Source organism: Streptomyces polyrhachis (assembly GCF_042663125.1).
Taxonomy (GTDB): Bacteria; Actinomycetota; Actinomycetes; order Streptomycetales; family Streptomycetaceae; genus Streptomyces; species Streptomyces polyrhachii.
The window spans coordinates 1-50,385 of sequence record NZ_JBHSZO010000040.1 but is presented as its reverse complement, the minus strand read 5'-3'; the positions used below and the strand labels follow the sequence as shown (position 1 = coordinate 50,385).

Here is a 50,385-nt window from a genome sequence, read left to right as displayed (position 1 = left end):
TCGCGCGTACGCTGCAGGCCGTGCGGGGGGGCCTCGGACCTGGCCGAGGCCGCCACCGCGAAGGCCGCCGGCCCCTTCCCGCCGCGCCCCAAGCGCGACAACGGCGCCCCACCGGCCCCGCCGTCCCCCCACACCCCGCCGCCTCCGCCCGGCGCGCCCGGGACACCCGCCGCGCCCGCCGCGCCCGCCGCGCCCGGCCCGTCCGGGACGCCGTACGTACCGACGCAGCTCGTCCCGCAGACGCCCCCCGCCGCCCCCGGGACCCCGCCGCCCTCCGCGCCGCCCAGCGTCGGCGGGTTCCCGGCCTCAGGCGCCCCGTTCCCCCCGCCCGGCGCCACCCCGCCCCTCCCGGCCGGGGGCTACGGCTTCCCCCAGCCCACCGTCCCCACCGTCGGTCCGGGCTATCTCGCCGTGCTGCGCTACCGCACCGCCGACGGCACCGAGCAGCAGGTCATGCGCCGCTCGGCGCCCGGCACCCCGCACCCGGAGTGGCAGATCCTGCACGAACTGCGCTCGATGAACGTCCCCCCGCAGCAGGTCCTCGAACTGCACACCGAGTTGGAGCCCTGCGACCTTCCCGGCGCCTACTGCGCCCGGATGATCCGCGAGACCTGGCCGCAGGCGCGCCTGAGCCACACCGCCGCCTACGGCCGCGACCACGCCTCGCGCCGGCAGGGCATGCGCCATCTCATCGAGCACCAGGGCGAGTTGCACCAGGTCGCCGAGGCCCCGGCCCGCCCCGCCCCCAACCGGGCCCCGCTGCCCGGCCCCGGGCAGTTCCAGCCGGTGCCGCCCGCGCCGCCGCAGGCCGTGGCGCAGGAGCTGGCGCAGTCCTTCCCGCAGGGCGTGCACCGCTTCGACCAGCGGGCGGTGGCCCGCCAGGGCGTGCCGGAGGTGGTGGCGCAGACGCTGGTGTGGTCCGGACTGCCGGTGGACTTCGGCCCGTTCTTCTGGGCCGAGGCCCACCAGGGCCGCCCGGTGCCGACGTTGGCGGAGCTGGCGCAGGAGCGCGGCGTGCAGCCGGCGCCGGACGCGGGTTCGTACCTGGTGATGGGCAACGACTTCGGCCGCCAGCTGTGCGTGCAGTACGGCACCGCGCACATCGTCGCCGTCCCCCTGGAGGCCGCGCCCGGCGGCCAGGCGGGCCCGGTGCAGTTCGTCAACTCCGGGCTGCCCGAGTTCGTCCGCTGCCTGGCGCTGCTGGGCCGCATGTGGCGCTGGCGCTACGGGCTGACGCCGGAGCAGGCCGGCCGCTGGACGGTCGACTTCCAGGCCCAGCTCCTGGCCCTGGACCCGCCCGCGCTGGAGGGTCCCGACCACTGGTGGTCGGTGGTCCTGGAGCAGTTCTGGGACGGCCTGCTGTAGCCGTCCCACGTCCCCGTACGAGCCGAAGAAGCGCCCCCCGGACCCCCGGCGGGGCGCTTCTTCGTCTTATCGGCTCAACGGCAGTGACCTTTTTTGAGGGAAAAGTGGCGGAGTGTCGTTTTATGGCCTTTTAGTCACGTTCCTGAAAGATGTCGGCTGAGATCACTGTCGTACGAGAGGAGCCCGCCGATGACCGCCGTCACGGGGCCGTCCGAGGACTTCGGCACTGTTCGCAGGGGCTACCGGCCACAGCAGGTCGACGCGGCCCTCGGCCGCCTCGGTGAGGAGCGTGATCGCGCCTGGGAGCGCGCGGCCCGGCTGACCGTGCTCGCCCGCGACCTGGAGCGCGAGCGCGACCAACTCGCCCGTCGGATGGACGAGACGGGCCCGCAGACGTACGAGGAGCTGGGCGGCCGCGCCACCTTCCTCCTCGCGCTGGCCCGGGAGGAGGCCGACGGCGTACGGGCCGCCGCCCGCCAGGACGCGCAGGCCGCCCTGGCCGCCGCCCGCGCGGACGGCGAGGAGCTGCTGGCCGCCGCCCGCGCGGCCGGCGGCGGCGTGACCGGCGAGGCGGAGGGGCACTGGCGCAGCATCGTCGCGGCCGCCGAGGCGCAGGCGGCGGTGATGCTGGCCGCCGCCCGCGCGGACGCCCAGGCGTGTGCCGGTGAGGCCGGGCGGGCGCTGGCGGAGGTGCGCCAGCGCACCGCCGCGATCCTCGCCGAGTCGGAGGCCGAGGAGCTGGCCGCCGCCGAGGTCAACCAGCGCGACCTGCGCGAGCGCGAGGCGACCTGGGCGCTGGAGATGGCCGCGCGCACCGCCGCCGCCCAGCAGCGCCTGGAGGAGGCGCAGGCGGTCTGGGCCGAGGCGGAGAAGTACGCGGCGGCGCAGCGCGACCGGTCGGAGGCGCGCGGCGCGGAGCTGCTGGCCGAGGCGTCCCTCGCGGTCGAGGGCGTCCAGCGCGAGACGGACCACCGGCTGCGCGGCGTGCAGGACCGGCGCACGGAGCTGACCGGGCAGCTGGAGCACGTACGCGCCTCGCTGGCCGCGATGGTGGGCGGCCAGATGAACGTCCCGGCGGAGGAGGGCGGCACGGTGGTGCCGCCGCCGGCGGGGTCGTCGGAGGACTGAGCGCCGGAGCGCAACCCCGTGGCCGGGACGGGGAGATCCCGCCCCGGCCACGGGATCCCCCGCACACACCCGCGCGCCCCCGCCCCGGGCACGTCTGTCAGTGCGTCGGCGTACGCTGGGAGACCCCCGGGATCCGCCGATCCCGGGCACTTCGCGTTGCCCGACCGCAGATGGATGAGCCGCCCCATGAGCCTGCACGGACTGCTGGACGCCGTCTCCGACGACGCGGCCCTGAAAGACGCGGTGAAGGCCGCCGCCGAGGGCCTGCGCACCCAGGTCGACCTGGTGGGCCCGCCCGCCGCCCGGCCCTTCGCCGTCGCCTCCCTCGCCGCCGGTGCCGGACGCCCGGTGCTGGCGGTCACCGCCACCGGCCGCGAGGCCGAGGACCTGGCCGCCGCCCTGCGCGGGCTGCTCCCGCCGGACACGGTGGTGGAGTTCCCCTCCTGGGAGACGCTGCCGCACGAGCGCCTCTCCCCCCGCAGCGACACCGTCGGCCGCCGGCTGGCCGTGCTGCGCCGCCTCGCCCACCCCTCGGCCGACGACCCCGCCGCCGGCCCCGTCTCGGTCGTCGTCGCGCCCGTCCGCTCCGTACTGCAGCCGCAGGTCAAGGGCCTGGGCGAGCTGGAGCCGGTCGCCCTGCGCACGGGGCAGAGCGCGGATCTCACCGAGGTCGTCGCGGGACTGGCCGCCGCCGCCTACCAGCGGGTCGAACTGGTGGAGAAGCGCGGCGAGTTCGCCGTGCGCGGCGGCATCCTGGACGTCTTCCCGCCCACCGAGGAGCACCCGCTGCGGGTGGAGTTCTGGGGCGACGAGGTCGAGGAGATCCGCTACTTCAAGGTCGCCGACCAGCGCTCCCTGGCCGCGTTCGACGGCGCGCAGAGCACGACCGCCGAGCACGGCCTGTGGGCGCCCCCCTGCCGCGAGCTGCTGCTCACCGACGAGGTGCGCACCCGCGCCGCCGCCCTGGCCGAGAAGCACCCGGAGCTGGGAGAGCTGCTGGGGAAGATCGCCGAAGGCATCGCGGTGGAGGGCATGGAGTCCCTCGCGCCCGTCCTGGTCGACGAGATGGAGCTGCTGCTGGACGTGCTGCCCGAGGGCAGCATGGCGGTGGTCTGCGATCCCGAGCGGGTACGCACCAGGGCGGCGGACCTGGTCGCCACCAGCCAGGAGTTCCTGGAGGCGTCCTGGGCGGCCAGCGCCGGCGGCGGCGAGGCGCCCGTCGACGTGGGCGCCGCCTCGCTGCGGGGCATCGCGGACGTCCGCGACCGGGCCCGCGAGCTGGGCATGATGTGGTGGACCGTCTCCCCCTTCGCCGCCGGCGAGGACGGCGAGGACGGGGAGGACGACACGGTCCACCTCGGCTTCCAGGCCCCCGAGCTGTACCGAGGCGACACCGGGCGCGCGCTCGCCGACACCCGCCGCCTGCTCGCCGAGGGCTGGCGCGTCGTCTACCTCACCGAGGCCCACGGCCCCGCCAAGCGCACCGTGGAGGTGCTCGCCGGCGAGGGCGTCGCGGCCCGCCTGGCCGGCGGTATCGACGGCGCCATCGACCCCTCCGTCGTCCAGGTCGCCTGCGGCTCCCTCGACAACGGCCTCATCGCCCCCGCGCTGAAGCTCGCAGTCCTCACCGAGACCGACCTCTCCGGCCAGAAGGCCGCCGGCCGCGACGGCCGGCGCATGCCCGCCCGCCGCCGCAACGCCGTCGACCCGCTCACCCTCCAGGTCGGCGACTTCATCGTGCACGAGCAGCACGGCGTGGGCCGCTACGTGGAGATGGTCCAGCGCACCGTGCAGAACGCCACCCGCGAGTACCTGCTGGTGGAGTACGCCCCCGGCAAGCGCGGCCAGCCCGGCGACCGCCTCTACATCCCCACCGACCAGCTCGACCAGGTCACCAGGTACGTCGGCGGCGAGGCCCCCACCCTGCACCGCCTGGGCGGCGCCGACTGGACCAAGACCAAGGCGCGCGCGAAGAAGGCCGTCAAGGAGATCGCCGCCGACCTCATCAAGCTCTACTCGGCGCGGATGGCCGCCCCCGGCCACGCCTTCGGACCCGACACCCCCTGGCAGCGCGAGCTGGAGGACGCCTTCCCGTACATGGAGACGCCCGACCAGCTCTCCACCATCGCCGAGGTCAAGGAGGACATGGAGAAGTCCGTCCCCATGGACCGCCTCGTCTGCGGCGACGTCGGCTACGGCAAGACCGAGATCGCGGTGCGCGCCGCCTTCAAGGCCGTGCAGGACGGCAAGCAGGTCGCCGTGCTCGTGCCGACGACGCTGCTCGTGCAGCAGCACTTCGCGACCTTCTCCGAGCGCTACTCGCAGTTCCCCGTCAAGGTCAGGGCGCTCTCGCGCTTCCAGTCCGACGCCGAGGCCAAGGCCGTACTGGAGGGGCTGCGCGACGGCTCGGTGGACATCGTCATCGGCACCCACCGGCTCTTCTCCGCCGAGACGAAGTTCAAGGACCTCGGGCTGGTCGTCGTCGACGAGGAGCAGCGCTTCGGCGTGGAGCACAAGGAGCAGCTGAAGCAGCTCCGCGCCAACGTCGACGTGCTCACCATGTCCGCCACCCCCATCCCGCGCACCCTGGAGATGGCGGTCACGGGCATCCGCGAGATGTCCACGATCACCACCCCGCCCGAGGAGCGCCACCCGGTGCTCACCTTCGTCGGGCCGTACGAGGAGAAGCAGATCGCCGCCGCGATCCGGCGCGAACTCCTGCGCGAGGGCCAGGTGTTCTACATCCACAACTGCGTCGAGTCCATCGACCGGGCGGCGGCGCGGCTGCGCGAGATGGTGCCCGAGGCGCGGATCGCCACCGCGCACGGGCAGATGTCGGAAGGCGCGCTGGAGCGGGTCGTCACGGACTTCTGGGAGAAGAAGTTCGACGTGCTGGTCTCCACCACGATCGTGGAGTCCGGCATCGACATCTCCAACGCCAACACCCTCATCGTCGAGCGCGGCGACAACTTCGGCCTCTCCCAGCTCCACCAGCTGCGCGGGCGCGTGGGCCGGGGCCGCGAGCGCGGCTACGCCTACTTCCTCTACCCGCCGGAGAAGCCCCTCACCGAGACCGCCCACGAGCGCCTGGCCACCATCGCCCAGCACACCGAGATGGGCGCGGGCATGTACGTGGCGATGAAGGACCTGGAGATCCGCGGCGCCGGCAACCTGCTGGGCGGCGAGCAGTCCGGGCACATCGCGGGCGTCGGCTTCGACCTGTACGTACGCATGGTCGGCGAGGCGGTCGCCGACTACCGGGCCTCCATGGAGGGCGGCGGGCGCGAGGAGGAACTCCTCGACGTGAAGATCGAGCTGCCGGTCGACGCGCACATCCCGCACGAGTACGCGCCCGGCGAGCGGCTGCGCCTGCAGGCGTACCGCGCGATCGCCGCCGCGAGCACCGAGGAGGACGTCAGGGCCGTGCGCGAGGAGCTGACCGACCGCTACGGCAAGCTCCCCGAGCCCGTGGAGAACCTGCTGCTGGTCGCCGGCCTGCGGATGCTGGCGCGGGCCAGCGGGGTCGGCGAGATCGTGCTCCAGGGCGCCAACATCCGCTTCGCGCCGGTGGAGTTGCGCGAGTCGCAGGAGCTGCGCCTCAAGCGCCTCTACCCCCGCTCGGTGGTCAAGGCGGGGGCCCGCCAGATCCTCGTCCCCAGGCCCAGCAGCGGCACCATCGGCGGGAAGCCGGTGGTGGGGCGTGAACTGCTGGCCTGGGTCGGGGAGTTCCTGACGACGATCGTGGACGGCTGAGCGGGACCCGCGGGCCTCAGCGCACCAGCCGCTTCACCTTCCGCGCCGTGCGCACCGCCCGGCGGGCCGCGGGCAGCAGCCGCCGCGCCGCCGCGCCGGAGACCACGCCGCCGGGCAGTTCCAGCGCGGTGAGGCGGCGGCGGGTGATGTAGCGCAGGGTCTCCTCGCCCTGATGCGCCGAGAGCCACCGCACGACCGCAGGGCGCAGGCGCCGGTGGCGCTTGTCCTGCATGCAGTAGCCGACCGCCGTCAGCAGGGGGCCCAGCTCCGCCGCCGAGCGGCGGGGGGCCGCCTCGGCGCCGCCGGCGAGCGCGTCGACGTCCGGTACCACCGCGTCCACGATGGTGACCGGCACCCGGTTGCTGTTCTGGTACGGGCGCAGGCGCCGCAGCAGCAGCTCCGTCCCCGTGCGGGCGATCGGGATCCCGTACAGCCCGGCGGCCGTCAGCATCGCCGTCGAGAAGCAGCCGACGACCAGCCGGGGCGCCAGCTGCTCGTAGAGCGTCTCGGCGAGCATCGGCCGCTCCAGCGTGGTGAGCACCGCCCCCGCCTCCTCAGCCGCCCGCTCCAGGGCGCGCGAGTAGCTGGCGGGGGCGGTCGGGTGCGGCTTGAAGAGTACGGAGGTGTGGCCCGCCGCCGCGGCGCCGCGCACCATGCGCGCCAGCAGCTCCTCCTCCTCGGCCTGCGTGAGGATGCCCAGGGCCGCCAGGTACTGGCCCAGCACCACCGCCGTCGGTACGCCCCCGCGCGCGTCGCGGACCTCCACCGGCTCGGACAGCTCGTCCAGCACCTTGCGGAAGACCTCGGAGGGCACCAGCTCGGCCGGCACCCCGTACTCGGTGAGCAGCAGCGGCGCCAGCCCCGGCACCAGGTCGAGGTGGAGGAGGCGCCGCACCCGGCAGGCGATGTACTGCGGCAGCGGGTCGCGGGTCGGGCCGTAGCTCATCAGGCCGTCCGCGTAGACGTGCACCGAGGCGTCGCCGAAGATCATCGTCAGGGCCTTGGCGGGGGCCGCGGTGACGGACTCCACCACCAGCTCCAGCGGTCCGTCGCCCAGTCCCCAGCTCCTGCGCAGCATCCGCTGCCAGATCGGGGCGTCGTGCCCGGCGGGCGCCCAGGTGCCGGGGTGGTGCGGGGCGATCTCGCGGTTCCAGTCGACGACGTCGTCGAAGCGCGCCGCGAGTGCGGCGAAGCCCGCCATCTCCGGGAGCTGGACGGCGGTTTCGGGGATGGCCGCGTTGTTGGAGACGAGCAGGACGCGCAGCGTCGCCTCACGCGGGCCGAAGAGGCCGGCGTCCAGGGCCGCGGCGAGGGTGGCGGCCCCGTAGAGCGTGGAGACCTCGAAGACCTGCGCGCGGCGGTGGGTGTGGGGAGCGGTGGTACGTGACACGGGTCAGGCGGCCTTCCCGGCGAGCTTCGCGGCGCGTCGGGGCCGCATCCGGCGCAGCAGGCGGCTGCGCTCCTCGTCCATCCCGCGCAGGGTCTCCTCCAGTACGTCCTGGGGCATCCGCTCCAGCGCCTCGACGGACGCCTGCTTCAGGCGGCGTGCGGCGGCCGGCTCGTAGCGGTCGGCGTTGTTGGCGTGGAAGGCGAGGAGCGCGCAGTAGGTCCGTACCGCCTTGGGCAGGAAGCGCTCGGCCTCCGGGTCGGCGAGGACCGCCCGGAGCATGGCGTCGTGGGCCGGGATGAAGTCGAGCTGGCGGTCGTCGCGGATCTGGGTGAGGGAGGTCGTCACCCCGCGGCGGTAGAAGGTGCCCAGCAGGCCGGTGACGGCGAACGTCTCGGCGGTGAGGTGCAGTTGCCAGGTCCACAGCCGGTCCTCGGCCGTGCGCAGGTCGGGCGCGAAGCGCATGCGGCCGTCGGCGAAGAGGGCACTGCGGTAGATGCCGGCCCAGACGAAGGGGTAGTCGACCATCGTCTCCAGGTCCGCGGGCGCGATGCCGTCCCGGGCGCTGAGCGCGGTCTGCCGGATGCGGGCGGGGGCGCGTTTGACGGTCCGCTTGCGGCCGTTGACCTGGACGTGGTCGGTGCGTACGAAGTCGACGTCGAGCGACTCGGCGGCGTGCAGCAGGTCGTCCAGCTGGCCGGGGCCGTACCAGTCGTCGCCGTCCAGGAAGGTCAGGTAGTCGCCGCGGGCCGCGTCGATGCCGCTGTTGCGGGCGCGGGCGATGCCCTGGTTGGCGTCGTGCCGTACGAGGCGGGCGCCCGGCAGCTCGGCCGCCGCGCGGTCGAGGATCTCCCCCGTGCCGTCGGTGGAGGCGTCGTCGACCAGGATGAACTCCCGGTCGTCGGCCGCGTTGCGGGCGAGGGAGCGCAGGGTGTCGGGGGCGAAGTCCCGCACGTTGTGGAAAGGGACGATCACGGAGAGGCTGGGCGCATGGTGGGGCACCTCGGCACCCTAGCCAGGGCGCGGGGGTGCCGGATGTGCCTGAGGCGTCCGCCGGGTGAACACTGGGTGATGTCGGCCGCGCTCAGCCTTCGCACTGGCGCAGCATCGTCCGCTTGTCCGGGGGGGTCACCGGGAGGTCGTACTTCAGGGCGACCTGGGCGAAGCGGACCGCGTACGCGCATCTGACGCGGGTGTTCGGGGGGAGCCAGGAGGCCGGGCCCGAGTCGCTCTTGGCGGAGTTGGCGCGGCCCTGGACGGGAAGCAGGTTCAGGGGGTCGTTTGCTAGTTGGCGTTTTTTGGACTCCGGCCAGCGGGACGCGCCCAGTTGCCAGCTGTAGGAGAGCGGGATCACGTGGTCGATCTGGACCTCGGCCGCCTTCGTCTTCTTCCAGGCGATGTCCTTGCCGGTGTAAGGGTCGTGCAGCGTCATCGACACGACCACGCAGTCGGAGCCGGCTCGGAACCGGGCGTTTCGGCCATGGAGCTTCAGCAGGTCGTTCCGCGTGTCGCAGCCGTTCCCCGCCAGCGGGACGCCGTCCGCCGTGTCCATCCAGGCGTAGCCGAACTCGGCGCGCTCGTACCCGGTCTTGGGCCCCCGCCCCTTGGTGGCCAGCGTGGAGATCAGCTCGCGCGCCGCCCTCTCGTCCTCCGCGGAGGAGATCGGCGCCAGGCCCGGTTTCGTGCCCGCCGGGTTGGTCAGGGGGTTGGCGCCGGCGCCGGTGGCGGGGGTGTCCGCGGGGTCGGGGGAGGGGGAGCACGCGGCGAGGGTGAGGGTGGTCAGCAGGACTGCGGTCGCCGCTGCGGCGCGGTGGGTCATCGGCGTAACTCCCGTGCGTCGGGCGCCTGTCGGGGTACGGGCCACGGGCGGCGCCGAGTCGCAGGGGGCCCGTGTGGGGGAAGCGGGCCCCCTGCGGTCCACCACCCTACTGCCGGTCGCGGGGTGCTCGTGCGCCGGTCGCGGGTGGTAGCGCTTGCTGGTGGGGGCGGATGGGGGCTGGTGGGGGCTGGTGGGGGGCGGATGGGGGCAAGCCTGGCTAGGTTGACTCGGTTCACAGGCTCTGGTGTGATGTGTCTTGCCAACACGCCGTCGCGCTTCCGGGCAGTCCCGGCGTATCCCCGCAACCGAGGGACCACCCCCATGAAGCTCCAGCGACCCGCTCTGTCCGTCGCCCTCTGCGCCGTCGCCGTGCTCGGACCCGCCGCCTGCTCCGGCGGCGGGGAGGACGGGCCCTTCAGCGGGCTCTCCGGCGCGGAAGTCCTCGACAAGGCGCTGAAGACCACCAAGAGCGCCCGCTCGGTGACGATGGACCTGGACGTCACCTCCGACGCCAACCGCATCACCGGCAGGGTCTCCCTCGACCGCGACGCCCGCTGCAACGCCTCGCTCTCGCTGGCCGGTCAGGGCTCCGTCGACATCATCAAGGAGGGCAGGACCGTCTACCTGCGTTCCGATGAGGCCTTCGTGCGCGCCCAGAGCAAAGGTGACCCCAAGGAGCAGGTGGACGCCGTGGTCAAGGTGATGAAGGGCAAGTGGATCAAGAGTTCGGTCAGTGACGCCGACATCAGGGACCTGGCCGGACTCTGCGACCTGGACGAGCTGTTCAAGAACTTCGACGAGGACGAGGGCAGCGTCGAGCGCGGCCCCGTCACCGAGGCCGGCGGGGCGAAGGCGCTGACGCTCACCGGCAAGGGCGCGGACGGCTCCGACAACACCGCCCTCGTCGCCACCGAGGGCAGGCCCTACCTGCTGAAGCTGGCGCAGAAGGGCGGCGACGAGCCGAGCACGGTCGTCTTCGGCGACTACAACGAGGCTGTCGACGTGCGGGTGCCGGACAGGAAGGAGATCCTCGACTTGGAGGGCTGAGGGGGCGGGAGGCAGGGGCGTTCCCTCAACGGCCCCGTACGCGGGCAGGTCGGCCAGTGCCCGCCGGGCGCCGTCCGCCACGGGGTGCTGCGGGCCGTAGCGCTGCTGGACCTCGTGCAGGAGCGAGCCCAGCTCCGCCTGGGCGGCCGGGCGGTCGCCCAGGGAGAGCAGCAGGTGGGCGATGCGCAGGGCGGCAGCGTACCGAGCGGAGACGACACGCGGCCCCGGATCGCCCCCCGGGCAGGGCGGCCGTCCCCACCCCGCCCCGCTCACTCCTCCGCCAGCCCCAGCGTCCCGTCCGCCAGTCCGTCGTAGAGCCCCTGCGCCAGCAGCGCGCCCAGCCGCGAGGTCTCCCGCAGCGCCGCCTCGAAGGCGGCCAGCGACCTGAACTGCGCGCCGTAGACGCGCTGCCGCTCCAGCGGCAGCCGGGGCAGCTGCAGGCGCCGTACGTCCAGGCGGCCGGCGGCGGTGGCGTAGACGCCGGCCTGGCGGGCGTTGGCCGTACCGCGCAGGAAGCCGGCGACGAACCACGGGTCCAGCTCGCCGGCGGCCGGCCGCAGCAGCGCGAGCCGGGCGCCGAGCGCCGCGCCCGCCGTGGCGGCGTCCACGACGCGGGCGGTGCCATGGGGGCCGCTGGGGCCGCCCGCGCTGCTCAGCGGGACGACCACGTCGCCCTCGGCGAGCAGCACCGCCTCCTCGGGCTCGCCCTCGGGGAGCGTCCCGGAGGGCGCCGCCCCGTCGAGCACGTCCTGCACGGTGAGGACGGCTCCCGCACCGCCCGCGCCCGCCCCGCCCGTACGCACCGACAGGGCCCCCGCGCGCGCCAGTTCACCCACGGTCGTCCACGGCGGGGCGGCGGCGGGCGCGGCGGTGGGCGCCGGCGGGGTGCGCTCGGCGGCCAGGGCCAGGGTGCGGCCCAGGCGCTCGCGTACGGCGTCCAGCTCGGCCGGGGTGGTGCCGGCGGGGCCGCCGGGGGCGGGGGGGAGGCGGCGGGCGGGGGTGAGGTCGACGTCGTCGTCGAGGAGTTCCACCACCGGGCGCACGGCCCGGGTGCCGGGGCGCTCCGGCAGCTCGCCGGTGCGGTCGTACGCGCGCCAGGCGGCCAGGGTGTCGGCGGTGAGGGCGGCCCAGTCGATGCGCTCGCGGCCGGTGCCGTAGGTCTCCCCGGCGTCGACGAAGAGCAGGCCGCTGGGCGGGAGCGCCCCGGCCGGCGGGCGGCGCAGCACCCACAGGTGCAGCGGCACGCTGTGCGGCGGGGCGGCGCCCGGCGGGAGCGCGATCACGGCGCGCAGGGCGCCGCGGCGCAGCAGCTCGGCGCGGATGCGGCGCCCGGAGCGGCGGGAGGCGACGGCCGGGGGCATCAGGAGCACGGCGGTGCCGCCCTCGGTCAGCCGGGCCAACGCGTGCTGGACCCAGGCCAGTTCGGACTCGGTGCGGGCGGGCAGGCCGTAGCCGAAGCGGGGGTCGTAGGCCAGCTCGTCGTGGCCCCAGTTGCGCTCGTTGAACGGGGGGTGGCAGACCACCGCGTCGGCCGCCCGGCCGGCGAGGGCGTCGGCGCGCAGGGTGTCGGCGGCGGCGGTCCGTACCCGGCCGGGGGTGTGCAGGGCCAGGCGCAGGGCGGCCAGCGCGGCCAGGTCGGGGTCGGACTCCTGGGCCAGGCGCGGGCCGTCGCCGGGGGCGGCGAGCAGCAGGGTGGCGGCGCCGGCCGCCGGGTCCAGGACGGTGGCGGCGCGGTCGCCGGGCCCGGTCGGCCCCGGCGGCACGGCCAGTCCCGCGACCAGGACGGCCAGTTCGGGCGGGGTCAGGGTGTGCTGGCGGGGGTTGGTCTCCAGATAGCGCCCGAGGAGGAACTCGTAGGCGCCGCGTGCCTCCCCGAACTCCGCGGCGAGGTCGGCGGTGGCGCGCACCAGCTCCGAGTGCGGGGCGGCGGGGGGCAGGCGGACGGGGTGCTCCGGGCCGAGTCGCTCGGTCAGCACCTCGGCCAGGGCGCCGGCCAGGTGCGGCGCGGACTGCGCGTCTCGCGCGTTCTGCGCGTCCGCAGTGCTCTCAGTGCTCTCAGTGCCCGCAGGGCCCTTGAGTGCCGCCAACTCCAGCCACCGCGCCGGATGTTCGTGGACGAGCAGCAGCACGGCGCCCGCGAGGGCGAGGCCGGCGGGGGCGCCGCCGGGATGGCCGGCGACGAGCTGCCAGACGCGTTCGCGCTGCGGGACGCCGCCGATCTTGCCCTGGGCGCGCAGCCACGCCTCGACCTCGGCGAGGTCGAAGTGGGGGCTGGTCTCCGTCCCCCCCACCGGGCGCGGGAAGTCGGTGTGCCGGCGGCGCCAGTTGCTCACGGCGGCCCGCCCCACGCCCGCGAGCCGGGCGATACCGGCGGCGGTCACGGTGGTCGGAGCGGCCTGGGCGGGGGGCGTGCGGGAGGCGGCGTCGGGCATGCGGTCACCCTACGGTGTTGACACGGTTCACACCAGTACGGAGCGGTAGCCGGCCCCCGGCGGGACAGCGCGCGCAAAGCCCACGTGCGCGTTTCCCGCACCCCCCGATCCCCGCCACCCCCCGGCCATCAGCCGTTGCCGCCACGGCAACCTGCCCGTGGTGAAGGTGCCCTCATGACGATTCTCACCAGCGGCCCGGCCCGGCGCCTCCTGCGCCCGGTGGCCACGCTCATAGACCAGCGCATCGACCGCGCCCTGCGCCGCCACACCGCCGCCGCCCCGCACGAGGCCTCCACCCAGCCCGACCCGCAGGACGCGCGCTTCCGCCACGCCCTCGACCTGCTCCTGGGCAGCGAGGGCCGCGGACTCGCCCGTACCCCCACCGCGCACCAACTGGCCAGGCTGGCCGACCAGATCACCGAGACCACCGGCGCGCAGGCCGGCCACGCCCGGCGCAACACCGCGCAGGCGTTCCGCACCCTCGTCGCGCTGGAGGCGCTCGGCGTCGGCCGGATCGCCGGCGGCACCCTCAATATCTGCGGGAAGCTCGCCACCGTCCCGCTGCTGCGCCCGCCCAACGGCGAGGTGCTGGAGATCGGCACGCTCTACGGCCTCTTCGCCGCCGCCCTCACCCGCACCCTGCAGCGCTCCGGCCTGGCACCGGAGGTCACCATCGTCGACCCGCTCGCCGGCACCCAGCTCCAGCCGGACGCCGCCGCCGACCGCCCCGACCCCAGCGGGACCCCGGTGCGGCGGGCGGCCGTGCTGGAGAACCTGGCGCTGGCGGGCGCCGCCGGGCAGCGGGCCCGTATCCAGCCCGGCTTCTCGGAGGACCCCGAGGTGCGGGCGGCCGTCTCCGACCGCGCGTACGGCGTGATCATCATCGACGGCGACCACTCGCGCGACGGCGTCCTGGCCGACCTGCGGTGGGCGGAGGAGATCGCCGCACCGGGCGGCGTGGTCGTCCTGGACGACTACGGCGACCCCTCCTGGCCCGGCGTCGCGGAGGCCCTGGAGGTGCACCTCAAGGGCGAGAGCCGCTTCACCCTCCTCGGCCGGGTGGCCAACTCGGCCTTCCTGCGCGCTGATTCACCGCGGGCCGACTGAGAAGCACTCAGCCCAGGATCTTCTTCAGCCCCAGCCGCTGCCACAGCAGACTCAGCCCGAACGACCCGGCGATGCTCACCACCGTCAGTCCCGCGGTCAGTCCCCACGCTGCCGCGGGACCCGCGCCGGTGTCGACGAACGGCTCGGCGACCAGCTCGATGACGAGGATGTGGCAGAGGTACGCACCCAGCGCCGCGTTCGCCAGCCGCGAGACGTACGGGCGCACGCGCTCGGGGACGCGCAGCCGCACCAGCGCCAGGACCACCGAGGCGGTGAACAGCGCGCCCAGCAGCGAGGCGTTGGGCATCGCGTAGTGCACCTGCGTCTGGTAGTACAGCACCCCCGCCCCGCACAGCGCCGCCGCGCCCAGCCACGCCAGGCGCGCCCGCCGGCCGCCGACCGCGGTGCGGCGGCTGAGCAGGAAGGCGCCCATGACGGCGTAGACCATCGAGTAGACCCCGAAGCTCCAGGCGAACCTCGGCAGGTCCCAACCGGTGAGGCTGTGCAGGTCGTTGAAGAGGACCGGCCCCCCGGCGCAGAGCACCAGCACCGCGCCCAGCCGCCAGGGCCGCTGCCCGGCGCGCAGCAGCACCACGAAGGCCAGCAGCACGATGATCGGCAGGTAGGCGTACATGAACCAGAGGTGGTACGCCGGCCGCACGCTGCCGACCAGGGAGTCGACCGCCAGCTCGGCGACGGGCGCCTCGTTCGTGCCCCGCACGTGCGCCCAGAGCAGGTAGATGCCCGTCCACACGAACATCGGCACCAGCGTGGTGCGCAGCCGCCGCAGCATCCGGCCCTCGTCCTTGGGCGGCGCCCCGGAGAGCACCGCCCAGCCGGCGATGGCGAAGAACACCGGTACGGCGTAGGCCCCCAGCGCGTTGGCGGCCATCCCGGCCCAGTAGGCGGCCGGCCCGTTGTCCGCCGTGCGGCCCACGGCCTCGATGGACAGCGCGCCCACGTGCGAGAGGATCACCCCGGACGAGCCGAGCAGCCGGATCGCGTCGACGTCGTAGCGGTGGGGGCGGGCGGCGGCGGGGGCGTCCGCCGGTATCGCGGCGGGGGCGGTCCGCCGGACGGGGGTTTCGGTTGTGGTCACGCGGACACCTTCTGGTGACCCGGTGTACGTCCCGCTAACACCAGGAGAACTTGAGCCGGCCGTGTCGAAGGTGTAGTGCCGGGCGCCCCGGATCCCTAAGATCGTGATCCGGTTCACACACTCGTGAGCGCACACGCCCGGCAGCCCCCGCCCACGGAGGTCCCCATGCGCAACCCCGCCCCCCGTAAGACAGCCCGCGGCCTCGCCGTGCTGCTGGCCCTCGCCGGCGTGCCGCTGCTGAGCGCCTGCGGCGGCGGTACGGAGCATCCCGGCGCGGCGGCCACGCTGGACGGGGAGCGCATCACGGTGGCGCAGGTCCAGTCGCGGGTGACGGCCGTGCGCGAGGCGCAGCTCGCCGCGCCCAAGGGCGAGGCGCTGGTCGCCAAGACGCCCGAGCTGGCGCGCGGCATGCTCTACACGATGCTCTTCGAGCGCGTCCTGGACCGCGCGGCGGCCGACACGGGCGCCGGGCAGCCCAGCGCGGCGGAGACCGGGGCCGCGCGCACCGCGCTGGAGAAGCGCTTCGGCAGCGCGAAGGCGCTGGAGGCCGCCGCGCTGCAGGGCGGCGTCGCCCCCTCGCAGCTGGACGCCTTCGCCCGCCAGGACGCCCAGTTCGCCCGGCTGATGCGGACGTTCTCCGGCGACCAGCAGGCGCTGGGCGCCGCGCTGGAGAAGGCGGCCAGGGAGCTGGACATCGACGTCAACCCGCGCTTCGGCCGCTGGGACGCCCAGGCGCTGCGCAAGGGGACGCTGCAGGACGTCAGACTCCCGTGGCTGAAGCAGGCCGCCGCGCAGCCGGCCCAGGAGCGGCTTCCGCAGTGAGCCGCGGCCCCGGCACGGCGCCGGCGGGCGCCGTCGGTCCGAAGTCCCGGTGGAGCGCGCCCAGGTTCTCCCGCGTCAGCCGCCACAGCAGCTCCTGGCGGTCGTGTACGTCCGCGACCGCCGCCGCGTGGTCCGCCAGCAGCGCGCCCGCCCGCTCGGCGAGCAGCGCCCCGAGACGCGGCTCGTGGACGGAGATCCCCCACTCGGGGCGGTCGATGTCGGAGAGGAAGTAGCCCAGCTTCGGGTGGGAGACGAGGCTGAGGATGGGCGTACCGCAGCCGAAGGGGATCATCCCGGCGTGCCCGCGCATGCCGATGACCAGCTTCGTTCGGCGGAAGAGCGCGCGGACCTCCGTGTTGGAGCGGTCGTAGAGCGGGTCCACGGGCAGCGCGATGCCGTGCTCGCGGCGCAGGTCGTGGACGAAGCGCTCGTCGGCCGGGGTGTGCGGGGCGCAGCGGACCTCGGCCAGCCCGCCCAGCGCCCGTACCGCCTTGGCCATCTCCGCCAGGAAGTGCCCGTAGCCCTGGCCGAAGCGCAACGTGGCGCGGTCGTAGGCGCAGTTGATGTGCACCGTGTCCGTCCGCTCCCCGCTGCCCGGGTCGCTCCAGTCGGGGAGCAGCTTGCGGAAGACGGTGGTGGGGCAGGGCTGGTAGCGGACCTTCTCGCGCAGGTGGGGCGGGAGCAGCTCGCGGACCTTCTCGACGGAGCCGTGGTTGCGCAGGCCGAAGAAGGCGGCGCGCTCGGTGAGCGTGGCCAGGCTGCGCCGGAAGCGGGCGCGGCGCGGGGCGCCGTCCTGCTCGAACACCCCCTGTCCGTCGAAGACGTTGTAGCCGACCGCGAAGACGGCGAGCGGGACGGTGATGCGCTCCAGCAGCGCGTCGGGGATGTTCCACTGCCAGGCGCTGTGGCCGTTGGGCATGGTGTCGGGGAGGAAGAGGCCGCCGCCGCCCACGACCAGGCCCCGGCGGGCGTTGACCTCGGCCAGCGCCCGCTCGTCGAAGAGGCGGTGGACGGGGACGGGGTGCCAGCGGGCGGGGCCGGTGTCGGGGGCGCTGTCGGGGTGCACGCACAGGCGTACGGCCTCGGGGAGCAGCTTGTCGCCGGCGTTCTCCTGGCCGGTGGCGTAGAGCGCGGCGTGCGCGAACTGCTCGCCGGGGGAGGGGTGTTCGGGCTCCTCGGGCGGGTGCCCGCCGCCCGCCTCGCCGGTGAAGTAGGCGCGGCAGGCCCGGTTGACGGGCTCCGCGTCCAGTCCGTCCGCCGCGTACTCCCGCGCCGCCGCCTCCTCGCCGCGCAGCCAGGCGAGCCGGGCGAGCTGGCTGAACGCCTTGGGCGCCACCTCCGGCGAGGCGGTGGCCAGCAGCAGGTGCGTCTCGGCCTCGGCGTAGCGCGAGACGGCGACCAGCAGCGAGCCGAGCGTCTCGTGGAAGCGCGGCTGGTCGGCCCCGGCCCGCTCCAGCACGCCGCTCAGCGCCTCGACCGCCTCCTCGTAGCGCCCCTGCTCGCGCAGCGCCAGCGCGACGGTACGGGCCAGGTCCACGCTCGGGCGCTCCGTGAGCAGCGGCAGCCCCAAGTGCACGGTCAGCTCAGGGTGCTTGGCGCCCTTGAGGCGGAAGTACGCTGCCCGGAAGTCGGTGTCGGCCAGCGGCGGCGCGGGCGCCGGGGTGCGCTGGACGGCCAGCTCCGGGGCGAGCGTCCAGTGCGCCTCCAGCTCGACGAGGGTGTCGTAGCCCGACAGGTCCGCGTCCAGGGGGCGGCTGTGCAGGCGCGGGTGGAGCGGGCGGGCCGCGTCCAGGGCCGGCGGCGCCCCGGCGTGCAGGACGAGGAAGTCCTCGCACACCGCCGGGTTGGACAGCGCGAGGCTGCGCAGCAGCGCGGGGAGGGTCTCGTACCCCTGCGGGGCGTGGACGCGGCAGACGAAGGCGGTGCGGCGCTTGCGGGGCGGGGCGGGGTGCCGGGTGTCGTGCTGGACGGCGTGCTGGACGGGGTGCTGGGCGGGAGGGGTCATCGCAGGACGGTCCTGGTCTCCTTGAGGCGGTCCCGGTCGGCGGCGGTAAGCCGCTCGGAGCCGTACAGCCGCACGTGGGGGGTGGCGTCGAGGAAGTCGAGGAGCAGCGCCATCGTCACGGCCGGCGCCGCGGGGGCGCCCCCGGCCAGCAGCGCCGGGTCGGTGAGCGGGCGGCGCAGCGACTCGTCGCCCAGATAGCGCTGGGCGCCGGGGACGGCCGTGCGCAGCGCCTCGCGCCAGGCGGTGAGGTCCTCGCCGAGGATGATGCGGTACGCCACCGGCCGGTCCAGGCACTTGGTGCCCGCCGCGACCGTGGTGACATGCCCGTCGGCGCGCTCGTCGGCGCGGAAGCTGCCGCAGCGCAGGACGAGCGAGCCGTCCTCGGGCGGCGTGGGGCCGCCGGGGGCGACGAGGGCGACCGGGCGCCCCGCGAGCCGGTTGCGCAGATCGCCGGCGGAGAGCGGCGCGGTGCCGGCCAGCGCCGGATCGGCCATCCGGCCGTGCGCGACGATCAGCCGGTACGCCGCGTAGAGCCGCGCCAGGCGCCGCACCTCCGGGACCGCCGCGCCGTGCTCGCGCAGGGCGGCGGTGAGCCGGTCGGTGAAGGCGGCGTGCACCTCCTCGGGCGGCAGCTCCTCGTGTACGGCCGCCGCGAAGGCGCTGCCCGGCGCCAACTCGGCGGCCTCCAGCAGCAGTCGGCGCCTCTCCAGCAGCGCGGTGTACGCGGCGGCGGGATCACCCCGCGGCGTGAGGGCGCGATGGCGCTCGTACGCCTCGACCGCCTGCGTCGCCCGCCCCAGCGCCTCCAGCGCCCCGGCGCGCAGCCGCCAGGCGGCACGGGAGGCGCGCCGCCGCCCGAGGGCGCTGTCGGCCAGCTCCAGCGCCAGCGCGGGCTGCCCGCAGTCCAGCGCGGTACGCCCGGCGTGCAGCAGGGCGTCGAAGGCGGCGGACGCCGAGGATCCGGAGGGGGAGGCGCCGGCGGACGCGAACCGGGTGGCGAGGAGCTCACCCAGGGCGCGCGTCACGGCGGGCGGCGGGCTGGACGCGCGGGCCAGATAGGCGGCGCTCTCGGCGAGGCCGGGCGTGGGGGCAGGCCGCAGGGGCCACGGCGTTCTCATAGGGGCAGCACGATGCCGCGCCCCGGTGGCACGTCCGGGGACGGCAGGGGGGCCGAGCGGTGAACAGCGGATGAGCCTTGGGCGTACACCGGCACCCCGTACGCCAGGACCTACCCTCGTACCGTGAACGACAACGGGCGCATCGTGCTGCTGACCACCTCCCACCGGGTCGCCCCCGGGCTGCTCTCCTGGCCGGCCTGGGAGGTGCTGCGCGGCGCCGACCGGGTGCTGTGCGCCGAGCCGGGGCATCCGCAGCTGCCGTACCTGCGCGAGGCCGGGGTGGGGGTGGAGACCGGGGAGGTCCCCCCGGCCCGCGAGCTGGTCGAGGAGTGCCGCGACGGCGGGCGCACCGTCGTCGTCCTCACCTCCGCCGAGGGCGACGCGGCGCTCACCGACGGGCTGGCGCGCCTGGCCGGCTCCGGCCGCGAGGAGATGCCGGCGCTGGAGCTGCTGCCCGGCTCCTACGACCTGCCCGGCGCCCGGCTCATCGACCTGGTCCAGGTGATGGACCGCATCCGCCGCGACTGCCCGTGGAGCAGCGGCCAGACCAGCGAGGGCCTCGTCGCGTACGGCCTGGAGGAGGCGTACGAGCTGGTCGAGGCCATCGAGCTGGGCGACCGCGCGGCGCTGCGCGAGGAGTTGGGCGACGTACTGCTGCAGGTCCTCTTCCACTCCCGCATCGCCGAGGAGCACGAGGAGGAGCCCTTCTCCGTCGACGACGTGGCCGGCGCCCTCGTGGACAAGCTGATCCGCCGCCACCCGCACCTCTTCGGCGAGGAGAGCGCCCAGACCCCGCAGGAGGTCAAGGAGCACTGGCTGCGGGCGAAGGCGCGGGAGAAGGGCCGCGAGTCGGTCACCGAGGGCGTCCCGCTCGCCCAGCCCGCCCTCGCCCTCGCCGCGAAGCTGGCCTCGCGCGCCCGCGGCGCCGACCTGGACGTACCCCTGCCGCAGACCGCGGGCCTCGGCACCGAGCTGCTCGCCCTGGCGCTACGGGCCGAAGCGGCCGGCGTGGACCCGGAAACGGCCCTGCGCCAGGCGGCCCGCGCCTACCGCGACGCGATCCTGGCAGCGGAGAAGACGGCCCGTGACAGCGCCTGAGGGCCCCCGAAATCCGGACAGGACTCCGGACAGGACCTAGAACCGCACGGGCAGCTCCCGCAGCCCCCGCATGATGAGTCCGCCCCGCCAGCGCAATTCCGAGGGAGCCACGGCGAGTTGCAGGTCCGGGAGTCGGGTCAGGAGCGTACGGAGCCCTGTCTGTCCTTCCAGACGTGCGAGAGGGGCCCCCAGGCAGTAGTGGATGCCGTGCCCGTAGCCGAGGTGCTGGTTGTCGCGCCGCGTGAGGTCGAGCGTGTCCGGCTCCTCGAAGCGTGCCGGGTCCCGGTTGGCAGCGGCGAGCACGACGAGGACCGGATCGCCGACCGGAATGTCCTGCCCTCCGATGGTGAGACCCGTGGTCGCGTACCGCCAGGTCGCCAACTCCACCGGACCGTCGTAGCGGAGCAGCTCCTCGACTCCCGTTTCGAGAAGGCCGGTCTCTCCGGCCGCCAGGGACTCTCGAAACCGTGCGAGCCGCACTGGATTGCGGAGCAGCGTGTAGACGCTGTTGCCGAGGAGGTTGATGGTCGTCTCGAAACCAGCGAACAAGAGTACGAAACACATGGCTGTGGCCTCGTTCTCGGTGAGGTGATCGCCGTGGTCGGAGGCCTTGATGAGCCCGGAGATCAGGTCGTCGCCGAGGTTCTCCCGCTTCCGGTGGATCAGCTCGGCGAGGTAGGCGCGCATCTTCTTCACGGAGCGGGCCACCCCGCCACGGGGTCCTCCGCCGTGGCGGATCATCATGCCGGCCCAGTCGCGGAAGTCGTCCTGGTCCTCAGCCGGTACGCCCAGCAGGTCGCAGATGGCGTAGATGGGCAGCGGGAAGGCGAACTCGTGGATGAGGTCCGCGCTCCCCTTCTCCGCGAAGGAGTCGATGAGTTGGTCGGTGAGCTCCTGCACGCGTGGCGCGAACTCGGCGGTCCGTCGGGGGGTGAAGGCTTTCGACACGAGGCGCCGCAGCCGGGTGTGGTCGGGCGGGTCGATGTTGAGCAGGTGCGTCATGAGCCCGGCGCTGCGCTCGCCCGGGATGCCGGTCTTCCCGGGTTCGGCGTGGTGCACCGGGTTCTTGGACAGCCGCGGGTCGGCAAGGGCCTGGCGGGCGTCCGCGTACCGTGTCACGAGCCATGCCCCGACCCCACTGGGCAGTTTGGTCCGGTGTACCGGAGCGTGCTCGCGCAGCCAGGCGTACGTGGGGTACGGATCGGCGGCGAATTCCCAGCTGAAGAGGTCCGGTGGCTCGGGAGTTGATCGGTCATGCATGACTTCGACCGTATCCTGGCACTGACGATCGACCCATTTGGCCTTTGTTTCCTTTCTGCCGTTTTTCCCCTCGGGGTCCATTCGGCGGCGTACACTCCCCTAAAACGATCAAGACCCCCGCGCCGACAGCGCAGGGGCCTCAACCTGCCTCGCGGGTCTCTGACCACCCCGAGGTATGGCCACTCTGGAGGGAGTGACATGCCCATTGTGGCACGCTCGCGCCTGCATGCGGCAGCGCCGATCACCGTCGCCAGGTATCGACGAGTTTCGACAACGGATCAGCTCAACGGCTTCGGTCTCGAAGTCCAGGATGCCGTGTGCAACGACTGGCTCACCCGCAACCCCCAGGCAACCGTCTACGGCGACTACGTAGACCAAGCTGTGTCCGGAGCTCTCGAATCCCGACCCGGCATGGACCGCCTCGTCGCCGATGCCGATGAGGGCCGCTTCAACCGCATCCTCATCCCCTCCGTCGACCGCGTCGGCCGCACCATCCGCGCCGCGTACAACTGGGCGTGGCAGATGGGGGACATCGGCATCCACTTCATCTCGGTCAAAGAAGGCATCGACACCAGCGCCGATGGGGGCTGGCAGTCGTTCGCCCAGTACGTACGGCTCGCCGAGATGGAATGGCGCCGGATCAAGGAGCGAGTGGTCGCCGGTAAGGAATTCAAGATCGGCTACGGTGGCTGGCCCGGTGGCCCCGCCCCGTACGGCTACCGGATCGCGATCGACGAGAACGGCGGCATCGGACGCAGGAAGAAGATGTCCGTCCTCGTCTCCGACAACCGCGAAGCCATGACCCTCTCCATGGCGATCGGGTTCGTCGTCGACGACGGCATGAACTTCACTGAAGCCGCTGGGAAACTCAACAAATGCGGCTTCCTCACCCGAAGCGGCGTCCCCTGGACCGCTGCCAACCTGCGAAGCCGCCTTCACCACGAAAGCCTGCACGGCGGATACGTGCTCTACCGCAAGGCCAAGCGCGACAAGAGTCCCGGCACCACCCTTTGCGACGACGGAGTGCCGGTCCACAGTGACCAGGTCAGGATCGGAGTCCCCCGCATCGTCACCGCGGAGCGTGCTGAAGCCCTGGCGACAGCCATGTCCGAGATCGGCTTCCAGAACGGTCGTGGAAGAAACCGTGTCTACCCCCTCACCGGCCGTATCCAGGGACACTGCGGCCTTGTCTTCACTGGAAGCAACCAGGGTTCCGAAGCGAACCGTGGCTACCGGTGTCAGGGCCTCGTTCCGAAGAGGGACAAGGGGACCGGTCAGAAGGGCATGTCCTGCGCCGAACCGTACTTCAACGCCGACGAGATCGAGAAGGCCGTCTGGGATGAACTGGGGGCGCTCCTCAAGGACGAGGTCCACCTCCACGCCACGGTGAACGAGTGGGTGCTCAGCAGGTCCGGCGACAAGGCGAGGTATGCCGCGCGTGTGCAGGACTTGGAGCGCAAGATGGGCAGGCAGGAACTGCTGATCCTTACCGAAGTCCCGAAGTACCTCCAGGCCGGCATGGATCCCGCCGTTGCCGCTGCCGCTACGAGGAAACTCCGGGACGAACTCGGTGAGATGGAGGAGCAACGCAAGATCGCCAAGGAATGGCTGGACAACTACAAGGAGTCGGAGGGGCGGGCCCGCAACCTGGCTGCGCTCGTGACCGGCATCGAAGGCCGGTCTGGCGGCATGACGCTGGAGGAGATGAAGCAGGTCTTCGACATGTTCGACATCCGCGTCACCTTCGGTGACGTCACCCACCTTCAGAAGCCCGGCGTGCAGTGCCAGGTGACCGCCTGGCACTGGGACAACGGCATGCTCGTACCGCCGGACCCCACGGATGAGCAGTGGCAAGCGGTCGTCGCCGCAGTGAATCCTCTTCTCCCGGCCAAGCACTTCACGGGCAAGTACGACATCCGTGAGCAGTTCAAGGGGATGCTTTACCGCCTCCGCCACGGTCTGTCCTGGGCAGATATGCCCGACATCTGGGGATCAGTCGGCGCGGTGCGCGAGCGGCAGTTGACCTGGTGGAAACGGGGTGCGTGGTCGGTGGCCATGGAGGTGCTCAACGCCAAGGAGCGGGGCGTGCCCGCGTATAGGCGACCGACTCTCCCGCAGCTGTTCGTGACCGGCCGATTCAGGGGCGGTATCGCACCCTGATAGGGCGCTTCGCCGCCACGGGACTGGAGTTGGGCGGGCGGCAGGGTGTGCGGCGGCCTCATCATGCGCGGACTGCGCACCCTGCCGGTGGAGTTCACACCGCTCGGCCGCCTGTAAAGGGGGCGGCCGCGTCAACCCCTTGTGGCGGGACGGGGGACATTCCGTGATGTACGCGTTATCCGGGGGCCATCGACTTGTGATCCGGCACGCAACACGGCTATGTTCACCGCCAACTCTCGAAACGTACGGTTGAACGAAAGGCATACGCATGCTCACCGGGAACGGTCGTCACCGTCGCCCCCGACAGGCGCCCGCCTTCGTCGTGACCGCCGGCGTCACCAGCGCCGTCGCCCTGCCGCTGCTGGCCGCCGCCGGCAGCGCCGCCTTCGCGGCCGACGGCAAGACCTGGGACAAGGTCGCCCAGTGCGAGAGCGACGCCCTCTGGAGCGCCAACACCGGCAACGGCTACTACGGCGGCCTGCAGCTGACCCGCGAGCAGTGGGACGAGCACGGCGGCCGCGACTACGCCGACCGCCCCGACTACGCCAGCCGCGGCCAGCAGATCGCCGTCGGCGAGCAGATCCTCAACGCGGAGGGCCCCGACGCCTTCCCGCGCTGCGCCGACCTCGGCGGACTGCGCCAGGACGCCGGGAACCCGGAGATCGACCCGGGCCGGGACTACCCCGACTACGCCCGCCAGGACACCAGGGCCCGCGAGCACACGGCGGAGCCCGGGAGCGGCGACGAGGCGTTCACCGACGGCGGCGGCAGGCACCGCGGTCCGGAGTCCGCCGAGGGCCGCGGCGAGCAGGGCAACGGCAGCGGCAAGGGCAGGCACCGCGGTACGCCGGACAACGCGCCCGTCGAGTTCGACGGGACGATCGGCGCCCCCACGCTGCCCACCCCCGCGGACGTCCTCGACCCGCTGATCGACCCCCTGATCGACCCCCTGGCCGGCGAGCTGCCGACCGCCGCGCCCGCCGACCCCGGCGCCCCGGCCGCACAGGCCCCGGGCCGATCGGGTGAAAAGCGCGTCAAGAACCGCGCGGACAGCGTCCTGCCCACCCCCGCCGACACCCTCGGCCAGCTGATCGACGAGGCGCAGAGCGCCACGGCGGAGTCCATCCCCGCTGGTCAGTCCGGTCTGCTGGGCCAGTGGTGAGCACCGGCCGCGAGCGCTAGCCCGCACCGGGCACTGTGGGGCGTACGAACGAAAAGCGGGCCGCCGGGTTTACCGGCGGCCCGCTTCCCGTCGTACGGCCGCACCTTCGCCCGGCCCGGTGTCCACCTGCGCTTTGCGTGCCCACGGCGGCCGGACCGCGTCCCCGGGGCCCCGATCGGCGACCCGGCGACGCGAGCTGACGTATCGTCCGAAATCTTTGAACACGGGATGTTTGTGTGCTTACCGTCGCCTCGCTCGCCAACGGCGGGCACCGGTGATCGCCTCGCCGAATCCTGTCGGCGTTCACCGGACACCTGCGCAAGCGCACCGCGGACAGGAACGGGGGACCCAGGTAAGTGCCGGGAGCGGTCCGCCGTCGGCGGACCCGACCGGCTTGGGGTGAAGCCGTGTGGGAGCACACGCGGCCGGGCACTCACCAGTCCCGAACCCGACAGCTCACCTCGTAGGCGTCGGTGAGAAGTGAATGTCATGCAGCATTCGGATCTTCCTGCCGCGGACAGCACGACCAGCGCGACCCAGCGGATCGCGCTGCTCCTCGGGGCGGCAGTGGCCCTCCCCCTCGTGGGCGCCGCCCCGGCCGCGGCCGCCCCGATCGACACCTGGGAGAAGGTCGCCCGGTGCGAGTCGGGCGGCAACTGGGCGATCAACACCGGCAACGGCTACTTCGGCGGGGTGCAGTTCTCCCGGTCCAGCTGGGCCGCCGCCGGCGGCCACCGCTACGCCTCGCGTGCCGACCTGGCCTCCAAGCACGAGCAGATCGCCGTCGCCGAGCGGCTGCTGCGGATGCAGGGCCCCGGCGCCTGGCCCAACTGCGGCCCGCGCGCCGGACTCAGCCGCGGCTCCGCGGCGCCCGAGACGGCCGCCGAGCGGGCCCGTGTCCGCCAGGCACCCCCGGCGACCGCGGCACCCTCGAAGGGGTCTTCGAACGGATCGGCCCAGGCGGACGCCAAGCGCGGCTCGCGCACGGTCTACCGGGCGATGTACGTCGTGCGCCCCGGCGACACCCTGCACACCGTCGCCCGCAAGCACGGCGTGGACGGCGGCTGGGCGGAGGTCTACGCCGCCAACTCCGAGACGGTGGGCGGCAATCCGAACCTCATCCGCCCCGGCCAGCGGCTGAAGATCACCTGACGGATCCGCAGCAGCCCGTACGGGGCGGCCGGGAGGGGACTCCCGGCCGCCCCGCGGTCCGCGGGCGCACATCCTTCGCGACCCACGAGCGCGCACCCGCGCCGTGCGGCCCGCACACCGCTCCCTCCACGGTTGATCGACCGGCAACCCGTTAGGCTCGGTCCCGCACCAGTCCTGTGCCGGCACCGCACCCGCGCCGCCGGCCATCCTTTCGAAGGAGAAACCGTGCCGTCGATCGACGTCGTCGTAGCCCGCGAGATCCTGGACTCCCGAGGCAACCCCACGGTCGAGGTCGAGGTCGGCCTCGACGACGGCAGCACCGGCCGTGCCGCCGTCCCCTCCGGCGCCTCCACCGGCGCCTTCGAGGCCATCGAACTGCGCGACGGCGACATGTCGCGCTACGGCGGCAAGGGCGTGGAGAAGGCCGTCCTCGCCGTCATCGAGCAGATCGGCCCGGAGCTGGTGGGCTACGACGCCACCGAGCAGCGGCTGATCGACCAGGCGATGTTCGACCTGGACGCCACCGAGGACAAGTCCTCGCTCGGCGCCAACGCCATCCTCGGCGTCTCCCTCGCCGTGGCGCACGCCGCCTCCGAGGCCTCCGACCTGCCGCTCTTCCGCTACCTGGGCGGCCCCAACGCGCACGTGCTGCCCGTGCCGATGATGAACATCCTCAACGGCGGCAGCCACGCGGACTCCAACGTCGACATCCAGGAGTTCATGATCGCCCCGATCGGCGCGGAGACCTTCTCCGAGGCCGTGCGCTGGGGCGCGGAGGTCTACCACACCCTCAAGGGGGTCCTGAAGGAGCGCGGCCTGTCCACCGGCCTGGGCGACGAGGGCGGCTTCGCGCCCGACCTCGCCTCCAACCGCGAGGCGCTCGACCTCATCGTCGAGGCCATCGAGAAGGCCGGCTACGTCCCCGGCCAGGACATCGCGCTGGCCCTGGACGTCGCCGCCTCCGAGTTCCACAAGGACGGCACGTACGTCTTCGAGGGCAAGGAGCGCACCGCCGCGGAGATGATCGACTACTACGCCGACCTGGTCGACTCGTACCCGATGGTCTCCATCGAGGACCCGCTGAACGAGGAGGACTGGGAGGGCTGGAAGGCCATCACCGAGCGCCTCGGCGACAAGGTCCAGCTCGTCGGCGACGACCTGTTCGTCACCAACCCCGAGCGCCTGGGCCGCGGCATCGCGGAGGGCGCGGGCAACGCGCTGCTGGTGAAGGTCAACCAGATCGGCTCGCTGTCGGAGACCCTCGACGCGGTCGAGCTGGCCCAGCGCAACGGCTTCAAGTGCATGATGTCCCACCGCTCCGGCGAGACCGAGGACGTCACCATCGCCGACCTGGCCGTCGCCACCAACTGCGGCCAGATCAAGACCGGCGCCCCGGCCCGCTCCGAGCGCGTCGCGAAGTACAACCAGCTGCTGCGCATCGAGGAGATCCTCGACGACGCCGCCGTCTACGCGGGCCGCGGCGCCTTCCCGCGCTTCGGCCGGTAGCCACTGCGGTACGTCCGACGGCCGCCCCTTCGCCGGGGGCGGCCGTCGGCGTACGGGGGCCCGTACGCGCCCCATCTCCCGGGCGCCCGGCGCGCTTTGCCGTCTTGCCGGCGCACGAATCTGCGCCGTGCGCCTCGGGCAGGTGTGCGGCGCATTACGGTAGGGGCGATGCCACCCAAGGATCGGTTCTCCACCACCACCCGGCTGCGGCTGCTCGGCGAGCAGGCCGTCGTGCGGGCGTCCGAGCGCGTCTACCGCGCCCGCCCCGTGCGGCGCAGCAGGCTCACCGGCCGGGCGGCCCTCCTCGCACTGGTCCTGTGCGCGCTGATCGTCGCGCTGGCGTACCCGATGCGGCAGTACGTGTCCCAGCGCGCGGAGATCGCCGACCAGCGCACGGAGAAGGAGCGCTCGGCGGCCCGGGTGGAGCGCCTGCGCGACGAGAAGGCCCGCTGGCAGGACGAGGAGTACCTCCGCCGCCAGGCCCGCGAGCGCCTCCACTACGTCACCCCCGGCGAGACCTCGTACACGGTCCGGGACGGCTCGGCGGACGCGGAACGCGACCGCGACGGTGACGGGGCGGCGGACCGCCCCTGGTACGACAACCTCCTCGACGGCGTGGACACAGCGGACCGGTAGCGACGCCCGGCAGGCTCTGGGCGGCCGGAGGCGGGGGGTGTGTCGGCTCTGAGAAGATCGGACCCATGGAAACACCGCCGCCCGCCACCCCGCACACCCTTCCCACGGACGCGGACCTCGCCGCCGTACGTGCCCAGCTCGGCCGTACCCCGCGCGGTACGCGGGCCGTCGCCCACCGCTGCCCCTGCGGCAACCCCGACGTGGTGGAGACCGCCCCGCGCCTGCCCGACGGGACGCCCTTCCCCACGCTCTACTACCTGACCTGCCCGCGCGCCGCCTCCGCCATCGGCACGCTGGAGGCGAACGGCGTGATGAAGGAGATGTCCGCCCGCCTCGCCGAGGACGCGGAGCTGGCCGCCGCCTACCGCCGGGCCCACGAGGACTACCTCGCGCGCCGCGACGAGCTGGAGGTGCTGCGGGGCTTCCCCAGCGCCGGCGGGATGCCGGACCGGGTGAAGTGCCTGCACGTGCTGGTCGCCCACTCCCTCGCCGCCGGCCCCGGGGTGAACCCGCTGGGCGACGAGGCCATCGCGATGCTCCCCGAGTGGTGGCGCAAGGGCCCCTGCGTGAGCCCGCAGGACGCCTGCGGCGCGGAGCCGGAGAGCGCCGCCGGACCCGAGAGCGCCGCCGGACCGGAGAGCCCGGAGCCCGCCGCGTGACCCGCGTCGCCGCGATCGACTGCGGTACGAACTCCATCCGCCTGCTCGTCGCGGACGCCGACCCCGCGACCGGGAGGCTGACGGACCTCGACCGCCGGATGGCCATCGTGCGCCTGGGCCAGGGCGTCGACCGCACCGGCCGCCTCGCCCCCGAGGCGCTGGAGCGCACCTTCGCCGCCTGCCGCGAGTACGCCGGCGTCATCGCCGGACTCGGCGCCGAGCGCGTCCGGTTCGCCGCCACCTCCGCCTCCCGCGACGCGGACAACCGCGCGGACTTCGTGCGCGGCGTGGTGGACATCCTGGGCGTGGAGCCGGAGGTGATCACCGGCGGGCAGGAGGCGGAGTTCTCCTTCACCGGCGCGACGCGGGAGCTGAGCGGGCGGTTCGAGGCGCCGTACCTGGTGGTCGACATCGGCGGCGGCTCCACGGAGTTCGTCCTCGGCGGCGCACACGTGGACGCCGCGCGCTCGCTCGACATCGGCTGCGTGCGCCTCACCGAGCGCCACCACTTCTCCGACCCGCCCACCGCCGCCCAGCTCGACGCGGCCCGCGCCGACATCGCGGCGGCGCTGGACGAGGCGGCGCGGTCCGTACCGCTGGACGGGGCCGCGACCCTGGTGGGCCTGGCCGGCTCGGTGACCACGCTGGCGGCGATCGCGCTGGACCTCCCGGCCTACGACCCCGCCGCCGTCCACCACAGCCGCGTCCCGCTGGCGCGCGTGCGCGAGCTGACCCGCCGCCTGACCACCGCGAGCCAGGAGGAGCGCGCGGCGATCCCGGTCATGCACCCGGGCCGCGTCGACGTGATCGCGGCGGGCGCCCTCATCCTGCTGGCGGTCATGGAGCGCACCGGCGCCCGGGAGGTGGTCGCCAGCGAGCACGACATCCTGGACGGCATCGCCCTCAGCTGCGTCTGAGGATGCGTCCGAAGACTCCGCAACGCCCTCTCGCGGGGCCGCCGCGACGAACTTCGTGAAGATTTTCACATGGATTTCGGACCGGTTGGCCCCCATGCGCCCGCCCAGCTGAGCCCTGGCCGTCACAAGGGTGCGATCCACCCTTCATACGGCCGTGACATCGCCCCCCGTGCCGTACGAAACCGCAGGTGGGAGGGATGTGTCCGCCGGTAGCCCCGGTACCGTGGCGCGGTCCGGAAAGTGCGGCCGCGCAGTGTAGCACCACCCCCGGGAAAGCTTGTGAACCCCCTCACGAGCGACCCCCCGCGGGGTGCTGGATACTCGATTGCATGAGCACCACGGAGCGTCCCAGGATCCTCGTCGTAGGCGGCGGATACGTCGGCCTGTACGCGGCTCGTCGCATCCTCAAGAAGATGCGCTACGCCGAGGCGACCGTGACGGTCGTCGACCCCCGCTCGTACATGACGTACCAGCCCTTCCTCCCCGAGGCTGCCGCCGGCAGCATCTCCCCCCGCCACGTCGTGGTGCCGCTGCGCCGGGTGCTGCCCGGCGCCGAGGTGCTCACCGGCCGGGTCGTCCACATCGACCAGGAGCGCAAGGTGGCGACCGTCCGGCCGCTGGTCGGCGAGTCCTACGAGCTGCCCTTCGACTACCTGGTCGTCGCGCTGGGCGCGGTCTCCCGCACCTTCCCGATCCCCGGCCTCGCCGAGACCGGCATCGGCATGAAGGGCGTGGAGGAGGCCATCGGCCTGCGCAACCACGTGCTGGAGCAGCTGGACAAGGCCGAGTCGACCAACGACGCCGAGCTGCGGCGCAAGGCGCTGACCTTCGTCTTCGTCGGCGGCGGCTTCGCCGGCGCGGAGACCATAGGCGAGGTGGAGGACCTGGCGCGCGACGCGTGCAAGTACTACCCCTCCATCAGCCGCGACGACATGCGCTTCATCCTCGTCGACGCCGCCGACAAGATCCTCCCCGAGGTCGGCCCGGAGCTGGGCAAGTGGGGCCTGCGCCACCTCCAGCAGCGCGGTATCGAGGTCTACCTCGGCACCTCCCTGGAGTCCTGCGTCGACGGCCGTGTGGTGCTGAAGAACGGTCTGGAGGCCGACACCAACACCCTGGTGTGGACCGCCGGCGTCAAGCCCAACCCGGTCCTGCGCGAGTACGGCCTGCCGCTGGGCCCGCGCGGCCACGTGGACACGCTGCCGACCCTGCAGGTCAAGGGCATGGACGGGGTCTGGGCCGCCGGCGACAACGCCCAGGTGCCCGACCTCGCCGTCGGTGAGGGCGCCTGGTGCCCGCCCAACGCCCAGCACGCGCTGCGCCAGGCCAAGGTCCTCGGCGACAACGTGATCTCCGGGATGCGCGGCTTCCCGCAGCAGGAGTACAAGCACACGAACAAGGGCGCGGTCGCCGGTCTGGGTCTGCACAAGGGCGTGGCCATGATCAACCTCGGCCCGTTCAAGCTGAAGCTCAAGGGCCGGCTGGCCTGGTACATGCACCGCGGCTACCACGGCATGGCCGTCCCGACCTTCAACCGGAAGATCCGGGTGCTGGCCGACTGGACGCTGGCGATGTTCCTCAAGCGCGAGGTCGTCTCGCTGGGCGCGATGGAGTCCCCGCGCGACGAGTTCTACCAGGCCGCCAAGCCGCCGACACCGGTCGCCAAGCCGGCCGAGGTCAAGGAGCCCGCGAAGGCCTCCTGACGCCGCGCGGTCCGCATTCCGAAGGGCGCTCCTCCCGTACGCGGGGAGGGCGCCCTTCGGTGTGTACGGGGACTGTACGGACCCGCCCGACGTGTTAGGTATGGGGAGACCGTCCGCCGGACCGCGTATCGGAGGTGCGCCATGGCCGATGCCGCGCTGCGGCTGTCCGAGATCACCGAGCAGCTCACCGGGGCGCCCCCGCCGCTGCGGATCAGGGCCTGGGACGGCAGCGTCCGCGGGCCCGACGGCACCCCCGCCCTGGTCGTGCGCCACCCGCGCGCCCTGCGCCGCTTCCTGTGGCGCCCCGGCGAACTGGGCCTCGCCCGCGCCTGGGTGGCCGGGGAGCTCGACGTCGAGGGCGATCTGTACGAGGCGCTGGAGCTGCTGGCCGGGGCGCTCTGGGAGCGGGCCGACACCCCCCGCCGCCTGCCCACCGCCGGTCAGCGCGCCGCCGCCCGCTCGCTCCTCGCGCTGGCCGGACCCTGGCCGCCGCCGCGCCCGCCCCGCGAGGAGGTCCGCCGCCGGCGGGGGCCGCTGCACACCCTCAGCCGCGACCGGACGGCGGTCAGCCACCACTACGACGTCGGCAACGACTTCTACGCCCTGGTCCTGGGGCCGACCATGGTCTACTCCTGCGCCTACTTCTCGCCGGGCGCCACCCTGGAGCAGGCCCAGCACGACAAGCTCGACCTCGTCTGCCGCAAGCTCGGCCTGCGCCCCGGGCAGCGGCTGCTGGACGTCGGCTGCGGCTGGGGCTCGCTGGCCCTGCACGCCGCGCGGGAGTACGGGGCGCGGGTGGTGGGCATCACGCTCTCCGCCGAGCAGGCGGCGTACGCCCGCGAGCGCGTCGCGCAGGCCGGGCTCGGCGGGCGGGTGGAGATCAGGGTGCAGGACTACCGGACGGTCGGCGACGGCCCGTACGACGCCGTCGCCTCGATCGGGATGGCCGAGCACGTCGGCGCCGCCGCCTACGGCCGCTACGCGCGGCGGCTGCACGGGCTGCTGCGGCCCGGCGGACGGCTGCTCAACCACCAGATCTCCCGGCGCCCCCGCGCCACGGGGCGGGCCGAAACCGCCTACCACGTCGACGAGTTCATCGACGCCTACGTCTTCCCCGACGGCGAACTGGCCCCGCTGGGCGAGACGCTGGGCGCCCTGGAGCGGGCGGGCTTGGAGGCGCGCGACGTGGAGGTGCTGCGTGAGCACTACGCGCTGACCCTGCGGGCCTGGGTGGCCAACCTGGAGGCCGGCTGGCAGCCGGCGGTGGCCGCGACCTCCCTGGGGCGGGCGCGGGTCTGGCGGCTGTACATGGCGGCCTCGGCGCTCTCCTTCGAACGCAACCGCATCGGCGTGAACCAGGTGCTGTGCGTACGCACCTCCCCCGCGGGCGACTCCGGCCTGGAGCTGCGGCCGAGGACCTGGCGGGAGTGAGAGGCTGTTGCCGAACCCCCGTCTGCGCCCCGACGCCCGGCACGCACTCTCGCCGCACCCCGTCGCAGGACAGGTGGCTCCGCCACATGACCTGCGACGGCGCACGCCGAGAGCACGCACCGACCGCCGCTGCGCCCGCGCTTCGCGCGGACGACGGGGGTTCGGCAACAGCCTCTGAGGACCGGGGACGGCCCGGAGCCGCGACGGCCCGGAGCCGCGACGGCGCGGGCCGGGCTCCCCCCGTGGAGAGCCCGGCCCGCGCCGGCGAGTGGCGCCGCTACTCGCTCTTGATCGACGCCAGTACGTTCAGCCGCGCCGCGCGCCGGGCCGGCCACAGCGCCGCGATGACGCCGACCAGGGCGGCCAGGGCGAGGAAGACGCCCAGCCGGTCCCAGGGCAGGACCAGGGAGTACGTCGACAGGCCGGTCGCGATCAGCTCGCCGGCCGCCCAGCCCAGGAAGACGCCCAGGCCGATGCCGAGCACCCCGCCGAACAGGGAGATGGTCAGCGACTCCAGCCGCACCATGCGCTTGACCCCGCGCCGGTCCAGGCCGATCGCGCGCAGCATCCCGATCTCCTGCGAACGCTCGAAGACCGACATCGCCAGCGTGTTGATCACGCCGAGGACCGCGACGACGACCGCCATGCCCAGCAGCCCGTACAGGACGTTGAGCATCATGGTGAAGAAGCCGGCGATCTCCTCGGAGACGTCCTGCTTGTCCATGACGCGGATCGCGGGGTTGTCGCCCAGCGCCGCCGCCAGCCGGTCCTTGCCCGCCTCGCTGACGCCGTCCTTCGTCTTGACGAAGACCAGCATGTCGAGCGGCCGGTCCAGGTGCGCGTCGACGGCGGCGGTGTCGAGCATGAGGCCGCGCACCATCTCGTTGCCCTGGTAGACGCCCGAGATCTCGATCTCGCCCTTGGCGCTGTCCTGCCAGGTCACGGGGATGCGCTCGCCGAGCTTCCAGCCCTTCTCGCGCGCGGTCTCCTCGTCGACGATGGCGTGCCGGCCGCTCAGGTCCGCGAAGGAGCCGGCGGTGAAGTCCAGGTCGAGCAGCTGCGGGGCGTCCTTGCCGTTGACGGCGGTCAGGAACTCGTCGTCGCCGTGGATGCGGACCGGGGCGTTGCGCAGGGGTGTGACGGCGGTGACCTCCGGCAGGGCGGACAGCTTCTCGCCGACCTCGGGGGACAGGGGGCCGTTGGCCATGGAGACCTGGTAGTCGGCCTTCATCGCGGAGGTGGCCATCGTGTCGATGGCGGAGGCCATGCTGGTGCCGATCACCGTCAGGCCCGTGACCAGCGTCAGGCCGATCATCAGCGCCGAGGCGGTGGCGGCGGTACGGCGCGGGTTGCGCACCGCGTTCTGCCGCGCCAGGCGGCCCGAGACCCCGAAGGGGCGCAGGATCGGCCCGGCCAGGGCGATCACCGGGCGCGAGAGCAGCGGCGTCAGCACGAACACCCCGACGAGCAGCAGCGCCGCGCCGCCGCCCATGGCCGCGCGGCCGTCGCTCATGGTGATCGCGGCGAGCACCAGGGCGGCGCCGGCGCCGGCCAGCAGCGAGCCGATGGTGTTGCGGACGACCAGGGTGCGGGTGGTCGCCACCGCGTGCACGCTGCTCATCGCGGCCACCGGCGGGATCTTCGCGGCCCGGCGCGCGGGCAGCCAGGCGGCGCCCACCGTCACCACCACGCCCACCAGCAGCGAGGTCAGCACGGTCGCCGGCGTGACGACCAGCGGACCGTCGGGCACGGTCGAGCCGATGGAGGAGAGCAGCGAGCGCAGCCCCGCCCCGATACCGATGCCCGCGCCCAGGCCGACCAGGGCGGCGACGGCGCCGACGGTGGCGGCCTCGATCAGCACCGAGCGCGTCACCTGGCGGCGGCTGGCGCCCACCGCGCGCAGCAGCGCCAGCTCCTTGGTGCGCTGGGCGACCAGCATGGTGAAGGTGTTGACGATCAGGAAGACGCCGACGAAGAGGGCGATCCCGGCGAAGGCCAGCATGCCGGTGCGCATGCCGCTCATGCCCGCCTCGATATCGGCGGCCTGGTCGGCGGCGAGCTTGTCCGCGGTGACCGCCTTGGCCTCGGCGGGCAGGATCGCGGCGGCCTGCTTCTTCAGCTCGGCCTGGCTGGTGCCGGGGCGGGCGGTCAGCTCGACGGAGCTGAACTCGCCCTTCCTGGCGAAGAGTTCCTGGGCGGTGGCGGTGTCGAAGAGCACCAGGGTGCCGCCCGCGGCGACGTTGCCGTCGTCGGTGGTGAAGATGCCGGTGACGCGCTCCTCGCGTACCGGTCCGGCCACCGAGAGGCGGGCGGTGTCGCCGACGCGGTAGCCGGCGCGCTCGGCGCTCCTGGCGTCCAGCGCGATCTCGCCGGCGCCCCGGGGCGCCCGGCCCTCCTTCATCGGGTAGCGGGCGTCGTCGGTGCCGTAGTAGTTGGCGCCGGTGGTCGACCAGCCCTTGCCGACCAGCCTGCCCTGCTTGTCGGCGAGGGCGGCGAAGCCGGAGACGCTGCCCACGGCGCGCTCGGTGCCGGGCAGCGCGGCGGCCTGCTCCAGCAGCTTCCCGGTGAGCGCGGGCGCCTCACCGGGGCGGCCCTCGGCGCCGCCGCTGTCGGGGCGCAGCTGGACGTCGAGGTGGTCGTAGCCCTTCTCGGCGCTCCTGGTGTAGGCGTCGGAGACGGTGGCGGTGAAGACGAGGGTGCCGGAGACGAAGGCGACGCCGAGCATGACGGCGAGCACGGTCATCAGCAGCCGGGCCTTGTGCGCGAGGACGTTGCGCAGTGCGGTTCTCAGCATGGGTGTACGGATCCAGGGTGTGGTGGCGGGCGGCGAGGGGTCAGCGGGCGTCGGAGTCGGAGCGCGCCCCCACCGGGGACCTGCTCCCCGGCAGGTTGCGCATCCGGTCCAGGACCGTGTCCGCCGTGGGCTCGCGCAGTTCGTCGACGATCCGGCCGTCGGCGAGGAAGACGACCCGGTCCGCGTAGGCCGCGGCCGCCGGGTCGTGGGTGACCATGACGACCGTCTGGCCCAGCTCGCGCACCGAGTTGCGCAGGAAGCCCAGCACCTCGGCGCTGGAGCGCGAGTCGAGGTTGCCGGTCGGCTCGTCGGCGAAGATGATCTCGGGCCGGGAGGCGAGGGCGCGGGCCACGGCGACGCGCTGCTGCTGGCCGCCGGAGAGCTGGCCGGGGCGGTGCTTGAGGCGCCCCTCCAGGCCGACGGCGCGCACCACGCGCTCCAGCCACTCCGGCTCGGGAGCGCGCCCGGCGATGTCCATGGGGAGGGTGATGTTCTCCAGCGCGTTCAGGGTGGGGAGCAGGTTGAACGCCTGGAAGACGAAGCCGATCTTGTCGCGGCGCAGCCGGGTGAGGTGCTTGTCCTTCAGCCCCGTCAGCTCGGTGTCCCCGATCCGGGCCGAACCGGCGGAGACGGAGTCCAGCCCCGCCATGCAGTGCATGAGGGTGGACTTGCCCGAGCCGGAGGGCCCCATGATCGCGGTGAACTCCCCGCGCGCGAACTCCACGCTGACCGCGTCCAGCGCCACGACCTGCGTCTCACCGCGCCCGTAGACCTTGGTCAGCTCGGTGGCCGTGGCCGCGGGGGCAGTCCGCGTCGCGGGCTGGGCGGCGGGGGCGCCGGGGGTGAGGGTGGTCACGGGGAGGGCTCCTGTCGTACGCGTGTCATACGTGCGGCCCGCATGTGTCGCACATGGGGTCACTTTTCGGTCGTGTCCATGCTGCCTGGTCGGAGGGCTGCGGGGATCAGCCCAGGCTCCGGTATCGGCACCAGCCGAAGGAGGTATTCCGGTCCTTCGGGGTCATCCCCAGGTATGACATCCGCCGCCGCGGGGGTCCGGGGCGGGCAGCGTGCGGGGGCCGCTTGCTGAACGGCCGTACAGCCGTCAATTCCAGCCAACATCACTCCAGGGCAGGAGAGTTGCACCTGCGGTGGCGGATAGTCTGGTGACGCGTCAGAGGGGGTATCCGCACCCAGCGTGGGGACACCGTCCCTGCCTCGAGGATCTGCCCGGGTGGTGGAAAGCAGACACGGCGACCTTAAAAGTCGCTGGCCTTCGGGTCGTGCCGGTTCAAGTCCGGCTCCGGGCACCTCGCTCCTCTCCGCCGGCGGTCTCCTCCGGTGCGCCGGCGACGTGAACCCTTGGGTAAAGATCCGTCCATGGGCTGGCGCAATCCCTTTGCCCAACCATTACCCTGGGGGCAGTGTTCGCAGCTTGGCTGCGACCAGTGGCCATAAAGGAGTGAGATGAGAAGCAGCAACCCGGTCTTCTCGCGACGGGGGTTCAGTCACGACGGCGGCACCGCGGGCTACGGCGCGCAGCCGCAGGCCGGCGGCGCCGCGACGGCCACCGGTGGGAACCCGTACGCGCAGGCAGGCGGAAGCAACCCCTACGCCGCGAACCCCTACGCCCCCGAGGGCCAGCAGCAGGGCGAGTGGGCGCCGTACGCCGCGGCGGCCGGCACCCGGATGACGATGGACGACGTCGTCAGCCGCACCGGCATGACGCTCGGCCTGGTGGTCCTCGCGGCCGTCGCCTCCTGGATCACCCTGGACGGGGCGAGCAGCTCCGGCCTCGGCGTCGGTGTCGCCGCCGGCCTCATCGGCTTCGTGCTGGCGATGGTCCAGAGCTTCAAGCGCAAGCCCGTCCCCGCGCTGATCCTGGCCTACGCCGTCTTCGAGGGCGTCTTCCTGGGCGCGATCAGCGAGTACTTCAACACCTACTTCGGCAGCGGCGGCGCCATGACCGGCGTCGTCATGCAGGCCGTGATCGGCACCATGGCGGTCTTCGCCGGCGTGCTGGTGGCCTACAAGCAGCGGTGGATCCGCGTCACGGGCCGCTTCCAGCGGTACGTGATCGGCGCCGCGATCGGCTTCATCCTGCTGATGGCGGTCAACAGCCTCGTCGCCCTCTTCGCCGGCGGCGACGGGATGGGCCTGCGCAGCGGCGGCCTGGGTATCGCCTTCGGCGTGCTGGGCGTCATCCTCGGCGCCTGCTTCCTCGCCCTGGACTTCAAGCAGGTCGAGGACGGCATCGCCTACGGTGCCCCGCGCGAGGAGGCGTGGCTGGCGGCCTTCGGCCTGACGATGACGCTGGTGTGGCTCTACACCGAGCTGCTGCGCCTGTTCTCCCTTCTTCAGGGCGACGACTGACGCGCCGGTTGACGTGAGGAGGACCCGCCCGGGCTCGGACCCGGGCGGGTCCTTCGTCGTTCCGGCCCCTCTCGTCTCGGTGCGCTGCCGCTCCGGGCGGACCTCAGAGCAGGCGCCGCGCGGCACGCCTCATGTCGTACTCGTGGATGATCGCCTTGGCGTGGCCGTACGCGAGTTCGTGCTCGTGCCGGAGCCAGCTGACCTTCTCCTCGAAGCGGAAGAGGCAGGGCCCGTTCTCAACGGTGCGCATCCAGTCGGCGACTTCACGACCGGTGCAGTGGGGGATGCGGGAGAGCAGGTTCTTGTGGGTTTCCTCGGAGAAGGAGAGTTGGGACATCGGCGCCTCCGGGCCGCTCGGCAAGAAGTCCTTCCTCGAACCGTGCCCGAGCATTCGGCCGTTGGCAACCATGCGGGGCGTACGGCTGTGAACACGCGCGGCGCGCGCGCCCGTTGCGCCCCTCTACGCTCAGTGCATGCCTGATACGGAACCGCTGCTGACCGCCGTTGACCGACTCGCCGACCGCCTGCGCGCCCTGCCGGAGAGCAGACTGCGCCGGGGCGCGGGGGAGGCGGGGCTGGCGCTGGCGCGGGAGCTGGCGCTGCGCGCGCAGCGGCTGGAGGAGCCCGGCGCCGAGCCGCGCGCGATGCCGGCGGCCGGGCTCTTCGCGGTGGGCGACCAGGTCGCCGTCGCCGGCCACGACCTCGCGGACGCACTGCGCGCCGCCCCCCGTGAGGAGGCGGCGCGGGAGCTGGCGGGGGCGCTGGAGCTGGTGGATGGGTGTGCGGGGGCGGTGGGCTGAGACCGTACGGACCACGCGGCCGTACGGTCGGGAGGCTGGCCTCAGAGCGAGGCGATGACCCGGTCGGCCAGCACGTACACGCTCTCCGCGCCGCACTCGAAGGTCAGCGCGAAGGCGCCCGAGACGGCCGAGCCGCCCAGCAGCGCCACCTGCGTGCCGCCCTGCAGCGCGTCCGCGAGGTGCTCGGCGGTGTCGCGGTGGCCGGGGGAGAGGCACAGGGTGGTGCCGTCGGCGAAGACGTAGACGTCGAGGGTGCCCAGCGGGCCGGTGCGTACGTCCACCAGCGGGGTGCGCAGCTCGGAGAGGTCCTCCAGGCGCGCGACCGTGCGCTCGTGGTCCGCGATAGCGGGCGCCGCGGCGTGCGGGCGGAAGTCGGGGTGCGAGGGGTGGCGGCGGCGCGCGGCGGCCAGCTCGGCGGAGTCCGCGACGGACTCGGCGTCCTCGGCCGGCTCGGTGGCCAGCTCGGCCAGCTCGGCGTCGACCAGCGGCTCGATGCCCGCCAGGGAGGCCAGATCGGTCTGGTTCGGTATGAACACGGAGCCCTCGAAGAGGCCCGTACCGCCGAAGAAGGGGGCGTCCGCGCTCTCGCGCGCCTCCTGCTCGGCCCAGAACGCCCGCGCCTCGGCCAGCTCGTGCTCGCGCTCCGCGGCCAGCGCCTCGCCGACGGCGGCGCGTATGTCGGCGCGCAGCTCGGCGGGGTGCGCCTCGCGCTGTGCGGGGACCGTGCCGACGGCCAGCTCGGCGCGCAGGTCGGCGACCTCGCGGCGCAGTCCGCGCAGCGTGCGCACGGCGGCGGCGCCCAGTACGGTGCCGGTGGCCGCGACGAGCAGCAGGGCGGCGATACCGAGGTTTGTGGCGCTCACTGGCTCTACTCCTGTAGCTGTCGGGTCCCCAAGTTCTACCCCAGGCTGTCAAAGGCGGGTACCCCACCCCCAGTGCAAAAAGGCACGAACCGGACAGGACCTTGGTCCCGTCCGGTTCGTGCCGCTACGGTGCGTCCAGCCGGTACGGACAGACCGTACGGACAGCCCGTGCGCCCCGGGCGGACGCGGGCGTCCGCGGTGGCCGCCGCTGCCTCAGCTGAGGCGCTCGATCACCATCGCCATGCCCTGGCCGCCGCCCACGCACATCGTCTCCAGGCCGAACTGCTTGTCGTGCCACTGGAGGCTGTTGATCAGCGTGCCCGTCAGGCGTGCGCCCGTCATACCGAAGGGGTGACCGACGGCGATGGCGCCGCCGTTGACGTTCAGCCGGTCCAGGTCGATGCCCAGGTCCCGGTAGGAGGGGATGACCTGCGCGGCGAACGCCTCGTTGATCTCGACCAGGTCGATGTCGGAGATGGACAGCCCCGCGCGCCGGAGGGCCTGCTTGCTCGCCTCGACCGGGCCCAGGCCCATGATCTCGGGGGAGAGGCCGGAGACGCCGGTGGAGACCACGCGGGCCAGCGGGGTCAGGCCCAGCTCGCGCGCCTTGGTGTCGGACATGACGACCAGGGCGGCGGCGCCGTCGTTGAGCGAGCAGCAGTTGCCGGCGGTGATCATGCCGTTGGGGCGGAAGACGGGCTTGAGGCCCTGCACGCCCTCCAGCGTCACGCCCGCGCGCGGGCCGTCGTCGGCGCTGACCACGGTGCCGTCGGGGGTGGTGACGGGGGTGATCTCGCGGGCCCAGAAGCCGTCCGCGATGGCCTTCTCGGCGAGGTTCTGCGAGCGGACGCCGAACTCGTCCATCTCCTGGCGGGTGATGCCCTTCTGCCGCGCCAGGTTCTCGGCGGTCTGGCCCATCGCGATGTAGACGTCCGGCACCTTGCCGTCGGCGCGCGGGTCGTGCCACTCCTCGGCGCCCTCCGCGGCGGTGGCGGCCGTCCGGGCCTGGGCCTCGGCGAAGAGGGGGTTCTGGGTGCCGGGCATGCCGTCGGAGGTGCCGTTGACGAAGCGCGAGACGGTCTCGACGCCGGCGCTGATGAAGACGTCGCCCTCGCCGGCCTTGATGGCGTGCAGCGCCATGCGGGTCGTCTGCAGGGAGGAGGAGCAGTAGCGGGTGACCGTGCAGCCCGGGAGGTGGTCCATGCCGAGCTGTACGGCGACCACGCGGCCCAGGTTGTGGCCCTGCTCGCCGCCGGGGAGGCCGCAGCCGAGCATCAGGTCGTCGATGTCGCGGGGGTCCAGGCCGGGGACCTTGTCCAGGGCGGCCTGCACGATCTGCGCGGTGAGGTCGTCGGGGCGGACGTCCTTCAGCGAGCCCTTCCCGGCGCGGCCGATCGGGGAGCGGGCGGCGGAGACAATCACGGCTTCGGGCATCGGAACTCCTGGCGGGCGCGGACGGGCGGCGTTTTCCTCTCGGGAAGCTACCCGGACGTAACGCGGCGGTCACGGGGTGGGGAGTGTGACACCGGTCCCAATTTCTGAGCGCTTGCTTAGGCCGCCCCCGGAGCGTCCCCTACGAGGCCCGGTCCTGCGCCGTCCGGGCCTCCGCGGCGTCCTCTGGCGTCACCCGCCGCCGGCGGCGGTGCTTGAGCAGCGCCCAGGGGGCGCGGCCCGTGGGCGAGGGGATCGCCGTGACCTCCGTACCGGGCTCGGCGGCGGCGCGGGCGGCGGCCTGCGCCATCGGCAGCACGCCCTCCGCGCGGCTGCGGTCGGGGCGGTCGTCGTCCGCCGGCCACAGGCCCAGCGCCGCGCTCATCGTCGGCAGCAGCGCCATCGCGGCCGTGGCGTAGCCCTCCGCGGAGGGGTGGTAGTTGTCGGGGCCGAACATCAGCCGCGGGTTCTCCGCGAACTCCGGGCCCAGCAGGTCGCCCAGCGAGACCGTCCGCCCGCCGTTCTCCAGCACGCCGATCGTCTGGGCGGCGGCCAGATGGCGGCTCACCCGCCGCGCCAGCCAGCGCAGCGGCTGGTAGACGTGCTCGACCGTGCCCATGTCCGGACAGGTGCCCACGACCACCTGGCAGTCCGCCGCCCGCAGCGCGGCCACCGCCCGGCCCAGATGGCGTACGGACTCCGCGGGCGGCATCCGGTGCGTGACGTCGTTGGCGCCGATGAGGATCACCGCCGCCTCCGGCGCGTACCCCTGCTCCCGCAGCAGCAGCTCCACCTGCCGCTCCAGGTCGTCGGACTGCGCCCCCGGCAGCGCGACGTTGCGCAGCTCCACCGTGCGCTCCGCGACCGCCGCCAGCCCGGAGGCCAGCAGCGCGCCCGGCGTCTGGCGCGGGCGGTACACGCCCTGGCCGGCGGCGGTGGAGTCGCCCAGGAAGGCGAGCCGCAGCGGGGGCAGGGTCCGGAAGTCCGCCGCCGAGGTGAGGGCGCCGCGGCTGAAGGCGAGCCCGTAGAGCCCGTCGGCGCGCGGCGGCTCGTCGTCGCCGCCGCCCACGACGCGGCGGGCGAGCTGCGCCTCCGCCACCAGCAGCCCCAGCGCCGCGCCGCCGAGCAGGCCGATACCGCCGCCGCCGTAGGCCGCCGCCGCGGCGATACGGCGCGCGACCCTCGCCCTCGACATCGTCATGGGCAGCCCTCTCGCTCGTGCGCACGCGTGTCCGTTCATCAGCTTTTTCCCACGCGGGGCGCCCCCGCAATCACCACGGGAGGGGGACGCCGCGAGAACTCCCGGTGACCGGGGCCCCGCGGCGCAGGTGCCGGGGAGGCAGGGGGCTCTGGTGCGGGCATACGCTGATCCCACACCCCCACGGGCCTACCGGCCCCCCGTGTCAGGAGCATTGGTGCAGTATCACGAGTCGATGATCGACCTCGTCGGCGACACTCCGCTGGTGAAGCTCAACCGAGTCACCGAGGGACTCGCCCCGACGGTGCTGGCGAAGGTCGAGTACTTCAACCCCGGCGGCAGCGTCAAGGACCGCATCGCGCTGCGGATGATCGAGGCCGCCGAGCGCAGCGGCGAGCTGAAGCCCGGCGGCACGATCGTCGAGCCCACCTCCGGGAACACCGGGGTCGGGCTGGCGATGGTGGCCCAGCAGAAGGGCTACAAGTGCGTCTTCGTCTGCCCGGACAAGGTCTCGACGGACAAGATCAACGTCCTGCGGGCCTACGGCGCGGAGGTCGTCGTCTGCCCCACGGCCGTCGACCCCGAGCACCCCGACTCGTACTACAACGTCTCCGACCGCCTGGTCCGTGAGACCCCCGGCGCCTGGAAGCCCGACCAGTACAGCAACCCGAACAACCCGCTCTCCCACTACGAGAGCACGGGCCCGGAGCTGTGGCAGCAGACGGACGGGAGGATCACCCACTTCGTCGCCGGCGTCGGCACCGGCGGCACGATCTCCGGCACCGGGCGCTACCTGAAGGAGGCGTCCGACGGCCGGGTCAAGGTCATCGGCGCCGACCCGGAGGGCTCGGTCTACTCCGGCGGCAGCGGGCGCCCGTACCTCATCGAGGGCGTCGGCGAGGACTTCTGGCCCACCGCCTACGACGCCTCCGTGGCGGACGAGATCATCGCGGTCTCCGACAAGGACGCCTTCCAGATGACCCGCCGCCTCGCCCGCGAGGAGGGCCTGCTGGTCGGCGGCTCCTGCGGCATGGCGGTCGTCGCGGCGCTGCGCGCGGCGGAGTCCCTCGGGCCGGACGACGTGGTGGTCGTGCTGCTCCCGGACAGCGGGCGCGGCTACCTGAGCAAGATCTTCAACGACGACTGGATGGCCGACTACGGCTTCCTCGCCGACGAGGGCTCCACCGGGGCGGTCGCGGACGTGCTCACCCACAAGGAGGGCGCGCTGCCCTCGCTGGTGCACATGCACCCCGAGGAGACCGTCGGGCAGGCGATCGAGGTGCTGCGGGAGTACGGCGTCAGCCAGATGCCCATCGTCAAGCCCGGCGCCGGACATCCCGACGTGATGGCGGCGGAGGTCGTCGGCTCGGTCGTCGAGCGGGAGCTGCTGGACGCGCTCTTCACCAAGCGCGCGCAGCTGGACGACCCGCTGGAGAAGCACATGAGCGCCCCGCTGCCGCAGGTCGGCTCCGGTGAGCCGGTGGCGGACCTGATGGCGGTGCTGGAGGGCGCGGACGCGGCGATCGTCCTGGTCGAGGGCAAGCCCACGGGCGTGGTCTCCCGCCAGGACCTCCTGGCCTTCCTGGCTAACCGCGCGTCGCACTGACGCACAGGCGGCACGACCCCGGGCCCGGGAACGACTACAGGAACGATTACGGGCCCGGGGACGACTACGGAAACGGCTACGGGCCCGGGGACGACCCCGGCCCCGTAGCCGTACAAGTACTTCGGGGATAACAGCGGCGTCCGGTGCGTGCTCTCGGCGTGCGGTGGCATGGGTCATGTGGCGGAGCCACATGACCCATGCCACCGTGCGGCGAGAGTGCGTGCCGGGGGTCGCAACCCCGGCAGCTAAAAAAGGGGGGCTTGGGCGGGGGGCCGCCGCACCTTGGCTGGTTTCGGCCGAGGGCGGGACGACGGCGGTCCCCCCGCGAGGGACGGGGGCGCGGATCGGGTCCGTGCCACGCGTCCGGGCGACCGAGGGGTCCGGGAGCCGCTCCGGAGGTCCAAGGCGCCGCATCGTGGTGCCGGCGGTTCCTCCCCCGCCGACATCCCCTACTGTGCCGGGGCGGTGTTAACCCCGTGCTGCGGGCGCGTGACGGGGGTGTACCGGTTGCGGGGCTCAGGCCCAGTCGTCCTTCTTCGGCTGCGGGCGCCGTGCCCAACTGCGGCCCACGTGCAGGGCGTTGACCCCTACGATGCCGCCCCAGGCGACGAGCAGGCCCGGCAGGCCCTCGTTCACCACGCCGATCGCCGAGAGCGGGATCGCCAGGACCAGCGAGACCGCCGCGAAGCCGAAGCGCTCGCCGAAGCCGGGATCGCCCGGTGCCGTGGAGCCGCCGCCCCGGGCCACCTGGAGCTGCTGTTCGGCGAGCTGGCGGCGCAGCCGCTGGTCGATGGTCCCGTCCAGGCGGCCCTGGACCTTCTCGAGGAAGCCCTCGACCAGCTCGTCCTCGTACTCCGGACCCAGCTCCCTGCGCGCGTGCAGGGTGGCGTCCAGTTCGCTGCTGATCTCGGGATCGCGGGCCGTCATATACCGACCGTAGAGCGCGCGGGGGCTTCGGGGGAGTAGGGCTATCCCCCCTCTTCGCGTTCTGCATAGACTCATGCAGCCGTGGCGTGGAGTGAATACGGCGGAGTGCGGGAGCGGCGGAGGTGTGGGGCGTGGCGGATGCCGGGGCGCGGTTGCAGGAGTTGTTCGAGGGGCATCGGCTGACGCCGACCCAGCGGCGGATCGCCCACTGCATGGTGCGCCGCGCGGCCGACGCGCCGTTCCTGTCCAGCGTGGAGCTGGCCGAGCTGGCGGGGGTCAGCCAGCCCTCGGTGACGCGGTTCGCGGTGGCGCTGGGCTTCGACGGCTATCCGGCGCTGCGGCGCCGTCTGCGCGAGTCCGCGCCCGGCGAGCAGCCGGCGCCGGCGGCCGCGGGGCACAACGCGTACCAGCAGGCCGTCGAGGCGGAGATCGACAACCTGCGCCGGCTGGCGGCCTCCCTGGCGGACACCTCGGCCGTCCGACGGGCCGGTGAGCTGCTCGCCGCCTCCACCCCGCTGCCGGTGCTGGGGCTGCGGGCGGCGGCGGCGCAGGCGCGGGGCTTCGCCTACTTCGCGGGCAAGGTCCACCCCGACGTACGGCTGCTGGACGAGGGCGGCTCGATGCTCACCGACCGCATCGAGGCCGCCGCGCGGGCCGGGGCGGGCGCGCTGCTGTGCTTCTCGCTGCCGCGCCATCCGCGCGAGGTCGTCGCGGCGCTGACCTGCGCGCGCGAGGCCGGGCTCGCGGTCGTCGGGGTCGCGGACAGCGGCTTCGCGCCGATCGCCCGCCACTGCGACGTGCTGCTCCCGGCGGCGGTGGGTACGGGGCTGGCCTTCGACACGGCCTGCGGGCCGATGCTGCTGGGGCGGGTGCTGCTGGAGGCGATGTGCGACGCGCTGCCGGACGCGCAGGCGCGGCTGGAGGCGTTCGACGCGCGGGCGGCGGCGCGGGGGCTGTTCCTGGACTGAGGGGCTTGGGCTGAGGGACCTGGACGGAGGCGCCCCCTCCCGGCTCACAGGTCCGTCAGCCCCGTCCCGTACGCCCCGCCGCCCTCCGCGACGATCTCCGCGAGGGACTGCGGGCGGCGCAGGGTCGCGAACCGGGTGGTCCCCGTCGCCGGGTCGGCGCGGTAGCCGTAGATGCCGGGGCGCGGCAGGCTGTTGTAGGCGAAGTGGTTCGTGGCGTAGTACGCGCCCGTGTCCAGCAGCGCCGCGTGGTCGCCGGGGTGCAGGAGGGGGAGCTTGCGGTCGCGGGCGGTCAGGTCGCCGGCGAAGCACGCGGGCCCCGCGAGGTCCTGGGCCACCGGCTCGCCCGCCTTGGGGGCGCCCTGCTGGTCGTACGCCCGCACCCGCAGCGGCCACGCCTCGGGGGCGAAGACCGTACGGGCCGCGACCTGGACGCCGGCGTGGGTGACCGCGATCGGGCGGCCCCCCGTCTCCTTGGTGTACTCCACCCGCGTCAGCACCAGCCCCGCGCGCGCCAGCAGGGCGCGGCCGAACTCGGTGGTCAGCGCGTACGCCCCGGAGAACAGCCCCGGGACCTCCGCCGCGAGGAGGCGGGCGTAGTCGCCGAAGTCGGGGGAGGGCTCGTCGCGGGAGAAGTCGACCGGCAGGCCGCCGCCGAGGTCCAGCACGGTGACCTGCCGGCGTCCCGCCGCCGCGTTGACCTCCTCCGCCAGCGTGTACAGCTCCCGTACGCCCGCCGCCATCAGGGACAGCGGGACGCCCTGCGAACCGGTGTGCGTGTGCAGGGCGGTGAGCCACGGCCGGTCCACGTACGCCTGCACGAGCCACTCCCGCGCGCCCGGATCGCGCAGCCCCACCCCGAACTTGGAGGTGGCCGTCGCCGTGGACATCGCGTCGATCGCCCCCGCGCCGAGCTGCGGGTTGACCCGCACGCCCAGCGGCGAGCTGGTCATGGTGTCCGTCAACAGGCCGTCCAGCCGGGCGAGTTCCTGCGGGTTGTCGACGTTGACCACCACGCCCAGCGCCAGCGCCTCGCGCAGCTCCGCGGTCGTCTTGGCGGGGGAGTCCAGCACGGTACGGGACGGGGCGACGCCCGCCGCCCGCGCCAGCGCCAGCTCCCCGGGGCTGGCCGCCTCGCAGCCCAGGCCCTCGGCGGCCAGCAGCCGCAGCACGGGCACCAGCGCGGCGGCCTTCGCCGCGAAGGTGTGCAGCACGCGCTGACCGGGCGCCGCCACCTCCTCGAAGGCCGCCCGCAGCGCCCGCGCCCGCTCGCGGACGGTCGCCACGTCCAGCAGCGCCGCCACCGGATGCTCCGCCGTGAGCAGCCCCTCGGCGACCGCGGCCCGCACCGCCAGATCGCGGCGGGCGGCGAGGGCCGTGTGGTCGGAGGAGGCTGCCTGGTCACAGGAGGAGTCGGAAGCGTGGTCGGCGGGCTGGGAGCCGGCGGCAGGGGTGGGCATGGCCCGCAGTCAACCACCGCAGCGGAGAGGCTGCCCAGGGCTGTCCAGAACGTGGGCGGATCCGGGCATTTACGCCAGAGGTCCAGACCTCGGGCGGGCCGTATTGACTGAAGTTATTCAGCGCGACAGGATGTGCAGCGAATCATTCATAACGGGGTCGCCGGCAGCGGCTTCGCAAGGCCAGGGAGGCGCTTGTGTCAGGACCACGCCCGGTGCGGGCCGCACGCGGTACGGAGCTGAGCGCCCAGGGGTGGCAGCAGGAGGCCGCCCTGCGGATGCTGCAGAACAACCTCGACCCCGAGGTCGCCGAGCACCCCGACAAGCTCGTCGTCTACGGCGGCACCGGCAAGGCGGCGCGCGACTGGCGCTCCTTCGACGCCATGGCGCGCACCCTGCGCGGCCTGAAGCAGGACGAGACCATGCTGGTCCAGTCCGGCCGCCCGGTCGGCGTGATGCAGACCCACGAGTGGGCGCCGCGCGTGCTGATCGCCAACTCCAACCTGGTCGGCGACTGGGCGAACTGGGAGGAGTTCCGCCGCCTGGAGGCCATGGGCCTGACCATGTACGGGCAGATGACCGCCGGTTCGTGGATCTACATCGGCACCCAGGGCATCCTGCAGGGCACGTACGAGACCTTCGCCGCCGTCGCCGCCAAGAAGTTCGGCGGCACGCTGGCCGGGACGATCACCCTGACCGCCGGCCTGGGCGGCATGGGCGGCGCCCAGCCGCTCGCCGTGACCATGAACGACGGCGTCGCGATCTGCGTCGACGTCGACCCGCGCGCCATCGAGCGCCGCATCGAGCACCGCTACCTGGACGTGCGCGCCGACAGCCCCGCCCACGCCCTGGCGCTCGCCGTCGAGGCCCGCGACGCGCGGCGCCCGTTGTCCATCGGCCTGCTGGGCAACGCCGCCGAGCTGCTCCCGCAGCTGCTCGCCGAGGGCGCGCCGATCGACATCGTCACCGACCAGACCTCCGCCCACGACCCCCTGGCCTACCTCCCCGTGGGCGTCGCCTTCGAGGACATGGCCGACGCCGCCGCCAAGGACCCGGCCGGCTTCACGGTCCGGGCCCGCGAGTCGATGGCCCGCCACGTCGAGGCCATGGTCGGCTTCATGGACGCCGGCGCCGAGGTCTTCGACTACGGCAACTCCATCCGGGGCGAGGCCCAACTCGCCGGATACGACCGGGCGTTCGCCTTTCCCGGTTTCGTCCCCGCCTACATCCGGCCGCTGTTCTGCGAGGGCAAGGGCCCCTTCCGCTGGGCCGCGCTGTCCGGTGAGGCGTCCGACATCCACAAGACGGACCGGGCGATCCTCGACCTCTTCCCCGAGAACGAGTCCCTGCACCGCTGGATCACGATGGCCGGCGAGCGCGTCCACTTCCAGGGCCTGCCCGCCCGGATCTGCTGGCTCGGCTACGGCGAGCGCGACAGGGCCGGTGAGCGCTTCAACGAGATGGTCGCCGACGGCACCCTCCAGGCGCCCCTCGTCATCGGCCGCGACCACCTCGACTGCGGCTCGGTCGCCTCCCCCTACCGGGAGACCGAGGCGATGCTCGACGGCTCCGACGCCATCGCCGACTGGCCGCTGCTCAACGCCATGGTCAACGTCGCCTCCGGCGCCTCCTGGGTGTCGCTGCACCACGGCGGCGGCGTCGGCATGGGCCGCTCCATCCACGCCGGTCAGGTCACCGTCGCCGACGGTACGGCCCTCGCCGGCGAGAAGATCCGCCGCGTGCTCACCAACGACCCCGGCATGGGCGTCATCCGGCACGTGGACGCCGGCTACGACATCGCCGAGACGGTCGCCGACGAGCGCGGGGTGCGCGTACCGATGCGCGAGGACGAGACCCCGGAGCCGACCGCGTGAGCGACACCTTCCACGCCATGTGGCGCTCGCTGCTGCCCATCGGCCGCAACGCGGCCTCCGGCGGCTACCGGCGCCACGCCTGGACCGGGGCCGACGCCGACTGCCGGCTGTGGTTCCAGGCGCAGGCCGAGGCGCGCGGGCTGGACTACGAGGTCGACCGCAACGGCAACCAGTGGGCGTGGCTGGGCGACCCTTCCCCAAGCTCTTCGAGCAGGGGATACCCCATGCGAGGTGACGCCGTCGTCACGGGCTCGCACCTGGACTCCGTGCCCGACGGGGGCGCCTTCGACGGCCCGCTCGGCGTGGTCTGCGCCTTCGCGGCGCTGGACGAACTCCGCCGCCGCGAGGCGGTGTTCACCCGGCCCTTCGGCATCGTCAACTTCACCGACGAGGAGGGCGCCCGCTTCGGCGTCTCCTGCGTGGGCTCGCGCCTCACCGCCGGCCAGCTCGACGGCGAGGCGGCGCGGGCGCTGCGCGACGCCGACGGGGTGACCCTGGCGCAGGCGATGGAGAAGGCCGGGCAGGACCCGGCCGTCCTGGGAGCGGACCCCGAACGCCTCGCGCGCATCGGGGTGTTCGTCGAACTGCACATCGAGCAGGGCGTGGCGCTGGCCGAGACGCCGCACGCGGTCGGCGTCGCCTCCGCGATCTGGCCGCACGGGCGCTGGCGCTTCGACTTCGCGGGGGAGGCCAACCACGCCGGTACGACGCGGATGGCCGACCGCCGCGACCCGATGCTGACGTACGCCTTCACGGTGCTCGCCGCGCGCAAGAAGGCCGAACTGGCCGGTGCGCGGGCGACGTTCGGGAAGATCGCGGTCGAGCCCAACGGCGTCAACGCGATCCCCTCGCTCGTCCGGGGCTGGCTCGACTCGCGGGCGGCGGACGACGCGACGCTGTCGACGGTCGTGGCGTCCATCGAGACGGCGGCGGCGGAACGCGCCGAGCGCGACGGCACGTCCGTGGCGGTGGTGCGGGAGTCGTACACGCCGGTGATCGAGTTCGAGCACGCGCTGCGGGACCGCATCGCCGCGCGGCTGGGCGGCGTACCGCTGCTGCCCACCGGGGCCGGGCACGACGCGGGCATCCTCTCGGGGGCGATCCCGACGGCGATGGTCTACGTCCGCAACCCGACGGGGGTCTCGCACTCCCCGGCGGAGACGGCGGCGGAGGACGACTGCGTGGCGGGGGTGCTGGCGCTGGCGGACGTGGTCGAGGATCTGGCGTGTGCTGCGCCGGGCGTGGGCTGACCGCTGGTCACGTCGCGCTCCGGGGGCTCCGCCCCCGGCCCCCCGAATCGCTGCTTCGCAGCTCTGGCCTCGCTGTGCTGGTCG

The 50,385-nt window shown here is 73.7% G+C and carries 37 protein-coding genes, 1 tRNA gene, 1 pseudogene and 1 riboswitch; of the genes and pseudogenes, 23 read left to right on the top strand and 16 right to left on the bottom strand.

Going from position 1 to position 50,385, the window contains the following annotated elements:
* From ACFQLX_RS21650 to mfd, 3 genes are all read left to right on the top strand, one after another.
* Nucleotides 1-1,365: SUKH-4 family immunity protein (locus tag ACFQLX_RS21650; RefSeq protein ID WP_386417626.1), on the top strand; the 1,365-nt coding region annotated here is incomplete at its 5' end.
* Nucleotides 1,366-1,554: 189 nt separating this feature from the next.
* Nucleotides 1,555-2,493 (top strand): hypothetical protein, encoded by a 939-nt coding sequence (locus ACFQLX_RS21645; protein WP_386417625.1) that lies wholly within the window; start codon nucleotides 1,555-1,557, stop codon nucleotides 2,491-2,493.
* A 186-nt stretch (nucleotides 2,494-2,679) separates the two neighbouring features.
* Complete coding sequence (gene mfd / locus ACFQLX_RS21640) at nucleotides 2,680-6,246, top strand: transcription-repair coupling factor (RefSeq protein ID WP_386417623.1); 3,567 nt, start codon at nucleotides 2,680-2,682, stop codon at nucleotides 6,244-6,246.
* Nucleotides 6,247-6,262: 16 nt separating this feature from the next.
* Here mfd and ACFQLX_RS21635 read toward each other — a convergent pair whose 3' ends face one another.
* The 3 genes from ACFQLX_RS21635 to ACFQLX_RS21625 form a co-directional block, all read right to left on the bottom strand.
* Complete coding sequence (locus ACFQLX_RS21635) at nucleotides 6,263-7,636, bottom strand: polysialyltransferase family glycosyltransferase (RefSeq protein WP_386417622.1); 1,374 nt, start codon at nucleotides 7,634-7,636, stop codon at nucleotides 6,263-6,265.
* A gap of 3 nt (nucleotides 7,637-7,639) precedes the next feature.
* Nucleotides 7,640-8,635 (bottom strand): glycosyltransferase family 2 protein, encoded by a 996-nt coding sequence (locus ACFQLX_RS21630; protein ID WP_386417620.1) that lies wholly within the window; start codon nucleotides 8,633-8,635, stop codon nucleotides 7,640-7,642.
* An 82-nt stretch (nucleotides 8,636-8,717) separates the two neighbouring features.
* Nucleotides 8,718-9,452, bottom strand: a complete 735-nt coding sequence (locus ACFQLX_RS21625; RefSeq protein ID WP_386417618.1) for an HNH endonuclease family protein — start codon at nucleotides 9,450-9,452, stop codon at nucleotides 8,718-8,720.
* Nucleotides 9,453-9,773: 321 nt separating this feature from the next.
* Between ACFQLX_RS21625 and ACFQLX_RS21620 the strand changes: the two genes are divergently transcribed.
* On the top strand, nucleotides 9,774-10,499 hold the full coding sequence (locus tag ACFQLX_RS21620; protein ID WP_386417617.1) for a hypothetical protein: 726 nt from the start codon (nucleotides 9,774-9,776) through the stop codon (nucleotides 10,497-10,499).
* A gap of 269 nt (nucleotides 10,500-10,768) precedes the next feature.
* Here ACFQLX_RS21620 and ACFQLX_RS21615 read toward each other — a convergent pair whose 3' ends face one another.
* Nucleotides 10,769-12,931 (bottom strand): N-6 DNA methylase, encoded by a 2,163-nt coding sequence (locus ACFQLX_RS21615; RefSeq protein WP_386417613.1) that lies wholly within the window; start codon nucleotides 12,929-12,931, stop codon nucleotides 10,769-10,771.
* A 174-nt stretch (nucleotides 12,932-13,105) separates the two neighbouring features.
* On the opposite strand from ACFQLX_RS21615, the gene ACFQLX_RS21610 reads away from it, so the two are divergent.
* Entirely contained in the window at nucleotides 13,106-14,038 is a 933-nt protein-coding gene (locus ACFQLX_RS21610) for a class I SAM-dependent methyltransferase (protein WP_386417612.1), read from the top strand.
* Nucleotides 14,039-14,045: 7 nt separating this feature from the next.
* Here the strand turns inward: ACFQLX_RS21610 and ACFQLX_RS21605 are convergent, their stop codons facing one another.
* Nucleotides 14,046-15,137 carry an acyltransferase gene (locus ACFQLX_RS21605; protein ID WP_386417610.1) on the bottom strand — a complete coding sequence of 364 codons (1,092 nt, stop codon included), beginning with the start codon at nucleotides 15,135-15,137 and terminating at the stop codon, nucleotides 14,046-14,048.
* A 165-nt stretch (nucleotides 15,138-15,302) separates the two neighbouring features.
* On the opposite strand from ACFQLX_RS21605, the gene ACFQLX_RS21600 reads away from it, so the two are divergent.
* Nucleotides 15,303-15,959, top strand: coding sequence for a SurA N-terminal domain-containing protein (locus ACFQLX_RS21600; RefSeq protein WP_386417608.1), 657 nt, complete (start codon nucleotides 15,303-15,305; stop codon nucleotides 15,957-15,959).
* On the opposite strand, the gene ACFQLX_RS21595 is transcribed toward ACFQLX_RS21600, so the two are convergent.
* Together ACFQLX_RS21595 and ACFQLX_RS21590 are read right to left on the bottom strand one after the other, a co-directional pair.
* Nucleotides 15,898-17,964 carry a polysaccharide pyruvyl transferase family protein gene (locus tag ACFQLX_RS21595; RefSeq protein ID WP_386417607.1) on the bottom strand — a complete coding sequence of 689 codons (2,067 nt, stop codon included), beginning with the start codon at nucleotides 17,962-17,964 and terminating at the stop codon, nucleotides 15,898-15,900. The two genes, ACFQLX_RS21600 and ACFQLX_RS21595, sit on opposite strands and share 62 nt — an antisense overlap.
* On the bottom strand, nucleotides 17,961-19,082 hold the full coding sequence (locus ACFQLX_RS21590; protein ID WP_386417605.1) for a hypothetical protein: 1,122 nt from the start codon (nucleotides 19,080-19,082) through the stop codon (nucleotides 17,961-17,963). Before ACFQLX_RS21590 ends, ACFQLX_RS21595 begins: the two co-directional genes overlap by 4 nt.
* Nucleotides 19,083-19,157: 75 nt before the next feature.
* Here ACFQLX_RS21590 and ACFQLX_RS21585 point away from each other — a divergent pair.
* Nucleotides 19,158-20,180: pseudogene (locus tag ACFQLX_RS21585) on the top strand (nucleoside triphosphate pyrophosphohydrolase); the annotation flags it as partial.
* A 36-nt stretch (nucleotides 20,181-20,216) separates the two neighbouring features.
* Here the strand turns inward: ACFQLX_RS21585 and ACFQLX_RS21580 are convergent.
* Nucleotides 20,217-21,440 (bottom strand): cytochrome P450 family protein, encoded by a 1,224-nt coding sequence (locus ACFQLX_RS21580; protein WP_386417632.1) that lies wholly within the window; start codon nucleotides 21,438-21,440, stop codon nucleotides 20,217-20,219.
* 198 nt (nucleotides 21,441-21,638) lie between these two features.
* Here ACFQLX_RS21580 and ACFQLX_RS21575 point away from each other — a divergent pair, with 198 nt between their 5' ends.
* The 9 genes from ACFQLX_RS21575 to ACFQLX_RS21535 all read left to right on the top strand — a co-directional run bounded on the left by ACFQLX_RS21575 (nucleotide 21,639) and on the right by ACFQLX_RS21535 (nucleotide 32,766).
* On the top strand, nucleotides 21,639-23,600 hold the full coding sequence (locus ACFQLX_RS21575) for a recombinase family protein (protein ID WP_386417603.1): 1,962 nt from the start codon (nucleotides 21,639-21,641) through the stop codon (nucleotides 23,598-23,600).
* Between the two features lie 322 nt (nucleotides 23,601-23,922).
* Nucleotides 23,923-24,762: a transglycosylase family protein gene (locus tag ACFQLX_RS21570; protein ID WP_386417601.1), complete on the top strand. Its 840-nt coding sequence runs from the start codon at nucleotides 23,923-23,925 to the stop codon at nucleotides 24,760-24,762.
* Between the two features lie 347 nt (nucleotides 24,763-25,109).
* A riboswitch (cyclic di-AMP (ydaO/yuaA leader) is annotated at nucleotides 25,110-25,247 on the top strand.
* Between the two features lie 4 nt (nucleotides 25,248-25,251).
* Nucleotides 25,252-25,914: a transglycosylase family protein gene (locus tag ACFQLX_RS21565; protein WP_386417599.1), complete on the top strand. Its 663-nt coding sequence runs from the start codon at nucleotides 25,252-25,254 to the stop codon at nucleotides 25,912-25,914.
* A gap of 225 nt (nucleotides 25,915-26,139) precedes the next feature.
* On the top strand, nucleotides 26,140-27,420 hold the full coding sequence (gene eno, locus ACFQLX_RS21560) for a phosphopyruvate hydratase (RefSeq protein ID WP_386417597.1): 1,281 nt from the start codon (nucleotides 26,140-26,142) through the stop codon (nucleotides 27,418-27,420).
* A 168-nt stretch (nucleotides 27,421-27,588) separates the two neighbouring features.
* Nucleotides 27,589-28,056, top strand: coding sequence for an FtsB family cell division protein (locus ACFQLX_RS21555; RefSeq protein ID WP_386417595.1), 468 nt, complete (start codon nucleotides 27,589-27,591; stop codon nucleotides 28,054-28,056).
* A gap of 65 nt (nucleotides 28,057-28,121) precedes the next feature.
* On the top strand, nucleotides 28,122-28,715 hold the full coding sequence (locus ACFQLX_RS21550; protein WP_386417593.1) for a DUF501 domain-containing protein: 594 nt from the start codon (nucleotides 28,122-28,124) through the stop codon (nucleotides 28,713-28,715).
* Nucleotides 28,712-29,632: a Ppx/GppA phosphatase family protein gene (locus ACFQLX_RS21545; RefSeq protein WP_386417591.1), complete on the top strand. Its 921-nt coding sequence runs from the start codon at nucleotides 28,712-28,714 to the stop codon at nucleotides 29,630-29,632. The genes ACFQLX_RS21550 and ACFQLX_RS21545 overlap by 4 nt, the downstream gene beginning before the upstream one ends.
* 329 nt (nucleotides 29,633-29,961) lie before the next feature.
* A complete protein-coding gene (locus tag ACFQLX_RS21540) occupies nucleotides 29,962-31,335 on the top strand; it encodes an NAD(P)/FAD-dependent oxidoreductase (RefSeq protein ID WP_386417590.1) in 1,374 nt (457 codons plus the stop codon).
* Nucleotides 31,336-31,476: 141 nt separating this feature from the next.
* Nucleotides 31,477-32,766, top strand: a complete 1,290-nt coding sequence (locus tag ACFQLX_RS21535; RefSeq protein ID WP_386417588.1) for a class I SAM-dependent methyltransferase — start codon at nucleotides 31,477-31,479, stop codon at nucleotides 32,764-32,766.
* A 277-nt stretch (nucleotides 32,767-33,043) separates the two neighbouring features.
* On the opposite strand, the gene ACFQLX_RS21530 is transcribed toward ACFQLX_RS21535, so the two are convergent.
* Nucleotides 33,044-35,560 carry an ABC transporter permease gene (locus ACFQLX_RS21530; protein WP_386417586.1) on the bottom strand — a complete coding sequence of 839 codons (2,517 nt, stop codon included), beginning with the start codon at nucleotides 35,558-35,560 and terminating at the stop codon, nucleotides 33,044-33,046.
* A 40-nt stretch (nucleotides 35,561-35,600) separates the two neighbouring features.
* A complete protein-coding gene (locus tag ACFQLX_RS21525; protein ID WP_386417584.1) occupies nucleotides 35,601-36,416 on the bottom strand; it encodes an ABC transporter ATP-binding protein in 816 nt (271 codons plus the stop codon).
* 369 nt (nucleotides 36,417-36,785) lie between these two features.
* Between ACFQLX_RS21525 and ACFQLX_RS21520 the strand changes: the two genes are divergently transcribed.
* Nucleotides 36,786-36,867 (top strand) — tRNA-Leu (locus ACFQLX_RS21520).
* A 157-nt stretch (nucleotides 36,868-37,024) separates the two neighbouring features.
* The gene (locus tag ACFQLX_RS21515; RefSeq protein WP_386417582.1) at nucleotides 37,025-37,930 is read left to right on the top strand and encodes a Bax inhibitor-1/YccA family protein; all 906 of its coding nucleotides are present in this window, start codon (nucleotides 37,025-37,027) and stop codon (nucleotides 37,928-37,930) included.
* Nucleotides 37,931-38,033: 103 nt separating this feature from the next.
* Here ACFQLX_RS21515 and ACFQLX_RS21510 read toward each other — a convergent pair whose 3' ends face one another.
* Nucleotides 38,034-38,267: a DUF4287 domain-containing protein gene (locus tag ACFQLX_RS21510; RefSeq protein ID WP_386417630.1), complete on the bottom strand. Its 234-nt coding sequence runs from the start codon at nucleotides 38,265-38,267 to the stop codon at nucleotides 38,034-38,036.
* 136 nt (nucleotides 38,268-38,403) lie between these two features.
* On the opposite strand from ACFQLX_RS21510, the gene ACFQLX_RS21505 reads away from it, so the two are divergent.
* On the top strand, nucleotides 38,404-38,730 hold the full coding sequence (locus tag ACFQLX_RS21505; protein WP_386417580.1) for a hypothetical protein: 327 nt from the start codon (nucleotides 38,404-38,406) through the stop codon (nucleotides 38,728-38,730).
* Nucleotides 38,731-38,771: 41 nt separating this feature from the next.
* Here ACFQLX_RS21505 and ACFQLX_RS21500 read toward each other — a convergent pair whose 3' ends face one another.
* The 3 genes from ACFQLX_RS21500 to ACFQLX_RS21490 form a co-directional block, all read right to left on the bottom strand.
* Nucleotides 38,772-39,593, bottom strand: a complete 822-nt coding sequence (locus ACFQLX_RS21500; RefSeq protein ID WP_386417578.1) for a hypothetical protein — start codon at nucleotides 39,591-39,593, stop codon at nucleotides 38,772-38,774.
* Between the two features lie 213 nt (nucleotides 39,594-39,806).
* On the bottom strand, nucleotides 39,807-41,027 hold the full coding sequence (locus ACFQLX_RS21495) for an acetyl-CoA C-acetyltransferase (protein ID WP_386417576.1): 1,221 nt from the start codon (nucleotides 41,025-41,027) through the stop codon (nucleotides 39,807-39,809).
* Between the two features lie 139 nt (nucleotides 41,028-41,166).
* Nucleotides 41,167-42,225 (bottom strand): SGNH/GDSL hydrolase family protein, encoded by a 1,059-nt coding sequence (locus ACFQLX_RS21490; protein WP_386417575.1) that lies wholly within the window; start codon nucleotides 42,223-42,225, stop codon nucleotides 41,167-41,169.
* A gap of 214 nt (nucleotides 42,226-42,439) precedes the next feature.
* On the opposite strand from ACFQLX_RS21490, the gene ACFQLX_RS21485 reads away from it, so the two are divergent.
* On the top strand, nucleotides 42,440-43,828 hold the full coding sequence (locus tag ACFQLX_RS21485) for a cystathionine beta-synthase (protein ID WP_386417573.1): 1,389 nt from the start codon (nucleotides 42,440-42,442) through the stop codon (nucleotides 43,826-43,828).
* A 516-nt stretch (nucleotides 43,829-44,344) separates the two neighbouring features.
* On the opposite strand, the gene ACFQLX_RS21480 is transcribed toward ACFQLX_RS21485, so the two are convergent.
* Nucleotides 44,345-44,755: a hypothetical protein gene (locus ACFQLX_RS21480; protein ID WP_386417571.1), complete on the bottom strand. Its 411-nt coding sequence runs from the start codon at nucleotides 44,753-44,755 to the stop codon at nucleotides 44,345-44,347.
* A 131-nt stretch (nucleotides 44,756-44,886) separates the two neighbouring features.
* Here ACFQLX_RS21480 and ACFQLX_RS21475 point away from each other — a divergent pair, with 131 nt between their 5' ends.
* Complete coding sequence (locus ACFQLX_RS21475) at nucleotides 44,887-45,723, top strand: MurR/RpiR family transcriptional regulator (protein WP_386417569.1); 837 nt, start codon at nucleotides 44,887-44,889, stop codon at nucleotides 45,721-45,723.
* A gap of 44 nt (nucleotides 45,724-45,767) precedes the next feature.
* Here ACFQLX_RS21475 and ACFQLX_RS21470 read toward each other — a convergent pair whose 3' ends face one another.
* A complete protein-coding gene (locus ACFQLX_RS21470; protein ID WP_386417567.1) occupies nucleotides 45,768-47,180 on the bottom strand; it encodes a type III PLP-dependent enzyme domain-containing protein in 1,413 nt (470 codons plus the stop codon).
* Nucleotides 47,181-47,374: 194 nt separating this feature from the next.
* On the opposite strand from ACFQLX_RS21470, the gene hutU reads away from it, so the two are divergent.
* Nucleotides 47,375-49,051 (top strand): urocanate hydratase, encoded by a 1,677-nt coding sequence (hutU, locus tag ACFQLX_RS21465; RefSeq protein ID WP_386417566.1) that lies wholly within the window; start codon nucleotides 47,375-47,377, stop codon nucleotides 49,049-49,051.
* 17 nt (nucleotides 49,052-49,068) lie between these two features.
* On the top strand, nucleotides 49,069-50,301 hold the full coding sequence (locus ACFQLX_RS21460; RefSeq protein ID WP_386417628.1) for an allantoate amidohydrolase: 1,233 nt from the start codon (nucleotides 49,069-49,071) through the stop codon (nucleotides 50,299-50,301).
* The last annotated feature ends 84 nt before the right edge of the window (nucleotides 50,302-50,385 follow it).

Excerpts from the sequence above, each read along its gene's own strand:
- ACFQLX_RS21615 (WP_386417613.1), bottom strand. The coding sequence starts at position 12,931 with ATGCCCGACGCCGCCTCCCGCACGCCCCCCGCCCAGGCCGCTCCGACC.
- ACFQLX_RS21610 (WP_386417612.1), top strand. The coding sequence starts at position 13,106 with ATGACGATTCTCACCAGCGGCCCGGCCCGGCGCCTCCTGCGCCCGGTG.
- ACFQLX_RS21595 (WP_386417607.1), bottom strand. The coding sequence starts at position 17,964 with ATGACCCCTCCCGCCCAGCACCCCGTCCAGCACGCCGTCCAGCACGAC.
- ACFQLX_RS21540 (WP_386417590.1), top strand. The coding sequence starts at position 29,962 with ATGAGCACCACGGAGCGTCCCAGGATCCTCGTCGTAGGCGGCGGATAC.
- ACFQLX_RS21555 (WP_386417595.1), top strand. The coding sequence starts at position 27,589 with ATGCCACCCAAGGATCGGTTCTCCACCACCACCCGGCTGCGGCTGCTC.
- ACFQLX_RS21620 (WP_386417617.1), top strand. The coding sequence starts at position 9,774 with ATGAAGCTCCAGCGACCCGCTCTGTCCGTCGCCCTCTGCGCCGTCGCC.
- ACFQLX_RS21535 (WP_386417588.1), top strand. The coding sequence starts at position 31,477 with ATGGCCGATGCCGCGCTGCGGCTGTCCGAGATCACCGAGCAGCTCACC.
- ACFQLX_RS21480 (WP_386417571.1), bottom strand. The coding sequence starts at position 44,755 with ATGACGGCCCGCGATCCCGAGATCAGCAGCGAACTGGACGCCACCCTG.
- ACFQLX_RS21565 (WP_386417599.1), top strand. The coding sequence starts at position 25,252 with ATGCAGCATTCGGATCTTCCTGCCGCGGACAGCACGACCAGCGCGACC.
- ACFQLX_RS21645 (WP_386417625.1), top strand. The coding sequence starts at position 1,555 with ATGACCGCCGTCACGGGGCCGTCCGAGGACTTCGGCACTGTTCGCAGG.
- ACFQLX_RS21550 (WP_386417593.1), top strand. The coding sequence starts at position 28,122 with ATGGAAACACCGCCGCCCGCCACCCCGCACACCCTTCCCACGGACGCG.
- ACFQLX_RS21510 (WP_386417630.1), bottom strand. The coding sequence starts at position 38,267 with ATGTCCCAACTCTCCTTCTCCGAGGAAACCCACAAGAACCTGCTCTCC.
- ACFQLX_RS21575 (WP_386417603.1), top strand. The coding sequence starts at position 21,639 with ATGCCCATTGTGGCACGCTCGCGCCTGCATGCGGCAGCGCCGATCACC.
- ACFQLX_RS21460 (WP_386417628.1), top strand. The coding sequence starts at position 49,069 with ATGTGGCGCTCGCTGCTGCCCATCGGCCGCAACGCGGCCTCCGGCGGC.
- ACFQLX_RS21580 (WP_386417632.1), bottom strand. The coding sequence starts at position 21,440 with ATGCATGACCGATCAACTCCCGAGCCACCGGACCTCTTCAGCTGGGAA.
- ACFQLX_RS21590 (WP_386417605.1), bottom strand. The coding sequence starts at position 19,082 with ATGAGAACGCCGTGGCCCCTGCGGCCTGCCCCCACGCCCGGCCTCGCC.
- ACFQLX_RS21495 (WP_386417576.1), bottom strand. The coding sequence starts at position 41,027 with ATGCCCGAAGCCGTGATTGTCTCCGCCGCCCGCTCCCCGATCGGCCGC.
- ACFQLX_RS21470 (WP_386417567.1), bottom strand. The coding sequence starts at position 47,180 with ATGCCCACCCCTGCCGCCGGCTCCCAGCCCGCCGACCACGCTTCCGAC.
- ACFQLX_RS21505 (WP_386417580.1), top strand. The coding sequence starts at position 38,404 with ATGCCTGATACGGAACCGCTGCTGACCGCCGTTGACCGACTCGCCGAC.
- ACFQLX_RS21530 (WP_386417586.1), bottom strand. The coding sequence starts at position 35,560 with ATGCTGAGAACCGCACTGCGCAACGTCCTCGCGCACAAGGCCCGGCTG.
- ACFQLX_RS21515 (WP_386417582.1), top strand. The coding sequence starts at position 37,025 with ATGAGAAGCAGCAACCCGGTCTTCTCGCGACGGGGGTTCAGTCACGAC.
- ACFQLX_RS21625 (WP_386417618.1), bottom strand. The coding sequence starts at position 9,452 with ATGACCCACCGCGCCGCAGCGGCGACCGCAGTCCTGCTGACCACCCTC.
- ACFQLX_RS21490 (WP_386417575.1), bottom strand. The coding sequence starts at position 42,225 with ATGACGATGTCGAGGGCGAGGGTCGCGCGCCGTATCGCCGCGGCGGCG.
- ACFQLX_RS21600 (WP_386417608.1), top strand. The coding sequence starts at position 15,303 with ATGCGCAACCCCGCCCCCCGTAAGACAGCCCGCGGCCTCGCCGTGCTG.
- mfd (WP_386417623.1), top strand. The coding sequence starts at position 2,680 with ATGAGCCTGCACGGACTGCTGGACGCCGTCTCCGACGACGCGGCCCTG.